Source organism: Nocardia sp. NPDC019395, assembly GCF_040632335.1.
Classification (GTDB): Bacteria; Actinomycetota; Actinomycetes; order Mycobacteriales; family Mycobacteriaceae; genus Nocardia.
The window spans coordinates 57,672-98,234 of sequence record NZ_JBEYBT010000017.1 but is presented as its reverse complement, the minus strand read 5'-3'; the positions used below and the strand labels follow the sequence as shown (position 1 = coordinate 98,234).

The 40,563-nt window shown below is 66.5% G+C and carries 42 protein-coding genes and 1 pseudogene (1 of these 43 cut by a window edge); 31 read left to right on the top strand and 12 right to left on the bottom strand.

Going from position 1 to position 40,563, the window contains the following annotated elements:
• Positions 1-132: 132 nt before the first annotated feature.
• The gene (locus ABZ827_RS26540; RefSeq protein ID WP_357242029.1) at positions 133-942 is read right to left on the bottom strand and encodes an enoyl-CoA hydratase-related protein; all 810 of its coding nucleotides are present in this window, start codon (positions 940-942) and stop codon (positions 133-135) included.
• A 132-nt stretch (positions 943-1,074) separates the two neighbouring features.
• Between ABZ827_RS26540 and ABZ827_RS26535 the strand changes: the two genes are divergently transcribed.
• Positions 1,075-2,310 (top strand): TetR/AcrR family transcriptional regulator, encoded by a 1,236-nt coding sequence (locus tag ABZ827_RS26535; protein WP_357242026.1) that lies wholly within the window; start codon positions 1,075-1,077, stop codon positions 2,308-2,310.
• 81 nt (positions 2,311-2,391) lie between these two features.
• Here ABZ827_RS26535 and ABZ827_RS26530 read toward each other — a convergent pair whose 3' ends face one another.
• Positions 2,392-3,909, bottom strand: a complete 1,518-nt coding sequence (locus tag ABZ827_RS26530) for an aldehyde dehydrogenase family protein (protein WP_357242023.1) — start codon at positions 3,907-3,909, stop codon at positions 2,392-2,394.
• A 483-nt stretch (positions 3,910-4,392) separates the two neighbouring features.
• Here ABZ827_RS26530 and ABZ827_RS26525 point away from each other — a divergent pair, with 483 nt between their 5' ends.
• From ABZ827_RS26525 to ABZ827_RS26515, 3 genes are read left to right on the top strand one after another with little or no spacing between them, the layout of a single operon-like run.
• Positions 4,393-5,394: an ATP-binding cassette domain-containing protein gene (locus ABZ827_RS26525; protein ID WP_357242049.1), complete on the top strand. Its 1,002-nt coding sequence runs from the start codon at positions 4,393-4,395 to the stop codon at positions 5,392-5,394.
• Positions 5,391-6,200, top strand: a complete 810-nt coding sequence (locus ABZ827_RS26520; RefSeq protein WP_357242020.1) for an ABC transporter permease — start codon at positions 5,391-5,393, stop codon at positions 6,198-6,200. Before ABZ827_RS26525 ends, ABZ827_RS26520 begins: the two co-directional genes overlap by 4 nt.
• Positions 6,197-7,057, top strand: a complete 861-nt coding sequence (locus ABZ827_RS26515) for an ABC transporter permease (RefSeq protein WP_357242017.1) — start codon at positions 6,197-6,199, stop codon at positions 7,055-7,057. The genes ABZ827_RS26520 and ABZ827_RS26515 overlap by 4 nt, the downstream gene beginning before the upstream one ends.
• 9 nt (positions 7,058-7,066) lie before the next feature.
• Here the strand turns inward: ABZ827_RS26515 and ABZ827_RS26510 are convergent, their stop codons facing one another.
• Positions 7,067-8,257: a lycopene cyclase family protein gene (locus ABZ827_RS26510; RefSeq protein WP_357242014.1), complete on the bottom strand. Its 1,191-nt coding sequence runs from the start codon at positions 8,255-8,257 to the stop codon at positions 7,067-7,069.
• A 483-nt stretch (positions 8,258-8,740) separates the two neighbouring features.
• Positions 8,741-9,220, bottom strand: coding sequence for a hotdog fold domain-containing protein (locus tag ABZ827_RS26505; protein ID WP_357242011.1), 480 nt, complete (start codon positions 9,218-9,220; stop codon positions 8,741-8,743).
• Positions 9,221-9,682: 462 nt separating this feature from the next.
• Between ABZ827_RS26505 and rpsJ the strand changes: the two genes are divergently transcribed.
• The 14 genes from rpsJ to ABZ827_RS26435 all read left to right on the top strand — a co-directional run bounded on the left by rpsJ (position 9,683) and on the right by ABZ827_RS26435 (position 16,719).
• Positions 9,683-9,988, top strand: a complete 306-nt coding sequence (gene rpsJ / locus ABZ827_RS26500) for a 30S ribosomal protein S10 (RefSeq protein WP_003938093.1) — start codon at positions 9,683-9,685, stop codon at positions 9,986-9,988.
• A gap of 14 nt (positions 9,989-10,002) precedes the next feature.
• Positions 10,003-10,668, top strand: coding sequence for a 50S ribosomal protein L3 (gene rplC, locus ABZ827_RS26495; RefSeq protein ID WP_068041057.1), 666 nt, complete (start codon positions 10,003-10,005; stop codon positions 10,666-10,668).
• Positions 10,665-11,354: a 50S ribosomal protein L4 gene (rplD, locus tag ABZ827_RS26490; protein ID WP_357242008.1), complete on the top strand. Its 690-nt coding sequence runs from the start codon at positions 10,665-10,667 to the stop codon at positions 11,352-11,354. Before rplC ends, rplD begins: the two co-directional genes overlap by 4 nt.
• A complete protein-coding gene (rplW, locus tag ABZ827_RS26485; protein ID WP_030522697.1) occupies positions 11,351-11,656 on the top strand; it encodes a 50S ribosomal protein L23 in 306 nt (101 codons plus the stop codon). The genes rplD and rplW overlap by 4 nt, the downstream gene beginning before the upstream one ends.
• Before the next feature lie 33 nt (positions 11,657-11,689).
• Positions 11,690-12,526: a 50S ribosomal protein L2 gene (rplB, locus tag ABZ827_RS26480; protein ID WP_357242005.1), complete on the top strand. Its 837-nt coding sequence runs from the start codon at positions 11,690-11,692 to the stop codon at positions 12,524-12,526.
• A 14-nt stretch (positions 12,527-12,540) separates the two neighbouring features.
• Positions 12,541-12,822, top strand: a complete 282-nt coding sequence (rpsS, locus tag ABZ827_RS26475) for a 30S ribosomal protein S19 (protein ID WP_328390806.1) — start codon at positions 12,541-12,543, stop codon at positions 12,820-12,822.
• Positions 12,819-13,217, top strand: a complete 399-nt coding sequence (gene rplV / locus ABZ827_RS26470) for a 50S ribosomal protein L22 (protein WP_033244237.1) — start codon at positions 12,819-12,821, stop codon at positions 13,215-13,217. The genes rpsS and rplV overlap by 4 nt, the downstream gene beginning before the upstream one ends.
• A complete protein-coding gene (gene rpsC / locus ABZ827_RS26465; protein ID WP_357242000.1) occupies positions 13,218-14,015 on the top strand; it encodes a 30S ribosomal protein S3 in 798 nt (265 codons plus the stop codon). It begins immediately after the preceding gene.
• A gap of 3 nt (positions 14,016-14,018) precedes the next feature.
• The gene (gene rplP, locus ABZ827_RS26460; RefSeq protein ID WP_357241997.1) at positions 14,019-14,435 is read left to right on the top strand and encodes a 50S ribosomal protein L16; all 417 of its coding nucleotides are present in this window, start codon (positions 14,019-14,021) and stop codon (positions 14,433-14,435) included.
• On the top strand, positions 14,435-14,674 hold the full coding sequence (rpmC, locus tag ABZ827_RS26455) for a 50S ribosomal protein L29 (protein WP_357241994.1): 240 nt from the start codon (positions 14,435-14,437) through the stop codon (positions 14,672-14,674). Before rplP ends, rpmC begins: the two co-directional genes overlap by 1 nt.
• Positions 14,671-14,943 (top strand): 30S ribosomal protein S17, encoded by a 273-nt coding sequence (gene rpsQ, locus ABZ827_RS26450; RefSeq protein ID WP_357241991.1) that lies wholly within the window; start codon positions 14,671-14,673, stop codon positions 14,941-14,943. Before rpmC ends, rpsQ begins: the two co-directional genes overlap by 4 nt.
• 140 nt (positions 14,944-15,083) lie before the next feature.
• On the top strand, positions 15,084-15,326 hold the full coding sequence (locus ABZ827_RS26445) for a CopG family transcriptional regulator (RefSeq protein ID WP_357241988.1): 243 nt from the start codon (positions 15,084-15,086) through the stop codon (positions 15,324-15,326).
• Positions 15,323-15,757, top strand: a complete 435-nt coding sequence (locus tag ABZ827_RS26440) for a PIN domain-containing protein (RefSeq protein ID WP_357241985.1) — start codon at positions 15,323-15,325, stop codon at positions 15,755-15,757. Before ABZ827_RS26445 ends, ABZ827_RS26440 begins: the two co-directional genes overlap by 4 nt.
• Before the next feature lie 428 nt (positions 15,758-16,185).
• Positions 16,186-16,719 carry a hypothetical protein gene (locus tag ABZ827_RS26435; RefSeq protein ID WP_357241982.1) on the top strand — a complete coding sequence of 178 codons (534 nt, stop codon included), beginning with the start codon at positions 16,186-16,188 and terminating at the stop codon, positions 16,717-16,719.
• Between the two features lie 161 nt (positions 16,720-16,880).
• Here ABZ827_RS26435 and ABZ827_RS26430 read toward each other — a convergent pair whose 3' ends face one another.
• Entirely contained in the window at positions 16,881-17,624 is a 744-nt protein-coding gene (locus ABZ827_RS26430) for a CPBP family intramembrane glutamic endopeptidase (RefSeq protein ID WP_357241979.1), read from the bottom strand.
• A gap of 159 nt (positions 17,625-17,783) precedes the next feature.
• Between ABZ827_RS26430 and ABZ827_RS26425 the strand changes: the two genes are divergently transcribed.
• On the top strand, positions 17,784-19,316 hold the full coding sequence (locus ABZ827_RS26425; protein WP_357241976.1) for an alpha/beta hydrolase: 1,533 nt from the start codon (positions 17,784-17,786) through the stop codon (positions 19,314-19,316).
• Here ABZ827_RS26425 and ABZ827_RS26420 read toward each other — a convergent pair.
• Positions 19,310-20,257, bottom strand: a complete 948-nt coding sequence (locus tag ABZ827_RS26420; RefSeq protein WP_357241973.1) for a pseudouridine synthase — start codon at positions 20,255-20,257, stop codon at positions 19,310-19,312. The genes ABZ827_RS26425 and ABZ827_RS26420 overlap by 7 nt on opposite strands.
• Positions 20,258-20,558: 301 nt before the next feature.
• Between ABZ827_RS26420 and ABZ827_RS26415 the strand changes: the two genes are divergently transcribed.
• The 4 genes from ABZ827_RS26415 (at position 20,559) to ABZ827_RS26400 (ending at position 28,976) form a co-directional block, all read left to right on the top strand.
• Positions 20,559-21,611, top strand: coding sequence for an AMP-binding protein (locus ABZ827_RS26415; protein ID WP_357241970.1), 1,053 nt, complete (start codon positions 20,559-20,561; stop codon positions 21,609-21,611).
• Between the two features lie 489 nt (positions 21,612-22,100).
• Positions 22,101-23,393: a SidA/IucD/PvdA family monooxygenase gene (locus tag ABZ827_RS26410; RefSeq protein WP_357241967.1), complete on the top strand. Its 1,293-nt coding sequence runs from the start codon at positions 22,101-22,103 to the stop codon at positions 23,391-23,393.
• A 63-nt stretch (positions 23,394-23,456) separates the two neighbouring features.
• The gene (locus ABZ827_RS26405) at positions 23,457-24,398 is read left to right on the top strand and encodes a methionyl-tRNA formyltransferase (RefSeq protein WP_357241964.1); all 942 of its coding nucleotides are present in this window, start codon (positions 23,457-23,459) and stop codon (positions 24,396-24,398) included.
• A gap of 78 nt (positions 24,399-24,476) precedes the next feature.
• Positions 24,477-28,976, top strand: coding sequence for an amino acid adenylation domain-containing protein (locus ABZ827_RS26400; protein ID WP_357241961.1), 4,500 nt, complete (start codon positions 24,477-24,479; stop codon positions 28,974-28,976).
• Positions 28,977-29,047: 71 nt separating this feature from the next.
• Here the strand turns inward: ABZ827_RS26400 and ABZ827_RS26395 are convergent, their stop codons facing one another.
• Together ABZ827_RS26395 and ABZ827_RS26390 are read right to left on the bottom strand one after the other, a co-directional pair.
• Positions 29,048-31,087, bottom strand: a complete 2,040-nt coding sequence (locus tag ABZ827_RS26395) for a M13 family metallopeptidase (protein WP_357241957.1) — start codon at positions 31,085-31,087, stop codon at positions 29,048-29,050.
• A 115-nt stretch (positions 31,088-31,202) separates the two neighbouring features.
• Positions 31,203-32,027: a class I SAM-dependent methyltransferase gene (locus ABZ827_RS26390; protein ID WP_357241955.1), complete on the bottom strand. Its 825-nt coding sequence runs from the start codon at positions 32,025-32,027 to the stop codon at positions 31,203-31,205.
• Positions 32,028-32,174: 147 nt separating this feature from the next.
• Between ABZ827_RS26390 and ABZ827_RS26385 the strand changes: the two genes are divergently transcribed.
• The 7 genes from ABZ827_RS26385 to ABZ827_RS26355 all read left to right on the top strand — a co-directional run bounded on the left by ABZ827_RS26385 (position 32,175) and on the right by ABZ827_RS26355 (position 36,481).
• Positions 32,175-32,657, top strand: coding sequence for a MarR family transcriptional regulator (locus ABZ827_RS26385; protein WP_357241952.1), 483 nt, complete (start codon positions 32,175-32,177; stop codon positions 32,655-32,657).
• A gap of 214 nt (positions 32,658-32,871) precedes the next feature.
• Positions 32,872-33,240, top strand: coding sequence for a 50S ribosomal protein L14 (gene rplN / locus ABZ827_RS26380; protein WP_033244618.1), 369 nt, complete (start codon positions 32,872-32,874; stop codon positions 33,238-33,240).
• 1 nt (position 33,241) lies between these two features.
• A complete protein-coding gene (gene rplX / locus ABZ827_RS26375; RefSeq protein WP_357241949.1) occupies positions 33,242-33,559 on the top strand; it encodes a 50S ribosomal protein L24 in 318 nt (105 codons plus the stop codon).
• Position 33,560: 1 nt separating this feature from the next.
• Entirely contained in the window at positions 33,561-34,124 is a 564-nt protein-coding gene (gene rplE, locus ABZ827_RS26370) for a 50S ribosomal protein L5 (RefSeq protein ID WP_357241947.1), read from the top strand.
• Positions 34,125-34,127: 3 nt separating this feature from the next.
• Positions 34,128-34,313 carry a type Z 30S ribosomal protein S14 gene (locus ABZ827_RS26365; protein ID WP_014349101.1) on the top strand — a complete coding sequence of 62 codons (186 nt, stop codon included), beginning with the start codon at positions 34,128-34,130 and terminating at the stop codon, positions 34,311-34,313.
• 310 nt (positions 34,314-34,623) lie between these two features.
• Positions 34,624-35,877, top strand: coding sequence for an alpha/beta hydrolase (locus ABZ827_RS26360; RefSeq protein WP_357241944.1), 1,254 nt, complete (start codon positions 34,624-34,626; stop codon positions 35,875-35,877).
• A 91-nt stretch (positions 35,878-35,968) separates the two neighbouring features.
• A complete protein-coding gene (locus ABZ827_RS26355) occupies positions 35,969-36,481 on the top strand; it encodes a hypothetical protein (RefSeq protein ID WP_357241941.1) in 513 nt (170 codons plus the stop codon).
• A gap of 92 nt (positions 36,482-36,573) precedes the next feature.
• Here the strand turns inward: ABZ827_RS26355 and ABZ827_RS26350 are convergent, their stop codons facing one another.
• From ABZ827_RS26350 to ABZ827_RS26335, 4 genes are all read right to left on the bottom strand, one after another.
• On the bottom strand, positions 36,574-37,173 hold the full coding sequence (locus ABZ827_RS26350) for a TetR/AcrR family transcriptional regulator (RefSeq protein WP_357241938.1): 600 nt from the start codon (positions 37,171-37,173) through the stop codon (positions 36,574-36,576).
• Entirely contained in the window at positions 37,160-38,026 is an 867-nt protein-coding gene (locus ABZ827_RS26345) for an alpha/beta hydrolase (RefSeq protein ID WP_357241936.1), read from the bottom strand. Before ABZ827_RS26345 ends, ABZ827_RS26350 begins: the two co-directional genes overlap by 14 nt.
• Positions 38,027-38,133: 107 nt before the next feature.
• Positions 38,134-38,829: an MBL fold metallo-hydrolase gene (locus tag ABZ827_RS26340; RefSeq protein WP_357241933.1), complete on the bottom strand. Its 696-nt coding sequence runs from the start codon at positions 38,827-38,829 to the stop codon at positions 38,134-38,136.
• A 72-nt stretch (positions 38,830-38,901) separates the two neighbouring features.
• A complete protein-coding gene (locus ABZ827_RS26335) occupies positions 38,902-40,032 on the bottom strand; it encodes a nucleotide pyrophosphatase/phosphodiesterase family protein (RefSeq protein ID WP_357241930.1) in 1,131 nt (376 codons plus the stop codon).
• 394 nt (positions 40,033-40,426) lie between these two features.
• Here ABZ827_RS26335 and ABZ827_RS26330 point away from each other — a divergent pair.
• Positions 40,427-40,563 (top strand): annotated as a pseudogene (locus tag ABZ827_RS26330) (MFS transporter); its annotated part runs 1,273 nt beyond the window's last position; the annotation flags it as partial.

Sequence of the window (40,563 nt, the reverse complement as noted above, 5' to 3'; positions counted from 1 at the left end):
TTTTTCTGTGGCGCGTGGGGGGGGGGCGCCCCCCCCCTCCTGTTTGTTTTTTTTTCAACAAACTTTATTTTGGGGGGCCCCCCCCCCCCCCCCCCCCCCCGCCACTCATTTGTCCGGCGGAATCCGCCGCCGCTACTCCGCGAAGACCGCTTTGCGCTTGCCCAGCATGGCGGCGGCGCCTTCGAAGAAGTCCGGCGACTGCAGCAGTTCGACCTGGCCGGCCTTCTCGTCGGCGAGTGCGGTGTCCAACGCGGCCAGTGTGGCGCGGTTGAGCGCCTTCTTGGTGAGTTCCAGGGCGCGGCGCGGGCCGTGACCGATCTTCTCCGCGGCAGCCTCGACGGCGGCGTCCAGTTCCTCGGTGCTCGCCAGGACGTCGGTGAACAGGCCCTCGGCGCGGGCGGCGGGGGCGGGTAGCCGCTCACCGAGCAGTGCCAGGCGGGCGGCCAGCGGACGGCCCGCGGCGGCGGCGACCAGCGCGGCGGCACCACCGTCGGGCATCAGGCCGATATTGATGAACGCCAGCAGCAGGTAGGAGTCGGCTTCGGCGTAGACCAGATCGGCGGCGAGTGCTATGCCGACCCCGACGCCGGCGGCCGCACCGCGGATCCGGGCGATCACCGGGACCGGCAGGTCCACGATGGCGCGGACGAGCCGGTTGGCGGCGTCCATCACCATATCCGGGGTGATACCGCGGGCACCTTCTTCGGCGCTGGCGGCGAGATCGGCGCCGGTGCAGAAATCTCCGCCTTCACCGGTGAGAACCACGACCCGCACCGATGTGTCCCGCGCCGCGGCGAGGAACGTATCTCCGAGTGCGACCAGGCTGTCGTAGTCGAGGGCGTTCTTGCGTTTGGGCTTGGTGAGCGTCACCCGCAGCACCCGGCCGTCGTGCACGGCGGAGAAACCCGCCGGCTGTGTTGTGGGGGAATCTGTGTTGACCATGCGCGCTCCATCGGGTGCTGTCCGTGCCAACCGGCGGGCGAATACCGGTTAACATTGCGAATTGTGGTTAACTTAGGTTGACTGGTCGGGCGCTGTCAACACCGGCGGCGCCGCCGACGGAACGGAGAATGCATGGTCGCGGAGAGCAGCCGGGTGGACCCGGTGCGCGTTCGTCCGGCCGACCGTGGCAACGGCCAGACCGGGCGGAGGCGGCCCAAGGACCGCAAGGTGCAGATCATGCGGGCGGCGGCGCGTGCCTTCAGCGAACGTGGCTATTACCCGGTCGGCGTGGACGAGATCGCGGCCGAGGTCGGGATCTCGGGCCCGGCGCTGTACCGCCATTTCGCCAACAAGTATGCGCTTCTGGTCGCCGCGGCCGAGGAGGGCGCCCGGCAGTTGCTCGAGGCCGCCCGGGCCGCGGACGAACCCGGCGCGAGCGCCGAGCAACGGCTCGACGCCCTGATCCGCGCGGTGGCCGAGCACACCATCGATATCCGCCGGGAAGCCGGCCTGTACCGGTGGGAGGGCCGTTATCTGGAGCAGCCCGACCGCGCCCGGATCCGCACCCTCTACAACGAGATCAATCTGACCTTCGCCCGGCCGATCGAGCAGTTGCGGCCGGACGCGCCGCCGGAGGACATCGGTCTGCTGGCCGCCGCGGTGCTCAGCGTGATCGGCAGTATCTCGGCCCATCGCACGGCGCTGTCGAGCGCCAAACTGCTACCGCTGCTGTGCGATATGGCGTGGGCGATCGTGCGCACCGAACTACCGCCCGCCCCCGGCCCCGGGGAGCCGGATCCCCAGCCGCGCGGTCTGCCCGTGACCTCCAAACGGGAACAGTTACTCACCGAGGCGATCCGTATCTTCGGTCGCCGCGGCTACCACGAGGCCAGCATCGAAGAGATCGGCGCGGCCGCCGGGATCAACGCATCCAGCGTGTACCGCTACTTCAGCAGTAAGTCCGACCTGCTCGCCGCGGCGTTCCATCGGACCGGTGACCGGCTCGCCTTCGCGATCACCGAGGCGCTGGCCGAGGCCAGCGGCCGCGCCGACGCGGTGGACAAGATCGCCGAACGCTATGTGCGGCTCAGTTTCACCATGCCGGAGATCATGCCGGTGTACTACGCGGAGTTCCCCAACCTGCCGCAGGCCGAACAGCACAAGTTGCGAGCCATCCAGCGGCAGAACGTGCTGGAGTGGGCGAACCTCCTCGACGACGATCCCACCGAGGCCCGCTTCCGCGTCCATTCGGCGATCGGCCAGGTGATCGATGTGGGCCGGTTGATCCGCTTCGATTCCCGCCCGCAGCATATGGCGCGGCTGCACGCCATCATGATGGCCGCGTTGCTCGGACCGCCGGCTTCCTGACCGGCGCGGTGCAGTGTCGTCCCGGCTCGGACCACTGCCCGGTTTCGAATCGGCCTCGACCTTGCCCCAGGGGCCCGTGCGCTAGCCGTGCCGGAACCGGAATACGGTGCGCGCCATTCCCAGGCGCCGGACGTTCCGGTTGAAACTGGATAGGCCCAGCGGTTCCCCGTAGCGGTTGCGCGCGATGGACAGTGTCCGGCTGAACTCCCGCAGGCCCAGATCGCCGTGGCTGTGGCCCTGACCGTACTCACCGACCCCGCCGAACGGCAGTGCCGGGATACTGGCGTAGGTGGTGGCCGTATTGACCGTCACCACTCCGGCGCGCAATCGTTCGGCATAGATCTCCACCTCGGCGATATCCCGGGTGAACACCGATACCGCGATACCGCGGCCCGCGTCGTTGATCCGGGTGACCGCGTCGTCGAGGTCTCGCACCTTGTTCACGATGAGAACCGGGCCGATGCCCTCCTCGGTGATGGCGATGCTCTCCTCCGGGACATCGGCCAGCACAATGGGTTCGACGTAGGGTTCGCGGATCGAATCCAGGCCGCCGACCACCGCCCGGCCGCCCCGGGCCAGCGCGTCGCGGACCTGTTTGCGTACCACCTCGGTCTGCGATTCCAGGATCATCGGACCGTAGGACGACCGCCTGTCGGCGCCGGGCCGCAGCGCGCGCGCCCGATCCGCTACCAACTCCAGGAACTGGTCGTACACCGACGCCGCGACATACGCGCGTTGGACACCGGTGGCGTTCTGGCCGGCATTGGCCATGGCGCCGAACACCGCCGAATCGGCCGCATCGTCGAGTTTCGCGTCGACGTGCACGATCATGGCGCCTTTACCGGAGTTCTCGACCACCACCGGGGTCATGGTCTGCGCGCACAGTGAGATCACTTCGCGACCCTGCGCTTCCGGACCCGCGTACGCGATCTTGTCGATTCCCGCGCGGCAGAGCGCGGCATCGGTGGAATCGTCGCCGGTGATCGCGACCAGGACGGGTTTGTCCGGGGCGACCTCCTGCCAGGTGGCCGCCAGCCACAAACCGGTGCCGCTGGTCAGTTCGTGCGGTTTGAAAACCACCGCGTTACCGGCTGCCATGGCGTAGGCGATCGACCCCATCGGGGTGAAAACAGGGTTCTGCCAGGGGCCCAGAACTCCGACCACCCCCAGCGGCAGATACCCGACCGACGCGCGCTGATGGCGGGTGAGCCAGTTCGATGCCAGTGAACGCCGCCCCAGGACGCGGCCGGCATTACGTGCTGCCCAATCGAGGTTCTCGACCGCGAGCATGACCTCGATCGCCGCATCGGCTTCGGGTTTGCCGGTTTCCTCGCGCAGAATCTCCACCAATTGCGCCGCGCGGCGCGCGATAACGCGCTTCCACTCCAGGAGCAATCGTTTGCGTGTTCCGAAACCCGCTGTCGACCACCAGTTCTCGACCGAACGTGCGGCGCCGACGGCATGTTCGAGCTCGCCCGGACCGGCGATGGAATAATTGCCGACGATCTCTCCGGTTCGGGGATCGTAAGAGGTGAGCACGCTCGGTCGGCCGGATCCTCCCGAACGCGCCGCCACCTCGGGCTGCGCGGTATCGGCCATAAAAGCAAGATTATGGTGGTGACGGCTACGCCGACAAGGTGCGCGCACTGCCCGAGCACTGTCATTGCACCGCCGACCAGCGTGGATGACCGGCCCTTCCGCTGTTGTGAGCAAACGCACAGTTGATCCGGGCCTCGAGGCGGGTACCAGCGGCGCCCCGGTCAGCGATCACCGAGCCGGTAACATCGCGCCCGGCGCCAGGGATCATCCAGCGGGATACCGATGCGCCGGTTAACCCCGCAGCCCCATCCGGCCGATAGTGGAGAGTTGATGCCGAGTTCGAACGATGCCGGAACAGCCGCCGGCGACAATGCCCCGGAGGCGGAGCCGGTGAATGCCCACGAGGCGGAGCCGGTGGATACTTCCCGGGCGGAGCCGACGAACGGATCCCGGCCGGAACTGGTGAACGGATCCGCGACGGACGCCGGGGAAGCCGACCTGTCCGGGAACGGTCCGGCAGCGAAGGAACCGAGTGCGGCAGCGATGCGCGCGACCCGGGCCGGTGCCGGTACGACCGCGGCGGCTGTGGTCCGGGTGGAAGACATCACCAAATCGTTCGGTGAGGTGCACGCACTGCGTGGAGTGAGCTTCACCGCCGAGCGCGGAACAGTGCTCGGGATCCTCGGACCCAACGGCGCCGGTAAAACCACCACCGTCAAGATTCTGTCGACCCTTTTGCGGCCGGACGCCGGGAACGCGGTCGTGGCCGGCCACGATATCCGCCAGGATCCGGCGGGTGTCCGCCGGTCGATCATGATGACCGGGCAGTACGCGGCCCTGGACGAGAACCTGTCGGGCCGGGAGAACCTGGAACTGTTCGGCCGGCTGATGGGCCTGAGCAAAGCGGCGGCGCGCAAACGCGCGGACACCCTGCTCGCCGAATTCGATCTCGTCGCTTCCGGGCGTCGGCCGGTTCACCAGTACTCGGGCGGTATGCGGCGGCGGGTGGATCTCGCGTGCGGTCTGGTGGTGCGACCCGAAGTGGTTTTCCTCGACGAACCGACCACGGGCCTCGACCCCCGCAGCCGCCAGGGCGTCTGGGATCTGGTGAACGCGCTCAAAGAACAGGGCATCACCGTCCTGCTGACCACCCAGTACCTGGAAGAAGCCGATGTGCTTTCGGACAACATCATCGTGATCGACAAGGGCACAGTGATCGCCGAGGGCACCGCCGACGAACTCAAGGAAAAGACGGGCGGCAGCTACTGCGAGGTCGTACCGCTGGACCCGACGCAGGTGCGGCACGCCGCCGCCGCCCTCGGCGATTTGGTCCCTGCCGCGTTGGCGGCCGAACTCGACAGCTCCGAAAGGCTGTCCATCCCCGCGCCCGAGGGTGCCGCGACCCTGTCCGAGGCGCTGCGCCGTCTGGATGCCGCCGAGATCCGGCTGGCCGATATCGGCCTCCGGCGACCGTCTCTGGACGATGTGTTCCTCTCCATCACGGGTCACCCCGGCCGGGCCGGACAACCGGGTGACCTCTTATGAGCGCTCCCGCGGTGCCCCGTGCCGAACTCTTCGCCGAACTTCCGCGGACGCGGGTCACCTCGTTCGGGCAGTGGCGCGCGCTCACCGGCCGCGTCGTCTGGACGATGGTGAGCAAAGGCGAGTTGATCGGCGCGATTCTCACCCCCTTGGTTTTCACGGTCGGGTTCTACCTGCCGCTGCGTCTGGTGATGCAGTTCCAGGGCATCGACTACGCACAGTTCGTGATGCCGATCATCGTGTTGCAGACCATGGCGTTCACGATGATGTCCAACGCACAGCTGGCGGCCTTCGAGGCGCGTACCGGGTTCAGCAGCCGGTTGCAGAGCATGCCTGTCGGCCTGCTGGTGCCGCTCACCTCGCGGATCGCGGCGGGGTTGGTGCGGTCGGTGGTATCGCTGACCGCGGCCCTCTGCTACGGCCACATCATCGGTTTCGGGTTCACGGCCGGCTGGGTACAGACGGTGGGTTTCTGCGCCTTCGCGCTCGCGGTCGGCACCGTCCTGGCGATCGGAGCGGACGGCCTGGGCAGCCTGACGAAGAGCCCGCAGTCACTGAGCCAGGCCTTGACGCTGCCGATCCTGATCTTCGGCATGATGTCGTGCGGTTTCGTCCCGGAGACCCAATTCCCCGAATGGGTCCGGCCGTTCGTGCGCAACCAGCCCATCACTCAGTTCGCGTATGCCCTGGACGATATGGCGGGCGCCGGAGTGACCTGGGAGGTCCTGAGAGTGGGATTGATCTGGCTGGTCGCGGCGGCGACGCTGTTCACCCCGTTCGCGGTCTGGGCGAGTGTGAGGCGAGCGTGAGTACCATCGAGACCCCCGTGCGGAACTCCGCGCCGTCGGCCGCCGCGATCGACCTCCCGGCGGTTGTCCCCCGTCCGGAACATTCGCTCGCGGCCTGGGCGGTACACAGCTGGATCCAGTGCAAGAGGCTGCTGACGGCCTGGCTGCGCGATCCGGCCACCACCATCCAGACCATCGTGTACCCGGCGCTGACCCTGGTGATGTTCTGGATCGTGCTCGACCGGTCCATCACCAGCTTCTCCGGGAAACCGGCCATCTACGGCACCGTCCCGATGATCACGTTGATCGCGGCGATGACGGGTGCGGTGGTGAGCGCGCTCGGATTCAAGACCGAGAAGGCCAGCGGTCTGCTCGGACGGCTCTGGACCATGCCGGTCCACCGGGCAGCCGGCCTGACCGGGCGGTTGATGGCCGAGGTGGTCAGGGTGCTGATCACCAGCCTGATCGTGATCGCGGTGGGTTTCTGTCTCGGGTTCCGGTTCGATCAGGGCCCGGTGGCCGCGCTGGGACTCATCTGCATCCCCATCCTGTTCGGACTCGGTTTCGCGGTCTTCGTGACCGCGCTCGCCACCATCACCGAGGGGCCGCTGCTGATCCAGATCGTCGGCCTGCTCACCAACCTGATGTTGTTCTTCAACTCCGGATTCGTCCTGGTACAGGCGTATCCGACCTGGCTGCGCTCGACGGTGGAGAACCAGCCGATGAGCTGCGCCATCGAGACGATGAAGGGCCTCTCCTACGGGGGTCCGGTGGCCGAACCGCTCATCGACACGCTGCTGTGGGTCGGCGGCGTGATCCTGATATTCGGCTATCCCGCGGTCCGCGGGTACCAGAGGGCCGCCGAGAAGAGCGGTTGAGCCCGGCGATTACTTCCGGCTCTCCGCGGGCACACTCGGCGCGAACGGGTAATCGGCCCACCGGTTGCGATTGGTCCAGCCGACCAGGTCGTAGCGCCAGCGGAACGGCCAGGTGTGCGCGACGGTGTTGAACAGCACGGTCCCCAGCGCGCTGTAGTCGTCGTGGGCGGAGAGCAGCGCCCGCTGGCCGCGCGGGGACGCGGAGAAGAAGGAATCGAACATGGCGACGGACTGCTCGGTCGTCAACCGGCCCAGCCCCCACAGTCCGCGCATCCGCATCCAGTAGGTGAGGCGGGCCTGCCACGGCCACAGCGCCGCGACCGGGTCGTCCCCGCGCTGGATCGCGGCCACCGCGGTATCGGCCAGCGCGAACGAATCGGCCACGCTGTAGCCGGTGCAGGGATGCATCATCCCGCCGCGCGACCCGAACGGCACCACCCGCCCGACGCCCTTGGCCGGGGGTGGGGTGTCCAGCGGATAGTGCGCCGCCTCGCTCGGCTCCTCGCCGGTCAGCTCGATACCGTGCGCCGCCAGCCGGTTCAGGGTGCGTTTGCGCAGCTCATGCTGTGGCATCCCACCGCGTAGCCCGAGGCTGGTCTCCTCGAAGATCACCGTGCCGTCCCCCAGGGGCACGGAGTACAGGAACGACGGGGGTTCATCGGGCCCGGCACCGTTCTCCGGCCGCCAATCCAGCAGCAGCCCCTCACCGTCGCCCACCATCGGCGCCGCGGTCTCGGCGGCCACGAAGATCCCGTGCGCACTGGCGGCACGGCGATCGCCCGGTCCGGGCATACCGCGGGAATCGACGACCACCGTCGAGCCGATCACCGTGCCGTCGGCCAGTTCGACCTCGTGCGGGTCCACCCGGGTGGCACGCCCGGTGTACACGCGGGCGTCGTCGAGCGGCAGCGCGTCCCGCAACAGTGGTTTCGAGAGCACGCAGTACGGCCGCTCGATCCGGATCTCGGAGTCGGTCCAGACGACCGGAGCAGGGATCCGGCTCGCGATCACACTGTGCGGCAACCACTCCGGGAGTTCATCGATCCAGCAGGAGAACGTCGGCGGCCAGAGTCGGTCGGGGCGGGGATCCACTGCGGCCACCCGCAGGCCGGCGGCTGTCGCGCGGTGGGCGAGTGCTCGTCCGGACGGGCCCAGGCCGACGACGCAGAGATCGAACTCATGGGCGGTGGTAGCTGCCATGTACTGCATTCAACGGGTTGATGCGGGGGAGATCAACAGGGGTGGTGCGGGGAGGTCGGTCTCAGCTGGTGGGTGAATGAGGGGTGGGTGGTTCGCGAAGGTGAAGGAGTGAACAGGTTGGTCGAGGTTGGGAGGTGGGCTTACTCGTGAAAGTGAGAAGCAGGCCATTCGTGAAGGTTCTGTGTTTTTGGCGCGCTGGCGCGCGCGGGTTCGGGGCCCCCTTGGTCTCGTTCTTCACTCCCGACGGGCACTCGCTGCGCTCGCACCCTCTGGTCGCTCCAGAACGAGACGGGCCCCGAACCACTGGGGTGGACCGGTCGCATGCGGGGAAACGGGGTGGGGATGGATGTGGACAGAGGGGCGGTAGGAGAATCAAACGCGCCCGAGGGCGGCGATGGTGGCGGGTTCGGCTACTTCGGTCGGGCTGTGTTTCTGGGTGTGCCTGTCGTCTCGAAGGTCCGACCGCGTCGGGGGCCGGGCCGCTCAGCCTTTCGGTGTGACCCACGTAGTGATATCCGCGTGCACCACTTCCCGCCCGGTCTTGTCGTAGACCGATACCGGCACAGTGACGTCACGTCCTTCGGTGATGGCCGAGAAATCCGGGACCTCCGGTAGTTCGGCCACCGCGCGTAGCCCCGTGGTCGCTTTCGTCAGGTACTGGACCTGCATCGCCTTCGGTATCCAGCGGTGCGTAGTAGGCACGGTCGCCTCGCTCAACATGCCCATCGCGATCTCGGCCAGGTTGCAGGCGGCGATCGCGTGGAAAGTGCCCAGGTGATTGTGGACGCCGAACCACTTGGGCGCCTTGACCTCGCACAAGCCTGGTTCCAGGCGGACCACGCGGGGCAGCACCGTGCCGAAATAGGGGACCCGGGCGACCATCGACAGGGAGAAGAGGCCGTGGCCCAGCGGGTTGTCCGGCAGCTTCCGCCAACCGCGATACGTGGCGGTCTCGTTCGTCATATCCGCTACCTTACTCCACGGTAAGATAGCGGTGCGGGACCATTCTTCGAACGTGGCCGGACCTCGCACGACCCCGATTTGAATCGATGCCCGGGGCTCGTGCATACTGTTCGGGTTGCCTTGCCCCGGGTCGCCGTCGTTTCCATGAAATGACACGGCTGGGCGGGGTGAGCAAAACCAGCGAGTACCTCACCGTATGCGGTGCGGGTACGTCCGGGACGAAGTTCCGCAGGCCACGATCGAAGTTATCTTCCGGGGCCGAGGAATGAGCGGAAAGGCGACACGCCCGACCGCGTGGACCGGAGAACCATGACAGATGAACAGCGGCACGGATCGAGGCATGCCTCGGTCGTGGTCTCCACTGAGACGTCATCGTGTGTTCGGGCTGTGCAAATGAAGGTGGTACGGACGCCCTAGCCGGTATCCGGATCACGGACGAAAGCGGAGAAAAGGACACTTAGCGTGGCGGGACAGAAGATCCGCATCAGGCTCAAGGCCTATGACCACGAGGCGATCGATGCGTCTGCACGCAAGATCGTCGAAACGGTGACCCGCACCGGGGCCCGGGTCGTCGGGCCGGTGCCGTTGCCGACCGAGAAGAACGTGTACTGCGTCATCCGTTCGCCGCACAAGTACAAGGACTCGCGCGAGCACTTCGAGATGCGTACGCACAAGCGGCTTATCGACATCCTCGACCCGACGCCGAAGACGGTCGATGCCCTTATGCGCATCGACCTGCCGGCCAGCGTCGACGTCAATATCCAGTGACGGGGACTCGAGCTATGACTGACAACAAGAGCAGGCCCGCGGCCGGCATCCTGGGCACCAAACTGGGTATGACCCAGGTGTTCGACGACAAGAACCGGGTCGTCCCGGTCACCGTCGTCAAGGCCGGACCGAATGTGGTCACCCAGATCCGCACCGTCGAACGCGACGGCTACAGCGCCGTGCAGGTCGCCTTCGGCGCCATCGACCCCCGCAAGGTGAACAAGCCGGAGTCCGGTCAGTTCACCAAGGCCGGTGTCACCCCGCGCCGGCACGTCGCGGAGATCCGCATCGCGGATGCCGCCACCTTCGAGGTCGGCCAGGAGATCTCGGCCGATGCCTTCGAAGAGGGCACCTACGTCGACGTCACCGGCACCAGCAAGGGCAAGGGCTTCGCCGGCACCATGAAGCGTCACGGCTTCAGCGGCCAGGGCGCCTCCCACGGTGCGCAGGCCGTGCACCGTCGCCCGGGTTCCATCGGTGGCTGCGCCACCCCCGGCCGCGTGTTCAAGGGCATGCGCATGTCGGGCCGGATGGGCAACGACCGCGTCACCACGCAGAACCTGTCGGTTCACAAGGTGGACGCCGAGAACGGCCTGCTGCTGATCAAGGGTGCGATCCCGGGTCGCAAGGGCGGCGTCGTGATCGTCAAGAGCGCCGTGAAGGGTGGTGCGCACGCATGACCGGCTCCGCTGTGAGTACCGAGAAGAAATCCGCCAGTCTGACCCTGCCGGTCAAGGAACTGGGCGGTAAGACCAACGGCACCGTCGATCTCCCCGCGGAGATCTTCGACGTGACCGCCAATATCGCGCTGATGCACCAGGTGGTCGTGGCCCAGCAGGCCGCCGCCCGCCAGGGCACGCATTCCACCAAGACCCGCGGTGAAGTCCGCGGCGGTGGGAAGAAGCCGTACCGGCAGAAGGGCACCGGCCGCGCCCGTCAGGGTTCGACCCGCGCCCCGCAGTTCGCCGGCGGTGGCACCGTGCACGGCCCCAAGCCGCGCGACTACAGCCAGCGCACCCCCAAGAAGATGATCCAGGCCGCCCTGCGTGGTGCGCTGTCGGATCGGGCGCGCAGCGAGCGGATCCACGTGATCAGCGAGCTCGTCGCGGGTCAGGACCCCTCGACCAAGACCGCGAAGACCTTCCTGTCCGAGCTTTCGGATCGCAAGAAGTTCCTCCTGGTCGTCGGCCGCGAGGACGTCACTGCCTGGAAGAGTGCCCGCAACCTGGAATACGTGCACACCATCGCACCGGACCAGCTGAACACCTACGACGTTCTGGACAGCGACGAAGTCGTGTTCAGCGTCGAGGCGCTCAATGCCTTCGTGCACGGCCCGGCTGAGGCTGCACAGGAGGAGAGCAAGTGAGCACCATCGCCGATCCGCGCGACATCCTGCTGGCGCCGGTCATCTCGGAGAAGTCCTACGGACTGATCGAGGAAGGTACCTACACCTTCATCGTCCACCCGGACTCCAACAAGACCCAGATCAAGATCGCGGTCGAGAAGGTCTTCGGGGTGAAGGTCACCAGCGTCAACACCGCCAACCGTCAGGGCAAGCGCAAGCGGACCCGCTTCGGTTACGGCAAGCGCAAGGACACCAAGCGCGCGCTCGTGACCATCTCGGCCGACAGCAAGCCCATCGAGATCTTCGGAGGCCCGGTCGCGTAAGCGGCGGGGTATCCAGAAAGCAGAGAAGAACTCATGGCAATCCGTAAGTACAAGCCGACTACCCCGGGCCGCCGCGGGTCGTCCGTCTCGGACTTCGCCGAGATCACCCGGTCGACCCCCGAGAAGTCGCTGGTCCGCCCGCTGACCAAGAGCGGTGGCCGTAACGGCCACGGCCGGATCACCACCCGGCATCGCGGTGGCGGTCACAAGCGTGCCTACCGGCTGATCGACTTCCGCCGGCTGGACAAGGACGGCGTGCCGGCCAAGGTCGCTCATATCGAGTACGACCCCAACCGCACCGCCAATATCGCGCTGCTGCACTACCTGGACGGCGAGAAGCGCTACATCATCGCCCCCCGCGGCGTGGTGCAGGGCACCAAGATCGAGTCCGGTCCGACCGCGGATATCAAGCCCGGCAACAACCTGCCGCTGCGCAATATCCCGACCGGTACCACCATCCACGCGGTGGAGCTGCGTCCCGGCGGCGGGGCCAAGATGGCCCGCTCGGCCGGTGCCAGCATCCAGTTGCTGGGTAAGGAAGGCCCCTACGCCACGCTGCGTATGCCCTCCGGTGAAATCCGCCGCGTCGATGTGCGCTGCCGCGCCACGGTCGGCGAGGTCGGCAATGCCGAACAGTCGAACATCAACTGGGGCAAGGCCGGTCGTATGCGGTGGAAGGGACGCCGTCCCACCGTCCGTGGTGTCGTCATGAACCCGGTCGACCACCCGCACGGCGGTGGTGAGGGCAAGACCTCCGGTGGTCGCCACCCGGTCTCGCCGTGGGGTCAGCCGGAAGGCCGTACCCGTAAGCCGAACCGTCCGAGCGACAAGCTCATCGTCCGTCGCCGTCGCACCGGCAAGAAGCGCTAAGGAGGAGGTAAGAAATGCCACGCAGCCTCAAGAAGGGCCCGTTCGTCGACGACCACCTCCAGGCGAAGGTGGACGTGCAGAACGACAAGGGCAGCAAACAGGTCATCAAGACCTGGTCGCGTCGTTCGACCATCACCCCCGATTTCATCGGTCACACCTTCGCGGTCCACGACGGCCGCAAGCACGTGCCGGTGTTCGTCTCGGAGAACATGGTCGGGCACAAGCTCGGTGAGTTCGCGCCGACGAGGACATTCCGCAGCCACGTCAAGGAAGATCGGAAGAGCAAGCGGCGATGAGCACAGAAACGCAGAATCCGACTGCGCGCGCGACCGCCAAGCACGTGCGCGTGACCCCGATGAAGGCTCGCCGGGTCGTGGACCTGGTCCGCGGTAAGCGCGTCTCCGATGCGCTCGACCTGCTCCGGTTCGCCCCGCAGGCCGCCAGCACCCCGGTTGCCAAGGTCGTGGCCAGTGCCGCGGCGAACGCCGAGAACAACCTCGGCCTCAACCCGGACACCCTGGTCATCTCGACGGCCTATGTCGACGAGGGCGCGACCATGAAGCGTTTCCAGCCGCGCGCCCAGGGCCGCGCGTTCCGGATCCGCAAGCGCACCAGCCACATCACCATCGAGGTCGAGAGCGTCCCCACCGCCGGTGGCACTCGTGGCCGCCGGAAGGGAGGGGCAAAGTAAATGGGACAGAAAATCAACCCCCACGGCTTCCGCCTCGGTATCACCACCGACTGGAAGTCCCGTTGGTACGCCGATAAGCAGTACGCGGACTACGTCAAGGAAGACGTCGCCATCCGCAAGCTGCTGAGCACCGGTATGGAACGGGCCGGCATCTCCAAGGTGGAGATCGAGCGCACCCGTGACCGGGTCCGCGTCGATATCCACACCGCGCGTCCGGGCATCGTCATCGGCCGCCGCGGCGCCGAGGCCGACCGGATCCGTGCCGAGCTGGAGAAGCTCACCAAGAAGCAGGTCCAGCTGAACATCCTCGAGGTCAAGAACCCCGAATCGGATGCCCAGCTGGTCGCCCAGGGTGTGGCCGAACAGCTCTCCAACCGTGTGGCTTTCCGTCGCGCGATGCGTAAGGCCATCCAGTCGGCCATGCGTTCGCCGAACGTCAAGGGCATCCGCGTGCAGTGCTCGGGCCGTCTCGGCGGCGCCGAAATGTCGCGCTCGGAGTTCTACCGCGAAGGCCGCGTGCCGCTGCACACGCTGCGTGCCGATATCGATTACGGCCTGTACGAGGCCAAGACCACCTTCGGTCGTATCGGTGTCAAGGTCTGGATCTACAAGGGCGATATCGTCGGCGGCAAGCGTGAGCTTCCTGCCCCGAGCGCGCCGGCCGGGGATCGCCCGCGCCGGGAGCGTCCGAACCGTCCGCGTCGTTCCGGGTCCTCCGGCACCACTGCGACCAGCACCGAGGCCGGGCGCGCCGCTACCGCGGTGGCCGAGCCCCCGGCAGAAAAGCAGGAGGGCTGACCCATGCTGATGCCCCGCAAGGTCAAGTTCCGCAAGCAGCATCACCCGAGCCGCAGCGGTCTCGCCAAGGGCGGCACCTCGGTGGCGTTCGGTGACTTCGGCATCCAGGCGCTGGAGCCGGCGTATGTGACCAACCGGCAGATCGAGTCGGCGCGTATCGCGATGACCCGCCACATCAAGCGTGGCGGCAAGATCTGGATCAACATCTACCCGGATCGCCCGCTCACCAAGAAGCCGGCCGAAACCCGTATGGGTTCCGGTAAGGGTTCGCCGGAGTGGTGGGTCGCGAACGTCAAGCCGGGTCGCGTGATGTTCGAGATGAGTTACCCGAACGAGGAGATCGCTCGCGAGGCGCTGCGCCGCGCGATGCACAAGCTCCCGATGAAGTGCAGGATCGTGACGAGGGAGGAGCAGTTCTGATGGCAACCGGTACCCCTGCCGCAGAGCTCCGCGAGCTGAGCGAGGAGGAGCTCGTCTCCCGCCTGCGTGAATCCAAGGAAGAGCTGTTCAACCTGCGCTTCCAGATGGCGACCGGTCAGCTGACCAACAATCGCCGGCTGCGTGTGGTGCGTCACGAGATCGCGCGTATCTACACGGTCATGCGTGAGCGTGAGCTCGGTTTGGCCACTGCCCCCGCTGACAAGGGAGATGCGGCATGAGTGAGAAGGTGGAGGAACAGCGCAGTACCCGCAAAGTCCGGGTCGGCTACGTTGTCTCCGACAAGATGCAGAAGACGATCGTCGTCGAGCTGGAGGACCGTCACCGGCATCCGCTCTACGGCAAGATCATTCGCACCACCTCCAAGGTGAAGGCGCATGACGAGAACGAGACCGCCGGTGTCGGCGATCGCGTGCAGCTGATGGAAACCCGGCCCACGTCGGCCACCAAGCGGTGGCGTCTGGTCGAGGTCCTGGAGAAGGCCAAGTAAAGGTCACTCCTCGGCTGAGAAGGTCGTAAACGCAAGGCCCGCTTCCCGTTCCGGGAGGCGGGCCTTCGTCGTCCGCCTGCGCGTTCGGTGCGTGGCCTGAGCAGCGATTTCTGCACTGCGTGGGTGGTACCATATATGGCATGAACAAGACGACCGTGTACCTCCCGGATGACCTGGAGGTCCGGCTCGATGCGGAAGCTTCGGCCACCGGAGTGAGCAAGGCGGAACTCATCCGCCGCGGTATCGCGATGCTGTTGGACGCCTCCGACCGCCCACGCGGCAGCGCGCCACTGCCGGTCTTCCGCAGCGGTCGCTCACGCGGCGTCGACGAGATGCGCGACGATATCTACCACCAGATCAAGCAGCGGTCGGCCCGTCGGTGATCATCGTCGCCGATACCTCTGCGCTTTTCGCCGCATTCGATGCAGACCAGGACGAACACGAACAAGCGCTGTCGGTGATGGAACACGAGACGCTGATCATCTCGCCGCTCGTGCTGACCGAACTGGATCACCTGACTCGGCGCGACCTCGGCTTCGCCGCGGCTATGAAGATCACCGACGCGCTGCTGGCGCGAACGATCGATGGCAGCTACCGGCTCGCCGAATTGAAACACGTCGATCTGTCCACCGCGCAATCGGTCCGAGCCAAATACGAAGGGCTGAAACTCGACCTGGCCGACGCGGTCGGCGTCGCGCTTGCCGACAAGTACAAAACCGACTGCATCTTCACCCTCGACCAACGCGATTTCCGTGCGATCGAACCCCTGACGTCCGGTCTTCGCTCGTTCCGGATCCTGCCTGCGGACAGATAGCACTCCGAGTCCTGGGCGCCGAGTGCGGATGCGGCTCGGAGGGCCGATGTCCGCCACCGAGCGGTGACGTCTGGTCGATGCCCTGGAGAAGGCCGAGTACGCCGAGTCGTAAGAGCAGTGGCTCGCTCTTCGAGCTGGCCGGCCACCGCTGGTGAGTCGTCCGGGTCGTCGCGCACCGCATGCATTTTCACGACGAGGTCGTCGTGCACGACCGTGGGCTTGCCGAGGGTGCGCAGGAACTCCGAAATAGCGCGACCACGACGGCAGCGGGCTGTGGGGGCTCGGAGCAGACACGATCCGATATGGCGAAATGTGATATAGGGGAGGGCGGTTGACCGACCGGGGAGGGGTGGCGCTACGGTGTACGGGCTATGAGGGACGCTGCGACAACGATTTCGGGGGCCTGGCGGAGCGACGACGGAACGGCGGTGGCGTTTCGTGATGCTGCGGTGGCCTGGGCTATGGCCGCACATGAGGTGCTGGCCGAGACTGCGACGGAGTACGGGTACTTCGTGACGGTGCAGGAGCTGGCCGACAGAGTGCAGGAGATGTCGGGGGTGCGTACCGACGCCCCGACCCGCACGTGGATGGACGCCATTCTGCGCAAGGTTGCCCGGCGCTGCCACAATGCCGGGGAACCTCCATTGACCGCGCTGTGCGTGAAGCGGAATCTGAAGGTGAGCGACAGCTACAAGTATGTGCTCGAGCTGGCCGCGCTGCCGGTGCCGGCGGATCTCGAAACGCATGCCGCGTACGCCCGCTGGGCCTGCTACGCGGCGCACGGTGCCGATGTTCCCGCCGACGGCGGTACGCCGCCGCTGATTCCGCGGGGCGGGTCCACCCGGCGGTCCGGTGGGGCGGTCGCGACGCTTCCGGCGCCCGCGAAAACCGAGACCAGGACGGTGGTGTGCTCGAGCTGTTTCATCCAGCTGCCCGCGACCGGTATCTGCGAACACTGCTGACACCTGGCCGGTCGGCGCGAATCAGTTGCGGAGGCACCGTGGCGGCGGTATCCGCGCCGCTGGTGTAACGCTGCTGCTGCCTCGAGCCGCCCGTCCCGGCGGTGTCGGCCTGACGCGCGAAATCCTCGCGCGGCATCGCGGCAGCGCTGATCGGTGACCGCTCAGGCCAGGGTCGTATGCCAGAGGAGCGCGGCGGTGAGCGCACCCGCGCCGTTGACAGCCCAGTGCAGGGCGATGGGAGCCAGCAGACTGCCGCTGCGGTGGCGCAGCCAGGTGAACACGACCGCGGCCGCCGCGGTGGCTACGACGGCGAGCAGGATGCCGGTGATCTGGCCGAACACACCGCCGCCGAGTACACCGGACAGGCCCCGGTTCCCGGTGGTCAGGCCGAAGGACGAGGCGATATGCCAGAGGCCGAACAGCAGCGAACCGGCCGCGAAAACGCCTCGGGCGCCCCACAGCCGGTCGAGTGTTCCGTGTAGTACTCCGCGGAAGGCGAGCTCCTCCGGGATCACGGTTTGCAGGGGGATCACGATCATCGAGGCGATCAGGGCGCCGGAGATCGTGGCGTAACGGTCGGCGAGGAAGAACGGCCGGGTGAGCGGGAGCGCGGCGCCGATGGCGACCGCCGCCAGCACCACCCCGACCGCGGCGAGCGCGTATTTCGTTCCGGTGCGCCAGTGCCGGGGCGACAGACCCAGCTCCGACCAGAGCAGGCCGCGCCGGCGCATGAGCGCCAGCAACACCACGGCGGCGGCCGGGACGCTGACGATATTGGCCCACGCGGTGGTGAAGTGCGCGATCAGGTTGGTGCCGGTGAGCACGACCACCACCACCGCGACATCGATATAGGCGTGGATTTTCTGCCGCGGAGCAGCCGTTTTCTCGGGAACCGGGTGGAGCATTCGGCCCAGTGTACGGATCCGCCGGGGTCGGGTCCGCCGGCCCGCTGCGGCTGTCCGTCCTTTCCGGCGGGGCCGTGCCGGCTCGGATAGCATGGCGAGGGCCGCGGTCGAGGCCGTCGCGTAGCGGTACACACCTGTTCCCGGGGAAAGTGGGTTGTGATGTCGAGCGGCGATCCGGACGCCGAGCGGCGTTCGACACGTATCGGGTGGCGGTCGGGTGGTTTGCTGCTGGCGGTGTTCGTGCTGGCAGCTGTTGTGCCGGTACTGGCCGGGGACCAGATGCGGTTTCCGTATTACAGCCAGGAATTGAACTGGAAAGTATGCGACACCCCGTCGGTCGCCACGCCCGGTGTCGAATGCGCCGATGTGACCGTTCCGCTCGATTACTCCGACCCCGACGGCCGCACCCTCACCGTTGTGATCTCCCGGGTGCCAGCCACCGATCCCGAACGCCGTCGCGGAATTCTGCTGTCCAATCCCGGTGGTCCGGGAGCGGCCGGGCTGGACGCGGCCTCCCTTCTCGGTGACGTGCTGAGTCCCGATGTGCTGGCGCAGTACGACCTGATCGGGATGGATCCGCGCGGTGTGGGTGCCTCCGACCCGACGGAACCCTGTGGCTGGCCGGTCTCCGAGCCGGTCCGATCGGCCGGGCCGACGGCGGCGGGTTTCGACGAGGAAGTGGTATTCGCCTCCGAACTGGCCGCGGCCTGCGGCGACGGCGATACCGAGAAATTGCGTCACATCACCACTCGCAATACCGCACGCGATATGGATCTGATCCGCTCGGTCCTCGGCGAGGACAAGATCAGCTACTTCGGGTTGTCCTACGGGACCTACCTCGGCGCGGTGTTCACCGAGATGTTCCCGCGGCGCAGCGACCGGATAGTCCTCGACAGCTCGATCGACCCGGACCGATACTGGACCGGTCTCGTCCAGGATTGGGGTCCGGCGGACGAGATCGCGTTCGACGACTGGGCCCGCTGGGTCGCGGCTCGTAACCCGACCTACCGGCTGGGAGCCACCGCGCCGGAGGTTCGCGCGACTGTGGACGCCCTCTACCAGCGCACGGCCCGCGAGCCGATCATGGTCGACGGCTATCCGATCGACGACCATATTTTCCCGTTCATCCTGCACAATCTGCTGCGCAGCTACCAGGTGAACGACATGATGGCCGCGACGGTGCGCGATATCGCCGACGCGGCGGCGGGCGATTCCACGAGTTCGGCCGAATCGGGTCTGGAGGAGCTGCTGGAGTTGTTGTACACCGGCGAGAATTCCGAACTGATGATCATCGCCTGCGGTGATTCGGACGCTCCGCGGGATCCGGAGTGGTACCGGCACAATATCGAGAGCACCCGCGTCACCCAGCCGCTGTTCGGGGCGATGGCCAACAATATCCAGCCGTGCGCGTTCTGGCCGCGTCCGGTCGAACCGGCGACGGTGGTGCGCAATACGGTGCCGGTGCTGATGACCCAGGCGACCGGTGATGCGCGGACGCCCTACGGCGAGGCGCTACAACTGCACCGGCATCTTCCCGAGTCGCGCTTGGTCACCCTCCAGGATGTCCGGATCCACCTCACATTCCGGCCGGGGTTGAGTACCTGCGTGAACAACGCGATCGACGACTACTTCGGCACCGGCCGGCTGCCCGCGACCGATATCACCTGCACCGCGGACCAGCCGGTTCAGTGATCGGTCACCGGTCCGGCGGCCCAGCCGTGCGGATCGGTCCAGGCCTGTAGCGACCGGCTGCTGTCGAAACGCCGGATCTCGCCGTTGCGTGGGTCGGTGAATTCGAGGGTGGCGGCCAGCAATTGCAGCGGCCGGCTGTAGTCGTCGAGACGTTTATCGGTGATCTCGGGGTAGAAATCGTCGCCGAGGATGGGGATGCCCAGCGAGTTCATATGCAGGCGGAGCTGGTGGGTACGTCCGGTCGCGGGATACAGCCGGTAGCGAGCCAGTTCGTCGCGCTGTTCGATCAGTTCGACACGGGTGCGCGCATTGGGCGGGCCGGGCACTTCCTGGGCGGCCAGGACATGCTTCTCCTTGATGATCCGGCTCTCCAGAGCGACCGGGAAGTCGAGTCCGGGGTGATGGCCGGCCACGGCCTCGTACTCCTTGCGGACCTGTTGCCGCTGGAACAGCATCTGATAGGCGCCACGGTGGGCGGGGTCGATCACGAACAGCACGAGACCGGCGGTCGCACGGTCCAGCCGATGCGCGGGGACCAGGTCTGGGAGGTCGAGGTCGCGGCGCAGCCGGACGAGGGCGGTCTGCAGGATATGGCTACCGCGCGGAATGGTGGCCAGGAAATGGGGCTTGTCGGCGACCAGGATGGTGTCGTCGCGGTACACGATCGGAATGTCGAACGGTACCGGCTGTTCCTCGGGGAGGTCGCGATGGAACCAGACCGCGCCGCCGGGGATATAGGGGGAGTCGAGACCGAGCGGGCCGTCCAGATCGACGATCTCGCCGGACCGCAGCATTTCCTCGATCCGCGCCGGCTCGACCCGGGGCAACCGGTGGATCAGATGCTCGCGCAGGCTCGTCCAGTCGCCTTCGTCGGGGAGCCGTAGCCGGGCCGGATCCAGCCCGTACCGCTTCGGCAGCGGAGGCTGCTGCCTTCTTCGCATCGTCGCAGCATAGTCGGCGCTACCTCGGCGGTAGGGACCGCGGACCCCGCCGCCCGGCACGCCCGAATTCCGGGGGGATCGCCCATCAAGTTACCCGGGGTGTTAGCTTAGCCTAAGCGAACCGAAGGGCGAGAATGATAGATGATGATATGGAGAATCGCGCTCTCGCACTGTAAGGTAAGCCTAAGCACAATGTGTAAGAGGGTTCGGTGATGACCGTGCCGATCAGTGAGGCGGGAGCAGAGGTGAACGATCCATCGGTGGTCGCGACCCGATCGTTGCCCGCGCCAGGAGGTGACTGATGACCGTCGTCGACGATATCAGGGGAATCGACTCGCTCGTCGTGCCGAGTCCGACGGCCGGTGAACGGGAACGAATACTCGGCGAATGGGCCACCGGTGTCGAACCCTATGACATGTCCCCGCTGGTCACCGTGATCCGGCACGGTCATATGGTGCCCGGCACCCGCGTGGCCGCCCGCTGTGGCGGCGAGGTCGTCACCTACGGCGAACTGTACGGAGGCCTCAACAGCTCCGAGGGGATCCTCGGATCATCCGTGCTGCCGACCCCGGCCGGGCTTGCCGCGCTGCTGGCCGAATTCGTCACCGCCTCCCGGGTGGGTGTCGGCCGATTCGGTCGCGCCGGACTGCTGCTCGGTGCCGACGCGCTCGCGGTGGCGGTCGCTGATCGTCGCGGTGTCGCCGCCGACCGCCGGCTGCACCGGGTGGATCCCGCGCTGCGGCCCGCCGATATCCGCCTGCTGGCATTGCCGTGGGGCGATCCGCAGAACACTGCCGACCTGCTGGCCGCGTGGTCGTCGGGTGCGTCCGTGGTGGTTCCGACCGAATCGCAACGCCGGGATCCGGCGGCGCTGGCCGAACTCATCGAGGCCTACGGGGTATCCCAAGTGGTCGCCGAGGCCGAGTTGCCGATTCGTTTCGTCGAGGCCGGAGTGCGACGGTTGCCGACCGTGGCTCGCTGGGATCTGGTCGGTACCAGCGGTGGTTCGGCGCTTCCCGGCGCGGTGCGCAGTCTGTCGCCGGAAGCGGTGGCGACTGTCGCGTATCACGCGCCCGCCTACTTGGGTGCGGTATCCCGCGGCCCGCTGGCGGCGACCGCCTGGACCCGGCCGGTACCGGGCGCGAAGGTCCTGCTGCTCGACGAGGGCCGGTTGGTTCCCCCGGGAGTTGTCGGTGATGTCCACGTCGGTGGCCGGGCGCTCGGCGCGGAATTCGCCGGGGGGCGGGATCGGGAGAGGTTCGTCGCCGATCCCTACGATTGCGGCGCGCGTTTGTTCCGGACCGGCCACCGGGGCTGGTGGACCTCCGAGGGCCGGCTGATCATCGAATCATGAGCGGTGCAGCCCGCGTTCGGTGATACAGGCCGGTTGTTCGTTCGAGCTCGGTCTCGATTTCCGCGACGCGGGCCGCTCCAGGATGTCTCGCGGCTCGGCGACTTCGGTTCCTGTCGAGCCTGATTCGCAGGAGTGAGAGCGCCTGCATGGCGGGCGATCGGGACAGTTCATGCGGTCAGGTCGTGACTGCACCTTTGCTCGTTGCCGACTTTCCGGCAGATTCTGTTCCGTCACCGCGGAATCGGCCTAGGCGTGGGAACCTATTTGCCCGGTATGTGTATCAAGCTCTGTGGTGCGTATTCCCGCCGGTCACGGGCGTTTCGGACGTGCTGTTCCCCGATTTTCCGGCCGGACCCGGGGTTTCGCGCCGCAACCTGATGTAAGGTAAGCCTATGCGAACTCGGGTGGTTCGAGCTGTCCGGTGCGGCAGTCACCACCCCGCCGGTTGAGGCGCGACGCCATCGGGCTGTCGGGAAAGTGGGAGAACCAGTGGACAGACTTCTGGTGGTCGGTGCGGGCCCCAAAGCCATGGCGGTGGCGGCCAAGGCATATGTGCTTCGCGAGCTGGGGTTGCCCGCGCCGCAGGTCACGGTCGTGGAACCGAATGCGGTGGGCGGGAATTGGCTCGCGACAGGCGGTTGGACAGACGGCCGCCACCGGCTCGGGACGAGTCCGGAGAAAGATATCGGCTTCCCGTATCACTCGACCTGGGCGCGCGGTCACAATCATGCCGTCGATCAGGCCATGATGGCGTTCGGGTGGACGGCCTTCCTGGTCGATCGCGGTACCTATGCCGAATGGGTGGATCGCGGCCGACCCAGCCCGGAACACAACCTCTGGGCGAAATACCTGCAGTGGATCGCGCGGAAATCAGGGGTGGAAGTGGTGCGCGGCCGGGTGCGCACCATTCGCGCCGACGGTGCCGATTGGCAGGTCACCGTCGCGGGGGCCGACGGGGAAACCGCCGAGATCGCCGCCCAGCGGTTGATGATCACCGGTCCGGGCGATAGCACCCGCGCCCTGGCCGATCATCCGAAACTACTGAGTATCAACGACTTCTGGGATCTGGCCGGCCGCCGGAAACTACCCGCGTCCTCACGGGCCGCCGTGATCGGCGGGGGCGAAACGGCCGGTTCGGCGATGGACGAACTCGTCCGCCACGATGTGCTGACGGTTTCGGTGATTTCGCCCGCGGCCACCATCTACACCCGCGGGGAAAGCTATTTCGAGAACTCCCTGTTCAGTGATCCCGCCAAATGGCGGGCGCTGAGCGTCGCCGAACGTCGTGATGTGGTGCGGCGGACCGACCGGGGCGTGTTCTCGGTTCGGGTACAGGAAACGCTGCTCGCGGACAATCGGGTTCATCATCTGCAGGGTCGCGTGGTGCGGGTTGCCGATCAGGGCGACGGGGTCGCGCTGACCCTGCGCAACGAATCCCGGCCCGACCAGACTCATGCCTTCGATCTCGTGGTCGACGCGATCGGGGGACAGCCGCTGTGGTTCCTCGACCTGTTCGACGACGAGGTTGCCGATCTGTTCGAATTGGCGGTCGGTGGGCCGGTCACGCAGCCCAGGATCGAGGCGGCGATCGGCTACGACCTGGCGGTCGAGGGTTTGCCCGCGAAGCTGTACCTGCCGAATATGGCGGGACTCTCTCAGGGGCCGGGCTTTCCGAATCTCAGTTGTCTCGGCGAACTCTCGGACCGGATCCTGGCGAGCACGTCGGCGCCGACGTCCGCGGCGGTGCGTTCCGCGGTGCCGGAAGAAGTCCCCACACACTGATTACCAGGCAGTAGGCTAGGCTTGCCTTACTTTTGTCCAGCGATATATAGATGAGGTTCGTTGATGCGTATCGTGTCGTTCGGGTTCCAGACCTGGGGCCGAAAGACTCTGCAGGCGCTGATCGATTCCGAGCACGAAGTGGTGCTCGCGGTCACCCATCCCGCCAGTGAGGACTCCTACAAAGGGATCTGGTCGGATTCGGTGGAGGAACTGGCCCGCGAACACGGTATCCCGGTACATCTGACCGAACGGGCCGACGCGGAGACGATCGACCTGGTCAAGCGCACCGAACCGGATGTCATCGTGGTGAACAGCTGGTACACCTGGATGCCGCCGGAGCTGTACAACATGCCCACCCACGGCACCCTCAACCTGCACGATTCGCTGCTGCCGAAATTCACCGGATTCTCGCCGGTGCTGTGGGCGCTGATCAGCGGCGCCACCGAATTCGGCCTGACCGTGCACCGGATGGACGAACAGCTCGATACCGGCGATATCCTCGTGCAGCATTCGCTCCCGATCGGTCCCGACGCCACCGGCACCGAATTGGTGCTCGCCGGTATGGAACTCATTCCCGGCGCCGTCCACGAGGCGCTGGCGGCGCTGGCGAACGGAACGGCGGTGTGGCGGCCGCAGGACAAGGCGGCCCGCACCTATTTCCACAAGCGGTCCGATCGGGACAGCCGGATGGACTGGAACTGGCGGGCGGCGGATCTGGAACGTTTCGTCCGGGCGCTGTCCGCGCCGTACCCGCGGGCGTTCAGCTACTACCGCGGTGAGCGTATCGAGGTGCTGGAGTCCAGTATTTCCGCGGCCCGCTACGGGGGCACCCCGGGCCGGGTCATCGTGCAGGAGGGCGGCGGTGTCGTGGTGTGCGGGCCGGATGCCTACCGCGGCGACAACCACGGATTGCTGATCACCCGAGTCCGTACGGCCGACGGTGCCGAACACAGCGGCGCCGAATTCTTCCGGCGTGGTGGTTATCTGACCGACGCGACGGAATGACCCGGCTCGGCCGGCGCGTCACCGCGCCGGCCGGACCGGCCGTAGCGGAGTGAACCAGTACGGGGGCCGAAGGGAATCATGTCGATCATCGCCAACGACGCGAACCACGAGGCCCGGGCGGACGCGGTCGAACCGGCGGGGCCGGATACGGCGGTGAGTCGCCGCCCGCTCTCGTCCGGGCAGCGCCGCGCCTGGTTCCTGCAGACACGCGACCCCGCGGACACCACCCTCAATATCCGCATCGTCTACCGGTTGCGTGGCCCGCTCGACGGCGAACGGCTCTGCGCGGCCGTCCGATCGGTCGCCGAGCGGCACGATATCCTGCGCAGCACCTACGGGCTGGATACGAACGGCGAGCCCTACCAGGAAGTGCGCGCCGACCTGCCGTTCCAGTGGCAGGAACAGGATCTGTCCGCGCTGGCGGCCGACCCCGCGCGCCGCCGCGTCGAGGTGCTGACCCGGCGGGCACTGGCCCGGCCCTTCGACCTTGCCGGTGAAACCCCGCTGCGGGTCATGCTCATGCGCCGCGGCGCGGATGAACACCTACTTCTGCTGGTCGTGCACACGGTCGCCTGGGACGACGATTCTGCGCGGGTTTTCGCCGCGGAGCTGTCGGCGGCGTACAACGACACACCACGTGGGCCGCTCCCGGTGCGGTTCGCCGAATGCCTGGATGCCGGCGACGACGGGCTGGACTACTGGCGCGGGGCGCTGCATCCGTTGCCGGAGCCGCTGGAACTACCCGGCAAAGCCGCTCCGCGGACAGTGACCCCGGATACCGTCGAACATATCGCCGTCCCGCTGCCCGCTGCTCTGCTCGAACAGGTCCGGGACAGCGCGACGGCGCACGGCGTCGACGAAACGGCGGTTCTGCTGGCCGCGTTCGCCGCACTCGTCCACCGATACACCGCTGCCGGTGATTTCCTGATCGCTTTGCCGGTCGATACGCGCGCGCCGGACGCGGCCGGAGCGATCGGCTACTTCGGTAACACCCTGCTGATCCGGGCCGTTCCCGAACCGGCACAGACCTTCGCGCAGTTTCTCACCCGGCTGGCCGGCACGGTGGCGGAAGGCTTCGCGCATCGCGGCGTCGGGATCGACCGGGTGGTCCACGCGATCAACCCGAACCGCACCGGCTCGCGGGATGGTCTGGAACAGCTGGCCCGGATCGGGTTCGGGGTGCGGGCACCGATCGCCGTGCCCGAATTGGCCGGAATCACCGCGACCCTGGAGGAGTCCGGCTCGCCGGTCGCGCCCGTCCCACTGCGGGTCACGGTGGTACTCGACCGGGACGAGCCACGGCTCACCGCCGACCACCGGCCCGATCAGCTGGACAAGCGGCTGGTCGAGCAGCTGCTCGGACATTATGTGCAGTTGCTCGGCAGTGCCCTGCGTGACCCGGCGGCCCGGCTGGGGGAACTGGATCTGTTCGGCGACCGCGACCGGGCCCGGTTGCTCACACAATCACACGGCGACCTGGTACCCGGTTTATCCACGACCCTGGTTTCGCTGGTCGAGGACCGGGTCGCCCAGGCCGGCTCCGCCACCGCCGTGATCGCACCGGGTGCGGCCGGGGGTGCCGATCTCGAATTGACTTACGCGGAACTCAACAGTCGCGCCAACAGGCTCGCGCGCCGGCTGGTGGCGCAGGGGATCGGTACCGAGGATCTGGTCGCCGTCCGGATCGCCGATTCGGTCGAGTTCGTGGTCGCGGTCCTGGCTGTTCTGAAGGCAGGCGCGGCGTATCTGCCGATCGACCCGGCCTACCCGAGTGAACGTATCGACTTCCTGGACGCCGATGCCCGGCCGCGACTCGTGCTCGGCGGCGTCGAACTGGCGGCTGCGGAGGAGAGCGCCGCCGGCCTGCCCGGATACGACCTCACCGACGACGAACGGGTGCGGCCACTACGTCCGGACAACCTGGCGTATGTCATCTACACATCGGGTTCCACGGGAACTCCGAAGGGCGTGGGGGTCGCGCATGCGGCGATCGCCGACCATCTACGCGGTTTCGTCGCCGAATGGGATATGACGGCGGAGGACAGACTGCTGCAGTCCTCCTCGGTCAGCTTCGACGCCTCCCTGCTCGATATCTTCGTCACGCTCACCCTCGGCGCCTGCCTGGTGGTACCGAAACCCTATGCGCTGCGGGATATTCCGTACGTATCCGAACTGATCAGCCGGTACGGGGTGACCGTGCTGCATATGGTGCCGTCGTTGCTGAGTACCTTCCTGATGCTGCCGGAGGCGACCGAATGGCGTGCGCTGCGCCGGGTCCCGGTGGGCGGCGAGGCACTGCTCGGTGAGGTGGCCGACCGGTTCGCCGGAGTTTTCGACGCGGAACTGCGCAACCACTACGGCCCGACCGAGGCGGTGGTGTCGGCGACCCACCTGACCGTGCGCGGACCGCAGGGCACCCGGATCGTGCCGGTCGGCGTACCCAACCGGAATGTGTATGTCTATCTGCTGGACGACCGCCTGCAGCTGGTGCCCGGCGGGGTGATCGGCGAGATCTATCTCGGCGGTGAGCAATTGGCTCGCGGCTATCTGCATCGCGGTGGACTCACCGCCGAGCGGTTCGTCGCCGATCCGTTCCTGCCCGGGCAGCGGCTTTACCGGACCGGCGATCTGGCGCGCCGCAACACCGACGGCGAGATCGAATTCGTCGGCCGCGCCGACGAACAGGTGAAGGTGCGCGGGTACCGGATCGAATCCGGCGAAGTGCAGTCGGCGCTGTCCACGCATCCGGGGGTCGGGGCCTGCGCGGTGGTCGCGTTCCAGGATCCGGCGACCGGAACCGGTCTGGCGGCCTACCTGGTGCCCGCCGGGGGAGAGCTGGATGTGGCCGAAGTGCGGGCGCATGCCGCGAAATCGCTGCCCGGCTATATGTTGCCCACAGCCTGGGCGGTGATCGAGGAGATTCCGCTCACCGAACACGGAAAACTCGATAAGCGCGCACTTCCCGAGCCGCGCCGCTACGGAACCGGCGAAACACGGCCGCCCGGCACCCCCACCGAGGTCCGGCTGGCGGGGCTGTTCGGTGACATCTTCGGTCGCGCGGATGTCGGCGCGGACGATTCGTTCTTCGAACTGGGCGGACATTCGCTGCTGGCGAATCGTTTGGTGCTGTTGATCCGGGAGGAATTCGGTGTCGAGGTCGATGTGCGCGCACCGTTCGACACACCGAGCGTGGCCGGTCTCGCCGCACTCGTCGACGCGACACCGATCACCGGGCGGGGCCGGCCGGAACTGGACCGCCGCCCCCGGCCCGAACGGATCCCGCTGTCCTACAATCAGCGCGCGGTCCTCGGCTCCGGCGACGACGCCCCGATCCGGCTGGTAGCCCGCCTGGACGGCCCGCTGAACCGGGACGCGTTGACCGCGGCCCTGCACGATGTTTTCGACCGGTACGAGATCCTGCGGACGGTCATCGCCGGTTCGGGTGCGGCAGCGCATCAGGTCGTGCTTCCGGAACTTCGCCCGGACATACCGTCGACGGAAGTCGCGGAAAGTGATCTACCGGCCGTTCTGTCCGCGTCGCCGGTGCGATTCGACCGCGCGGTGGGTCCGCTCCTGCAGTCGCGGCTCTACGTTCTGGGCGGGGACCGGTACGTGCTGGTACTGACGGCCGACCGGTTGGTCGCCGACGAACGGTCGCTGCGGATCGTGCTCACCGATCTGGCCACCGCGTACCGGAGTCGCGCCGGGACGGGCGCGACTCCACGGTGGGCCGAGCCGGCCGTCGACTACGCCGACTACGCCCTGTGGCAACTGGCGGTGGTCGAATCGGCAGGCCCCCAGCTGGAGCATCGCCGGGCCGAGCTCACCGGACTACCCGAAACGATTCCCGGCACAGCGGACGCGCCCGCTCGGTCGGCGGAATTCGCGGTTTCCACGACATTGCGCCGCCGATTGCGCGCCCAAGCCGAAACGGTCGGAGCCTCCGAGTACATGCTCTATCAGGCAGTGGTGGCGGCATTACTGCACGCGCTCGGTGCGGGCTCCGATATCGCCCTCGGCGCGCCGCTGTCCGGGCGCGCCCACAACGCCGTGGCCGATACGGTCGGACCGCTGTCCGCCGCCGTGGTCCTGCGCCACGACCTTTCCGGCGACCCGGCCCTGCGGACGGTGCTCGACCGGGCGCGGGGGACGGCGCTCGGGGTCTACGGCGGCCAGGACATGCTGACCGACGGGATCGCCGCCGCCGTATGCCCCGGACGTTCGCCGTACGAACTGTGCCGCGCGGTGGTCGATTTCAGCGAGCACTCCCGGCCGCGGCAGGCCTGGCTCGGCGACGAGGTCTCGGTGCGGGTCCTGGAGTCACCCGGGGCAGCGGCGCACCGGCTTGTCTTCGCCTTCGAATCCACGGCCGGCGGTGATCTCCGGGCCACGGTGCGGGCCGAGGCGGGCCGGCACGATCAGGACACCGTGCATCTACTGGCACACCACCTGGAGCAGATGCTCACAGCCTTTGTCGAGGCTCCCGATACGCCGGTGTCGGAGTCGATACCGCTCGATGCGACGCGTGCCCGGTGGGCGGCAGACGGCGGGTTGTCCCTGGTACGTTCCGCGCCCTGAGCAAACGGAACCGCGGAAATCAACGTCGTCCGAGGATGAGGCGGGAACGGGCCGGCCGTTCCCCGCGTCACTCACAATTCGACGCGCTGATCCTCCGGGAGGAACAGGGCGTCCGTTTCGGCCACACCGAAAGTCCGGTAGAACTCGGCGATATTACGCACCACCTGGTTCACCCGGAACTCGTCCGGGGAGTGCGAGTCTCCCTGGAGCAACTGCTCGGTGACCTCCGGTGTGCTCTTGGAGCGCCAGATCCGCGAGTACGACAGGAACATGGTGTGGTAATCGGGATCGGTCACGCCCGCCCGCTGCTCGGCGATCCGGAAGGCGGCCAGTGCGATATGCAGGCCGCGCAGGTCGGCGAGGTTCTCGCCGACTGTCAGTTCACCGTTGACATGCTGTTCCGGCGGCAGGCCCTCGGGAACCAGTGCGTTGTACTGGTCGATGAGCTGCTTGGATTTGGCATCGAAGGCGGCGCGGTCGGCCTGGGTCCACCAGTCCCGCTGATTGCCGTCGCCGTCGAACTTCGAACCCTGGTCGTCGAAACCGTGCCCGATCTCGTGGCCGATCACCGCGCCGACACCGCCGTAGTTGACCGCGGTCACGGCGTCCTTGTCGAAGAACGGCGGCTGCAGGAATGCGGCCGGGAAGACGATCTCGTTGCCGGGGGGCGAATAGTAGGCATTCACGGTCTGCGGTGAAGCACTCCACTCGGATTTGTCCACCGGCTTCCCGAGCCGGTCGAAGGAACGCTTCACCTCGAAATCGTTGATCGCGCGCAGGGATTCGATCAACTTTCCGCGGGTGACCGTCAAGCCGGAGTAGTCCACCCATTTGTCGGGGTAGCCGAGTTTCAGGGTGATCTTGTCCAGTTTGGCGATCGACGCCTGCCGGGTTTCCGGCGACATCCAGCTCGAATTGGTGAAGTTCTCCCGGTAGGCGGCCATCAGATCATCGACCATGACCTGGACCCCTTCCTTGGCTTCCGGCGGGAAGTACTTCTCCACGTACACCTTGCCCAGCTGCTCACCCAGGTTGCTGTCCACCGTGCCGACCGCGGATTTCCACAGTTCGGGCCGCTGCTGCAGACCGGACATGAGCCGGCCGTTGAAATCGAAATTCGCGTCCGACAGTTCCTTCGGCAGGTACTTCGCGTAGGTCTGCAGCACCGACAGTTTGAGATATTCCCGCCAGACCGCGATATCGGTGGCGGCCCAGATCTTGCCCGCCTCGGTGACGAAGGACGGCTGGCTCACCACCAGCTGCGCGAACAGGTCCCGGGGACGGTCGGTGATACCGGAAAGCCAGGGATCCCAGTCGTATCCCGGTGCCAGCGCGGTGGCTTCTGTCCAGCTCATCGGGTTGTAGGTGGCCTCGGTATCGCGATTGCGCACATTATCCCAGTGGGCGGCGGCGATCCGGGTCTCCAGATCGAGCTGCCGGCGGGCGATCCCGGCCGGATCGGGCAGGCCGGCGCCCTTGGCGAGACGCTCCAGATAGGTCCGGTAGCCGGCGAGTTCTTCGGCGTACCGCGGGTCGCGGTAGTACTGCTCGTCCAGGCCGATCCCCGCCTGGCTGATCGAGGGGATATAGGCCGAGGAGTTCTTGCGATCGATACTCACTCCGATACCGATCAACCCGCCGATCGGCAGCCGCCCCATCACCCCGGCGAGTTCGCGTTTGTCCTTCGCGTCGTCGATCTCGGCGAACATGGAGTCCAGCGGCGTCAGACCGAGCTTCTCGATCTCGTCGAGGTTCATCCGGGCGTCGTACAGATCGCGGATCTGCTGTGCCGCGGTCCCGTCCTCCGGATCGCTGATGCCCTCGACGATCTCCCGCAGCTGCAGCTGGGTGCGGTCATTGGCCTCGGCGAACGCACCGTAGGAGGTCTTGTCCGGCGGCAGCTGGTATTCGCGCAGCCATTTACCGTTGACGTGCCGGTACAGATCGTCCTGCGGCCGGATCACCGGATCCGAACCCTCCATATCCACGCTGACCAGCTGCGCGGGCTCCTCCTCGGAACAGGAGACCAGCGCCGCCGCCGCGGGTGCCAGCCCGAGGGCTACCAGGAATGAGCGGCGATCGAGCACGAACCGGCGATCCGACGATGTCACGCGAAACCTCTCCCCGATGCGGCACCCGCACCTCTCCTAGGTGAAACAGCCCCATGAGGCTACCGGCGCGACTCCCCGGCGTCGCGCGGACGGGCCCGGAGATCCGGCGGGCGGGTCAGAATGCCCAGCGGCCGATGCGCGCGAGCCGCCGCAGCGCGGGCACCCGGCGGGTCAGGGCGAGCTGCCAGCGCAACCCGAGTGACGCGTCCGCGAACGCCCGGCCCAGGCCGTCGCGGTCGGCCCATGCCCCGGCGTCGATATCGGTGAGCGGGCGCAGGCCGTACTGCTCGAATTCCGCGGGATCGTCGACACCCCAGTGCAGTGTCGAACCGGACCGCCGGACCACCGGATTGAGCTTCTGCAGTTTCACTCCCAGTCGGCTGTACACATCGCAGATCAGCAGACCGGACGGGAAATGCGCGACGAGACGCCGTAGCAGGGCGGCTCCCTCTTCCGGCTGCAGATACATGGTCAGGCCTTCGGCGACGATCAACCCCGGACGGCCGGCGGGGATATCGTCCAGCCAGCCCGGCTCGGTGACCGGACTGGGGATCATCCGATAGCTGTCCCGCTCGGGGAAGATCTCCCGGCGCAGCGCGATGACTTCCGGGTAGTCGAGGTCGTACCAGTTCACCGTGGCGGGTGGCGCGAGGCGGAGGTATCGGGTGTCCAGCCCGCAGCCCAGGTGCAGCACGGTGGCCGCGGGCTGCTCGCTCAGGAACTCCGCCGCCCATCCGTCGATGAGTTTCGCGCGGGCCGCGACCGAACGCGCGAGGTCCGGGTCGACCCCCAGCGATCCGAAGTCGTAGTCGATCTGCGCCAGCGCGTCCTCGGCGGCCTGATCGCCCAGGATCGGATTCTCGCGGCGGTTGTCGATGGCCCGTCCGTACAGCGTGGCGAGCATGGTCGCCTTCTCCTCGGTGAACCGCACTTTGTGCACGATCGGCTCCTTCCCATGGGGCCGCCGCTGCCCGGCGCACCCGGTCGATGGTCTGTCGGACCACGGAAGGTGCAGGTCCAGCCGTCGCCCAGAACTATTACAAATATCTGATAAATAGGATATTACTGATTTGAGTACCCTGCACGCATGGCGCAACCCACCACGGATTCCGGACCGGAGCGGGCATTCGTCGAACGAATGGCCGCGGTGCTCGGTACCAGCGGTGTCCCGCCCATGGCGGCGCGGATATGGGCGCGCATCTTCGTGGCGGAGTCGGGGATGATGACCTCCGCGGAACTGTCCGAAGCCCTGCAGGTGAGCCAGCCGGCTGTATCCGGTGCCGTCCGATTCCTCACCCAGATCGGCTTCATCTCCCGCGAACGGGTGCCCGGCACCCGTAAGGACTGCTACCGGGTGCGCGACGATATCTGGGAGACACTGCTCATCAGGCGCGCCGACCAGCTGGAGACGTGGCAGTCGGCCACCCGCTACGGTCTGCGCTCGTACGGGCCCGACACCGAAGTGGGACACCGGCTGGCCGAGGCCGCCGATTTCTTCGACTTCCTGCGCCGGGGTATGCACGATCTGCTGGAGCAGTGGCATGAGCATCGGCGAGTCGGCGGCGCATAGCCCGGCGGCCCCCCGATTTCGGTCCGAGCTGCGGATTCGCTATCCTTGACCGGTTGCCTGCGGGCCCCGAGCCCGCGATTCGGCCGCGAACCCCCGGTGGTTGATCGTGAAGATCAGAAGAAATCGCTGGTAGGCGCTGCGTTCGGACGGTAACAGACCATGCCCGTCGGGTCGGCAATCCGGCGTGCTTTACGTCCAGGTCGAGGAGGCTGAAGTGATTCAGCAGGAGTCGCGGCTGCGCGTCGCCGACAACACGGGTGCCAAGGAGATTCTCTGCATCCGCGTTCTCGGTGGTTCGTCGCGCCGCTATGCCGGTATCGGCGACGTCATCGTCGCCACTGTGAAAGACGCCATCCCGGGCGGCAACGTCAAACGGGGTGACGTGGTGAAGGCCGTCGTGGTGCGCACCACCAAGGAACGGCGCCGTCCGGATGGTTCCTACATCCGTTTCGACGAGAACGCCGCCGTGCTCATCAAGCCGGACAACGACCCGCGCGGCACCCGCATCTTCGGCCCGGTCGGCCGCGAGCTGCGCGACAAGAAGTTCATGAAGATCGTTTCGCTGGCCCCGGAGGTGCTCTGACATGAAGGTGCACAAGGGCGATACCGTGCTCGTCGTCTCGGGCAAGGACAAAGGTGCCAAGGGCAAGGTCATCCAGGCCTTCCCCAAGGAGAACCGGATCCTGGTCGAGGGCGTGAACCGGATCAAGAAGCATGTCGCGAACTCCGCGAACCTGCGCGGCGCGTCGTCGGGCGGCATCGTTACCCAGGAAGCGCCCATCCACGTGTCCAACGTGATGGTTGTCGACTCCGACGGTAACGCGACCCGGATCGGCTACCGCACCGACGAAGAAACCGGCAAGCGGGTTCGGATCTCCCGTAAGAACGGGAAGGACATCTGATATGACCACCTCTGAGAAGATCCAGCCGCGTTTGAAGCAGCGCTACCGCGCCGAAATCAAAGACGCGCTGAACAGCGAGTTCAACTACCCGAACGTCATGCAGATCCCCGGCGTGGTCAAGGTCGTGGTGAACATGGGTGTCGGCGACGCTGCCCGCGACGCCAAGCTGATCAACGGCGCGGTCGACGATCTGGCCCTGATCACCGGTCAGAAGCCGCAGATCCGCAAGGCCACCAAGTCCATCGCGCAGTTCAAACTGCGTGAGGGTATGCCGATCGGCGCGAAGGTCACCCTGCGCGGCGACCGGATGTGGGAGTTCCTGGACCGTCTGGTCTCGATCGCCCTGCCCCGTATCCGCGACTTCCGCGGCCTGTCGCCCAAGCAGTTCGACGGCAACGGTAACTACACGTTCGGTCTGAGCGAGCAGTCGATGTTCCACGAGATCGACGTGGACAAGATCGACCGTCCGCGCGGTATGGATATCACCGTTGTCACCACCGCGACCAACAACGAAGAAGGCCGTGCCCTGCTGAAGCACCTCGGCTTCCCGTTCAAGGAGAACTGAGACATGGCCAAGAAAGCACTGGTCAACAAGGCCAACCGCAAGCCGAAGTTCGCCGTTCGCGCCTACACCCGCTGCCAGCGCTGCGGCCGGCCGCACGCGGTGTACCGCAAGTTCGGCCTGTGCCGTGTGTGCCTGCGCGAAATGGCGCACCGCGGCGAGCTGCCGGGCGTGCACAAGAGCTCCTGGTGAGCTGAGTCCCGGCGGGTTCCAGGCCCGACCGGGGTTGTCCCGGCGGGTTCCAGGCCCGACCGGGGTTCAACAGAGAAAGGACCCGAGCTGACGCTCGGGTCCTTTTCGCGCTCTACGGGCGGCGTGTGGAGCGTCGGCGCGGGTCCCTTCCTGGTTCGCGCGCGAGTGTAATTCGGTCAGGTCTGGCACAATTGGGCTGTGACCGCGGTCGCTCCGATGCTGCGGCGCCGGGTGAGTGCCCGTGGTCGCGTGGTCGACGGGCATGTAGGTCGCCTGCTGAGAAGGTGTCAGCCACCGGCGAGGAATCGGGTTGAACAGTTCGGGACCGGGACAGGATTTTCCGGAATTTTTCCCAATGGGTGTTCGTCGTGGAGTACTCGACGCCAATTTGCTTGCCCAGCGTCTCGAAAAGATCGTCACAGAGATGGGTACGGGTATATCCGACACCCTCTACCGCAGAACCCAAAGGTTCCTGCTGGACGGAGATCGCAGCTTGGTGATCTCCGATGCGGACAATGCCAGTGTGCTGCGCCGGTTGATGGACGTACAACCTCCTGCGCGGAGCGCATCGGCCCGAAGCCCGGTCGGGGGGATACCCGATAACGCCAGGGATGTCCACAGCTGGTGGTCCGGTCTTTCCGAAAGAGAAAAGCAAGAGCTGTTTCGTGCCGATCCATTCATCGGAAACACGGATGGAATTCCCCAGCGAGAACGCGATATATACAATAGGAAGAATTTACGGAGACTATGGGACCAGGCCCATATCGAGAAGGATCGTGACTCGTCAATATTCTATGACGACCTGAAATACTTGCTGCATGGCCAACCGCACCTTCTTTCTCATCTCGGTGCGGACGGGCGATTCGCGGTCTCGCGGGGCAACCCCGATATCTCCGACAACGCCGTGGTTTTTCTGCGGCCCGCCGGTAACTTCAAGCCGGTCGATTTCGCGGAGGAGACGATGTCGCAGATACGGCAGTCGGCCACGCTCGCCGATCCCAACGCCTCGACCTCGGTGACCTTCTGGAGCAATTACGATAACCCCACCACAATTATCGATACGATCTTTCCGCATTTCGCTACCGACGGTGCCGCCGCGGTGCGCAGCTATCACGACGGGCTGCGGGCAACACATATCGGACCGCCCGCGCACACCACTACCATCGGTTACTCCTACGGCAGTGTTCTGGCCGGTCACTCCGCCGGCCATGGAAACGCTCTCGCTACCGATGACATGATTTTCCTCGGTAGTTGGGGAACCGGTGTGGACAACGTAGGCGATCTCGGTCTCGCCGGTGTGGAGTCCGGGCGTACGGCCGATCATGTCTACGCTGCCATGGCTCCGCACGATCCACTCCAGTTGCTCCCGAATACGCATGGTGCGATGCCCACCACCCCCGAGTTCGGCGCCCCCACTTTCGCTGCCGAATCCGCGCCCGGTGTCAACAAGTGGAATCTGTTGGACCATAATGTGGACAATTACTTCAGTTCTGCAAATCCCTCCTCACGAAATATCGGACTCATAGCGACCGGACACGGTGACCAGGTTGAGCGGCTACAGTGACCACGACGAGCATGCGAATCAATCGGCCGAGGATCGTATGTCTGCTCAACCGACACAGGCAGCCGCGCGGCGGCAACTGTATCGATATTTCGTGCGAACGCTACACGCACTTCCGGTCGGAACGACGCTGTCGCGGGCCCACCCCGATCTCCCACGAGCGCAGCTACATTCGGGCGTGACCCTGCCCGCCCATGAATCCGCCGGGAAGGTCGACGCCGCATTCTTCGATATCGCGTATTGGGTCATTGGGGCGCCACCCGATTCGGCGGCCACGTACTTCGATCTGATCGTGCGGTTCTGGAACCGATCCGGCTGGCCGATTCGAACCGATCGTGATTCCGGTCCGCGGGCGGCCTACACCCGAACCCCGGACCACGTCGGCCTTTCGGTCCGCGGGAGCATCGACGGCCACGTGAGTCTCTCCGGTTCGACGCCGCCGTTCGCGGTCGATTCGTCTGTCGGCCCGCCGCTCCCGGCGTCGATCGAACACCCGCTCACCGCACCGGACCGGTTTAATCCGACGCCGGGCCGGCGAACAGGTGACGCCGTCCGGCGGACTCTGGGTGCTGATACCGCGGCGGATCAGACGAAACCGGATTCATAGACCTGGTCGGTCACATCGACCGCAGGGTATGGACGTCGCAGTGAATGGGGGTGGTCGTATCGGTCTGCCGAGACGGTGACGAGCAATCGCGACTATCTCCGAAGTAGACCGCCGACCAGGAGTAGAAGCGATTCCTGGGCCTCGATGCGGGCGGCGTCCTTGTCATCGGCGTGGGCCACGATCAGGCCGGCTTCGGATACGGCACTCAGAATAAGCTGCGCCAGAGTCGGGACCGCGGTGGCAGTGATCAGGCCGGCGTCGCGGGCGCGTTCCAGTTCGGCGGTGATCAGGCCCAGTCCGTGCCGGGCTTCGAGTTCGCGCCATGCCTGCCAGCCCAGTACCGCAGGTGCGTCGAACAGGGCGATGCGGATCATCTCTGGTCGCTCGCAGATCTCCAGGAAGGTGTTCAGGCCGGCGGCCATCGCGGTGAGTATGTCGTCGGGGTCCGTAATGCGCAGGGCATTCTCGATTTCGGTGGTGATCTCGGTTTCGAGTTGTTCCAGCACCGCCAGGAACAAGCCGCGTTTATCGCCGTAGTGGTGGTGCAGGGCGCCCCGGGTGACTCCTGCCTCGGTCACCAACTGCTCCGCGGAGGTGCCCGCGAACCCGCGCTCGGTGAACAGGCTGCGGCCGGCCTGTTCGAGCGCGGTCCGGGTGGTGCGGGAGCGGTCCTCCTGGCTACGGCGTGGCATGTAGCCGAGTGAACTCCAGGATTCGTTCGGCGAGCAACTCGGGCTGGTCCTCGGGGATCAATGTGTAGGAGTCGTCGACCAGGTCCAATGTGGCGTTGGGCAGGTCGCGGACGAGACGTTCCGCGAACGACACCGGAAACAGCTTGTCCTCGCGGGCCCAGACGGCCAGTACCGGTACCGTCACCGCGGCGAAGCGGGTGGCGGCGTCCAGCGTGTAACGGCGGTGCGCATGGAGCAGGAAACGCCGCAGATCGTCGCGGATGGCGGCCGATTCGCGGCTGGGCCGGAAAAAGGAATCGACTGTCGCGGGCGGGACCGGGCGTTTGCTCAACCAGCCCAACGCTATCGGGAGGCGCTGCACGGCCCGGATCCGTAGCAGCTCGGTCATGAGCCGGACCGACCCCGGGACGCGGGCCAGCTGCGGCAGCAGGGTGAACGGTTGTGGCAGGAAACTTTCGTAGGAGTCCACGGCGGCGAGTACGACGCGGCCGATCCTTTCCGGGTGGCGGGTCAGTAATACCTGGGTGATGGCGCCACCCGTGTCGTTGGCGACGATCGTGACATCGGTGAGTTCGAGATTCTCCAGGAACTCGGCGATGAGATCGGCGACGCCCTCGGGGGTGAGGTTCGCGTCGGGAACCGGGATCGAATGCGAACCGAGCGGCCAGTCCGGAGCGAGACAGCGGTAACCGGCCGCGGCGACTCGCGGGACGATATGCCGCCACAGATCCGCGTTCACCAGCAGCCCGTGCACGAAGACGATCGGTGGCCCGCTGCCGGTGTCGCGGTATCGGATTCGGGCGCCTGTCAGGTTTGCGATACCGCTGTGGCCGAGTTCGTCGCTGTTCGACATTCTTCCTCCCTCGTCGGTACCCATCGATGCTTGCATACATACTGTATGTATGCCTATGGGTGGGGTGGAAGCCGACGGGACCCTTACGTGGACGGGCCGGGGCCGGACTATGAGAGTTCCGACCTGGCCTGGTCGAGGATCGAGCGCCAGGTGGTGGTGCGGTCGACACGGTGGAACGCGGCCGCGCCCGATACAAAGGCGCTGGAGATCACCACGTCCGGTTCCACCGTGGCCAAGGTATCGAGTGCGGTTCGCAGTCCGTCCTTGTCGCTGTAACCCGGTACGTAGCCCGCGCGCCAGATTCCGTCGGCGTAGCGCAGGAGGGTATCCCCGGTGAACAGATAGGTGAGCCCGCCGTGGCCCGGGACCAGGTAGCAGGTGCTGCCCGGGGAGTGTCCGGGTGTGGGGATGATTTCCACGCCCGCGTCGTCGACCGCTCGCTCCGCGAGGGGTGTATCGATCGGCGTGTAGGACCCGATCTCGCCGGCCTCGGCAGCCGGTGCGTGGAGTCGGTTGCCGAAACGGTCGGCCACCGCGCGAAGCATCGGGCCTGCCTCGTCTTGATGGCTCAGGTACTGGCGGGCGACGCCACCGAGGCGGTCGAGTTGTGCGAAATCCTGATCGTTGCCCGGGGAGTAGAAGAGGATGTTCTGTCCGGACGGTGGGGTCCACAGGTAGGAATGGGTTCGAGGGCCGTTGGGGACGATGAACTCCCGGGTCTCCCAGAGGTCGGGTAGGAGTTGGCGGACGCCGGTGCCGGGCACGGTCGGATCGGTGTGTGAGGTTGCTGCTTCAGTGGTCATGCCCCGACGCTAAAACCTAAATAAATATTTAGGTCAAGGGCCGACTGTGGCGGAGTTCAGTGGGGGGCACGCTCAACGTGACGAGATGAGCGGTATCAGTTGTTCGTCGGGGGTCCACGCGCCGTGATGGCCGAGCATGGCCGACTCCAGCGGTTCGCGCTCCGGGCGCACGAGAACACTACGACCCTCGGCAACGGCGATGATGTCGCCGATACGGTCGGCGATCCTGGGTCCCGGCGGGGTGGGGCCGAACCAGTGCTCGTCCAGGGCCTGTTCGCGGCTTACGACGCGCGCGTGCCGAGGCAGTTCTCCGGCCCACTCGGCCAATACATCGGGCAGGGCGCCGGTGCGCTCCAGGTAAATGTGGCGAACCCGCGCCTCACCCCCGATCAGCCGCACACCTCTGTGCAAACCGCGCTGTGAATCCAGGTCGATGACGGTGTCCGCGTGGATCATTCCGTGATCGCCGGTGATGAGCAGGGTGCAGGTGCCCGGGAGTTCGGTCAGCAGATCGGCGACGAACGTGTCGATCTCGCGCAGCACCGCCAGCGCCTCGGGCGATTCGGGTCCGTGCAGATGCCCGGTCATATCCAGGTCGGGGAAATAGGCATATGCGAAGCGGGGACGGGCGTCATGATGGCCGGCGACCTCGAGGATGCCGGCCCGCACTTCGCCGAGGCCGGTGGCGGGGTGGAGTGTGCCCGCTGCGCGGAAGGCGGCCCTGGTGAGACCGGATGTGCGCTGATACGCGGGGATTACATAGTGCAACTCCACACCGTGGTCGGCCAGATCCTGCAGGCGGCTGTTTCCCGGCTGCAGGGTCTCGGGCGGATACATATCACGCGCATCGTCACCCATCGCCGAATCGAGGCGCCAGCGCAGCGAATTGAGCAACCGGACGCCGTCGGAGCCCGGCACGGCGAAGCTGTAGCCGATGATGCCGTGCGTGGCGCACGGTGCGCCCAGGGCCAGGCTGGTGAGGCTGGTCGCGGTGGTGGCCGGGAACCCGGCGGTGAGCGTGCCGGTTGTCTGTGCGGCCAGGGTCGGCGCGATATCCCGGTGCCGCGTGAGCAGTTCGGCGCCGAGTCCGTCGATCAGCAGCACAACGACGTCGCGGTTGGGTGCGAATCCCAGGGGATTGTGCGTACCCGAACCGAACGACGCGGCGACTGAGGGCAGAACATCGGCAAGTGTGTACGGCATCGACGTCGATAGTGCCGGATATCGGGGCAGCGCTGCGCGGGATTTCCTTCCGGTCATGCGAAATCCATTGGATTCCGCCGCGCCGGCCCTGGTTGAATACCGGCGTGGCGTAGAGGTGCTGCGACTCCTCGGATGCGGTACCGCGGAGTCGGCGGCCGAACGAGGGCCGGCCTGAGCCGGCGTATCGCCATCACTCCCGGGCTTCGCCCCGGAAACCGTGCTTCCCCGTGGTCGGTCCACGCGTTCGGCGCCCGTCACCTGCCGCGACCGTCCGTGGTCATCAGGTGTAGTCGGTCTCACACGGGTGGAAGATGCCCGCGAATTGGTTAGATTGCATCATGCATGTTATGTGTATTATGCACATCGACTGACTTTTCTTGCGAGGAGCAAGCTCGTGACAAAAACCGAACCCGCTGTCCGCCCCGGGGCGGTACTTGCGGTGCTCGCCTTCGCTGGGATCGTGGCGTCGCTGACGCAGACCCTGGTGATGCCGTTACTCGGGCAGCTGCCGGAGATACTGAGCACCGACCC

Excerpts from the sequence above, each read along its gene's own strand:
- rplX (WP_357241949.1), top strand. The coding sequence starts at position 33,242 with ATGAAGGTGCACAAGGGCGATACCGTGCTCGTCGTCTCGGGCAAGGAC.
- rplP (WP_357241997.1), top strand. The coding sequence starts at position 14,019 with ATGCTGATGCCCCGCAAGGTCAAGTTCCGCAAGCAGCATCACCCGAGC.
- ABZ827_RS26525 (WP_357242049.1), top strand. The coding sequence starts at position 4,393 with ATGCGCGCGACCCGGGCCGGTGCCGGTACGACCGCGGCGGCTGTGGTC.
- ABZ827_RS26425 (WP_357241976.1), top strand. The coding sequence starts at position 17,784 with ATGTCGAGCGGCGATCCGGACGCCGAGCGGCGTTCGACACGTATCGGG.
- ABZ827_RS26510 (WP_357242014.1), bottom strand. The coding sequence starts at position 8,257 with ATGGCAGCTACCACCGCCCATGAGTTCGATCTCTGCGTCGTCGGCCTG.
- ABZ827_RS26445 (WP_357241988.1), top strand. The coding sequence starts at position 15,084 with ATGAACAAGACGACCGTGTACCTCCCGGATGACCTGGAGGTCCGGCTC.
- rplE (WP_357241947.1), top strand. The coding sequence starts at position 33,561 with ATGACCACCTCTGAGAAGATCCAGCCGCGTTTGAAGCAGCGCTACCGC.
- ABZ827_RS26365 (WP_014349101.1), top strand. The coding sequence starts at position 34,128 with ATGGCCAAGAAAGCACTGGTCAACAAGGCCAACCGCAAGCCGAAGTTC.
- rplV (WP_033244237.1), top strand. The coding sequence starts at position 12,819 with ATGAGCACAGAAACGCAGAATCCGACTGCGCGCGCGACCGCCAAGCAC.
- ABZ827_RS26385 (WP_357241952.1), top strand. The coding sequence starts at position 32,175 with ATGGCGCAACCCACCACGGATTCCGGACCGGAGCGGGCATTCGTCGAA.
- ABZ827_RS26530 (WP_357242023.1), bottom strand. The coding sequence starts at position 3,909 with ATGGCCGATACCGCGCAGCCCGAGGTGGCGGCGCGTTCGGGAGGATCC.
- rplC (WP_068041057.1), top strand. The coding sequence starts at position 10,003 with ATGACTGACAACAAGAGCAGGCCCGCGGCCGGCATCCTGGGCACCAAA.
- ABZ827_RS26540 (WP_357242029.1), bottom strand. The coding sequence starts at position 942 with ATGGTCAACACAGATTCCCCCACAACACAGCCGGCGGGTTTCTCCGCC.
- ABZ827_RS26415 (WP_357241970.1), top strand. The coding sequence starts at position 20,559 with ATGACCGTCGTCGACGATATCAGGGGAATCGACTCGCTCGTCGTGCCG.
- ABZ827_RS26535 (WP_357242026.1), top strand. The coding sequence starts at position 1,075 with ATGGTCGCGGAGAGCAGCCGGGTGGACCCGGTGCGCGTTCGTCCGGCC.
- rplB (WP_357242005.1), top strand. The coding sequence starts at position 11,690 with ATGGCAATCCGTAAGTACAAGCCGACTACCCCGGGCCGCCGCGGGTCG.
- ABZ827_RS26505 (WP_357242011.1), bottom strand. The coding sequence starts at position 9,220 with ATGACGAACGAGACCGCCACGTATCGCGGTTGGCGGAAGCTGCCGGAC.
- ABZ827_RS26335 (WP_357241930.1), bottom strand. The coding sequence starts at position 40,032 with ATGCCGTACACACTTGCCGATGTTCTGCCCTCAGTCGCCGCGTCGTTC.
- rpmC (WP_357241994.1), top strand. The coding sequence starts at position 14,435 with ATGGCAACCGGTACCCCTGCCGCAGAGCTCCGCGAGCTGAGCGAGGAG.
- rplD (WP_357242008.1), top strand. The coding sequence starts at position 10,665 with ATGACCGGCTCCGCTGTGAGTACCGAGAAGAAATCCGCCAGTCTGACC.
- ABZ827_RS26520 (WP_357242020.1), top strand. The coding sequence starts at position 5,391 with ATGAGCGCTCCCGCGGTGCCCCGTGCCGAACTCTTCGCCGAACTTCCG.
- ABZ827_RS26420 (WP_357241973.1), bottom strand. The coding sequence starts at position 20,257 with ATGCGAAGAAGGCAGCAGCCTCCGCTGCCGAAGCGGTACGGGCTGGAT.
- ABZ827_RS26345 (WP_357241936.1), bottom strand. The coding sequence starts at position 38,026 with ATGTCGAACAGCGACGAACTCGGCCACAGCGGTATCGCAAACCTGACA.
- ABZ827_RS26430 (WP_357241979.1), bottom strand. The coding sequence starts at position 17,624 with ATGCTCCACCCGGTTCCCGAGAAAACGGCTGCTCCGCGGCAGAAAATC.
- ABZ827_RS26405 (WP_357241964.1), top strand. The coding sequence starts at position 23,457 with ATGCGTATCGTGTCGTTCGGGTTCCAGACCTGGGGCCGAAAGACTCTG.
- ABZ827_RS26350 (WP_357241938.1), bottom strand. The coding sequence starts at position 37,173 with ATGCCACGCCGTAGCCAGGAGGACCGCTCCCGCACCACCCGGACCGCG.
- ABZ827_RS26340 (WP_357241933.1), bottom strand. The coding sequence starts at position 38,829 with ATGACCACTGAAGCAGCAACCTCACACACCGATCCGACCGTGCCCGGC.
- ABZ827_RS26400 (WP_357241961.1), top strand. The coding sequence starts at position 24,477 with ATGTCGATCATCGCCAACGACGCGAACCACGAGGCCCGGGCGGACGCG.
- rpsQ (WP_357241991.1), top strand. The coding sequence starts at position 14,671 with ATGAGTGAGAAGGTGGAGGAACAGCGCAGTACCCGCAAAGTCCGGGTC.
- rpsS (WP_328390806.1), top strand. The coding sequence starts at position 12,541 with ATGCCACGCAGCCTCAAGAAGGGCCCGTTCGTCGACGACCACCTCCAG.
- rpsC (WP_357242000.1), top strand. The coding sequence starts at position 13,218 with ATGGGACAGAAAATCAACCCCCACGGCTTCCGCCTCGGTATCACCACC.